The organism is Halobacillus sp. H74, from assembly GCF_052246715.1.
GTDB lineage: Bacteria > Bacillota > Bacilli > Bacillales > Halobacillaceae > Halobacillus > Halobacillus litoralis_A.
Map to the genome: position 1 here is coordinate 57,672 of NZ_JBQQCI010000009.1, position 57,671 is coordinate 115,342.

The window sequence follows — 57,671 nt, forward strand, 5'->3', positions numbered from 1 at the left end:
GGAACATCAACAAGAACAACATCACCAAGCTCTTTTTGCGCCAGCATAAGAGCTGTTGTGGCACCTGTGAAACCAGCACCGATTACAGATATTTTGTTTCTACGGACAGCCATAATGATCCCCTCCCTAAAAAAGGTTTAGTTCATGTTTTTGATCAATTCATCACCAAATTCAGAACACTTCACTTCAGTCGCGCCTTCCATCATACGTGCGAAGTCGTAAGTGACGACCTTACTTCCGATTGTCTTATCCATGGATTTAGCGATCAAGTCAGCCGCTTCTCTCCAGCCTAAGTGTTCGAGCATTAAAACACCAGAAAGGATGACAGAGGAAGGATTCACTTTATCCATTCCAGCGTATTTCGGAGCAGTACCATGTGTCGCTTCGAAAATAGCATGTCCTGTTTCAAAGTTGATGTTCGCTCCAGGAGCAATTCCGATTCCACCTACTTGAGCTGCCAGGGCATCAGAAATATAGTCACCATTCAAGTTCATTGTAGCTACGACATCGAATTCTTTCGGACGAGTCAGGATTTGCTGCAGGAAGATATCCGCAATGGCATCTTTTACAATGATTCTGCCTTCTGCTTCAGCAGCATCTTGAGCTTTATTCGCAGCGTCTTTTCCTTCTTTCTCCACGATGCGGTCATATTCAGCCCATGTGAATACTTTGTCACCGTATTCTTCTTGTGCTACTTCATAACCCCATGATTTGAAAGAGCCTTCAGTGAACTTCATGATATTCCCTTTATGGACTAGTGTGACGTTCTTACGCCCTTCATTCAATGCATAATCAATCGCTGCACGGACAAGTCGCTTCGTACCTTCTTCAGATACTGGCTTAATACCAATACCGGAAGTCTCAGGGAAACGAATGTTATGTACACCCATTTCATTCTGTAAAAAGTCGATTACTTTCTTAACTTCCGGAGTTCCTTTTTGCCATTCAATTCCAGCATATATATCTTCTGTATTTTCACGGAAGATTGCCATGTCTGTATCCTCAGGGCGTTTGACCGGGGAAGGTACACCTTCAAAGTAACGGACTGGGCGAAGGCAAGTGAATAAGTCTAATTCTTGACGGAGCGCTACGTTCAAGGAACGGATCCCACCACCGATTGGAGTAGTCAAAGGTCCTTTGATTGCAATTTTATAATCACGAATCGTATCTAAAGTAGCTTCAGGAAGCCATTCCCCTTTTTCATCATAGGCTTTCTGTCCAGCAAGTACTTCTTTCCATTCGATAGACTTCTGTCCGTTATAAGCTTTATCAACAGCTGCTTCAATTACGCGGCTTGCTGCAGCCCAAATATCAGGACCGATTCCGTCACCCTCGATGAAAGGGATCACTGGACGATCCGGTACGTTTAATTTTCCATTTTGTTCTACTGTGATTTTCTGTGATTGTGTCAAAATAAACCCTCCTAAAAATTTTGTATGAATGACGGATGGATCATCCTCTTCTATCATACGTTAAACTAGGTCGAATAAAAAGTATAGGAAGTGGCCGGTCTACCCGGCAGCTGCTTACCTATTTTCAATTGCTGTGTAAGATTGGCCTTTTGGCCCCACATATTCGGCCCTCGGGCGAATGAGACGGTTGTTTGAATACTGCTCCAAAATATGTGCTAACCAGCCGGAAACTCGACTTACCGCAAAAATAGGTGTGAAGATATCGTGATCGATTCCAAGGCTGTGATAAACAGAAGCAGAATAAAAGTCCACATTAGCAGGAAGACCTTTGTTTTCTTTAATATAATCTTCTATTTTAATAGACATCTCATAATATTTAGAATGACCCGTCAATTTTGTAAGTTCACGTGACATCTCTTTCAGGTGCTTGGCACGGGGGTCCCCGGATTGATAGACACGGTGGCCCATCCCCATGATTTTTTCTTTATTTTCCAGCTTTTTCTCTATAGCCGGGACAGCATTTTCGACACTGCCGATCTCTGTAAGCATCTTCATTACACGCTCATTAGCCCCACCATGCAATGGACCTTTTAATGCGCCGATTGCTGCAGTCACACCAGAGTAAACATCAGATAAAGTCGCTACACACACACGCGCTGTGAATGTTGAAGCATTCAATTCGTGATCTGCATGAAGGACAAGTGCTTTATTGAAAGCTTCTACTTCCAAATCCTCAGGATCTTTCCCATTCAACATGTATAGGAAGTTTCCAGCGAAGCTCAATTCTTTCTTAGGTGATACAGGATCTTCCCCTTTACGAATACGTGCAAAAGCAGTAACTACTGTAGGGATCTTCGCTTGAAGTCTAAGTGCTTTACGCTTGTTCGCTTCTTCTTCCATGACATCAGACTCAGGATCATGAAGCCCAAGCATGGAAACCGCAGTCCTCAAAGCAGCCATAGGGTGGACTGTCGATAAATCATAAGATTTCAAATGATCGACAACTTCAGTTGGAATATCCATATTTGAGATAAGTTCTGTTTTAAATTCTTTCAGTTCTTCTTGGTTAGGAAGTTTCTGATTCCACAGAAGATAGACGACCTCTTCAAAGCTTGAGTTATTCGCTAAATCATCGATATCATAACCGACATAAGTCAATTTATCGTCGATGATGGAACTAATGGATGATTCTGTTGCTGTAATTCCTTCAAGACCTTTTGTTGATGATGACATACAATCTCTCCTTTTAAAAATTCCAATGATTCTTATCTGTTTTCGACGCGAAAACGCTTTACTTTTTGCTCTTTACCTTTATAGGAAAACACCCCACAAACAATTATAAAGTATTCTGAAGAGAATGTGAATTGAAACCGTTTAAATTGGTGGATTTTATCGAATCTCGTTTCAATTAATCCTTCTTGAAAAAACAAATTTTGCTGAAAAATTCCACCTAAAAACGTGAAATAGCGAGAAGAAAGGAAGCTATCCGTTTTGGACAACCATTTTATTTCTTCTACTTTTCGTTTTCTGTTCATCCTATTGACGATTATCGGATTAATTATTTCTTTGTTTTGGTCATGGACCTACCTGTATCCGTTCATCATTGCGTTCTTACTATCCTCTATACTGCAGCCATTTATACAATTGCTGGTGAAACATTTTCATTTTCCTAAAGTGCTTGCCATTCTTTCCGTTCTCTGTCTATTCGTCGGTTTAATCGGGGCATTAGCAGTCCTCCTAGTTGCAGAATTAATCAAAGGAATCCAATACCTGTCCACTGGAGTTCCAGAGCACTTTGAAAGGTTTACTGCCCATATTACACTTCAGACGAAATCGATCATCCGCCCGTTGCTGAATAAAATAGAAGCGATATCTCAGAGGTTAAGTGTGCAGCAACAGCAATCTGTTGATGAATATCTAAACCTTATGCAGGATAAAGTCACGCAGACAGGAGTCCAGTTTCTGAACAGCGCTTTTGAAGGTCTGGTGAGTATTCTTACTACCCTGCCGTCCTCCATGACTGCTATATTCATCACATTACTCGCAACTTTTTTCATATGTAAAGACTGGGAATGGATGAAGCACCGAATCATGCAAAGAGGACCGGAGCCCTTTCTCTTAAAAATTCATATGCTGCGCGTAGAAATGAAAAATACTATTCACGGACTTATTAAAGCCCAATGTACGCTTGTCGCTATTTCAACCCTTATCATAGGGGTGGGGCTTTTCGTAATTGGAGCATCCCACGCCATGACGATTACATTCCTTGTAGCTATCGTTGACTTTATCCCTTATGTGGGGACAGGAGCAATATTTCTTCCATGGATTATCTACCAGTTTTTCAGTGGTGAATTCAGCATGACGATCAGTTTAACTGTCCTTTATATGATAGTAATACTTACCCGTCAAGTACTGGAACCTAAACTTTTAGCGAACCATTTTGGTGTACCTCCTGTGCTGCTGTTAATAAGTCTTTTTGTCGGCTTTAAAATCTTTGGAGCTTATGGAATGATAATCAGTCCAATAGTTCTGATGGTTATTCAAACATTAAATAAAACAGGCCTGACAAATGATGTATGGTCATTCATAAAAGGAAATTAAAAACCTCCACCCTTTTATGTGGAGGTCAGCAATTATTTTCTATAGATAGTAATTGTGCCTTTCTGTAACGCTTTCTCAATAGCCCTTTTGACAAAAAGCTTGATTGGGGCTCTCGTAGTTGGAAGGAGTAACAGGAATCCGACAGCATCCGTAATAAAACCGGGCGTTAAAAGCACAGCACCGCCGACAAGAATACAAGCTCCATCCAAAAGAGCATCTTGCGGCATCTGGCCCTCAGACATGGATCGCTGCAGGTTTCTTATTGTCTCTAACCCCTGCTGTTTGGCCAACCAGGCACCGAGAACCCCTGTGGAAATAATCAGTAAGATAACCCACCATGGTCCTATATAACTCCCAGCCCAAATCAGTAAGCCTATTTCAAGAGCGGGTACAATCAATATGAATAACAACAACCAGCGAAACATAACATCTTCCCTTCTTTTTCATCTTCTTACCTTTATTATAACTGTATTTGGAGAAATGATAAAAGAAAAGGCAGGGAAGATAATCTCCCCTGCCTTCTATCACTAAATATTATAGGACGCTTGCATGACCTTCATAGATATCTCCGCGTGAACTGTCGATTGTAATATCTGCCCCATCATTGATAAGTTCTAGAGCATCATTAACCCCAACTATCACTGGGATTCCCAAGCTCAAACCAACAACTGCAGCGTGGGAAGTCAAACCACCTTCACGTGTAATGATTCCTGCTGCTTTTTCGATGGCGGGCATCATATCACGATCTGTGCCATGTGTAACTAAGATATCTCCATCCTCCAAACGTGCAATTGCATCTTGTGCATTCTTAGCAACGATTGCTCGTCCGAATGCGCTCTTCTGGCCAACACCTTGGCCTTTGACAAGTACATCACCAATGACGTGCACTTTCATTAAGTTTGTGGTCCCACTCTCACCAACAGGCACACCACCAGTGATGATGACACGGTCTCCACGAATTGCCAAGCCAGAAGCCAAGCTGCGATCTACGGCTACGTCCAACATATCATCAGTTGAATAAGAGCGTGGCCCCATTACAGCATAAACACCCCATACAAGCGATAGTTTACGATTTACCTCATCATCGGAAGTAATAGCTACAATGGGAGCTTTTGGACGATACTTAGAAATCATTCTTGCTGTATGTCCACTCTCTGTTGGTGTCACAATTGCTGCAGCGTCCAGGTTGATTGCTGTATGTGTCACCGATTGGCTGATCGCATCGGTAATAGTCATATCACTATGCTTGGAACGTTCTTGCAGTAAGGAAACATGATTCAATCCTGTTTCTGTTTTGCTCGCAATGTTATGCATCGTTTGCACAGATTCTACCGGATAATCACCTGCAGCTGTTTCACCTGAAAGCATGATAGCATCCGTACCATCAAAAATAGCATTTGCAACGTCAGATGCCTCCGCACGTGTAGGACGCGGATTACGCTGCATGGAGTCAAGCATTTGAGTAGCTGTAATAACAGGTTTGCCTGCTTTATTACACTTACGGATCAGTTGTTTTTGGACAAGTGGAACATCTTCAGCTGGAATTTCCACACCAAGGTCTCCACGTGCAACCATCAAACCATCACTGACCTCCAGGATGTCATCAATATTATCGACACCTTCTTGATTTTCAATCTTAGGAACGATGTGGATCTGATTAGCATTGTGTTTTTCTAACAATTCTTTAATTTCCAGGACATCAGATGCACGACGTACGAACGAAGCAGCGATAAAGTCTACCCCTTGTTCGATACCGAACTCAATATCCTTAGCATCTTTTTCTGTAATTCCTGGAAGGTTCACACTTACATTCGGTACGTTTACACCTTTTTTATTCTTAAGTGGACCATTATTCAAGACAGTTGTTTCAATTTCATTATTCTCTTTGTCGATTTTTTCAACTTGCAGTTCTACCAGACCATCATCCAGAAGAATCTTAGAGCCAGGATGTACGTCATTAATCAGACCTGGATAAGTGACTGAAAAACGTTCTGCATCTCCTTCAATGTCTTCCATAGAAACATAGGCAGTGGACCCTTTTTCAAGGTAAACTTCTCCTTCTTTCAGTTTCCCTGTACGGATTTCCGGACCTTTGGTATCTAACAAAATCGCAACTGTTTTGCCCGTAGCTTTTGATGCTTCACGAATATTTTTGATTCTCGCACCATGCTCTTCAAAATCCCCATGGGAAAAGTTCAAGCGAGCCACATTCATTCCAGCTTCAATCAGCTGCGTCAATTTCTCTACTGATTCAGACGCAGGTCCGATCGTGCTGACGATTTTTGTTTTTCTAAACATATTTATTTCCTCCTCAATTGCCTCTTACATTTATATAGATAATTCTTTAGAAAGACGGTACATATCAAGATCAACTTTGTGATCTGTATTCAGGATATCTACAATATCATGATCAACCAATTTATTTTCTTGTATACCTACCATGCGACCTGCATGACCATTTAAAAGCAAGTCAACGGCATAAGCACCTAATCGACTGGCTAAAACGCGATCTGAAGCACTTGGAGAACCTCCGCGTTGTGTATGACCAAGCACTGTTACACGAGTTTCCAAGTTTGCCGCCTCTTTTATCTTACGAGCGAAATCCACACCGCTGCCCACACCTTCTGCAACGATGATTATGCTGTGTTTTTTACCACGGTCATGGCCTCGTTTTAATCGATCGATGACGTCTCCGAACTCGTCTTCTGCTTCAGGGATAAGGATACTTTCAGCGCCGTCAGCCAGTCCAGACCATAAGGCTAAATCACCAGCATCTCTCCCCATCACTTCAATCACATAAGTACGTTCATGAGATGTTGCTGTATCACGAATTTTATCAATCGCATCAATGATCGTGTTCAAAGCCGTATCAAAGCCGATTGTGAAATCAGTTCCAGGAATATCATTATCAATGGTCCCTGGCACACCTATACAAGGGTACCCTTTTTCGGTAATTTTCTTAGCCCCCATAAAGGTACCATCCCCGCCGATGGCTATCAAGCCCTCGATACCATGTTTCTTCATTTGTTCAATGCCCTTCAGTTGGCCTTCTTCTGTTTTGAATTCTTCACAGCGGGCGGAGTAGAGTTTGGTGCCTCCCCGCTGGATAATATCACCAACTGAACCCAGCTCCATCTTTTCTATATTGCCATCAATCAAGCCTTGGTAACCGTATTTAATGCCATATACTTCAACGTTATGGTAAATCGCTTTACGGACAACAGAGCGTATAGCAGCATTCATACCAGGGGCGTCTCCTCCGCTAGTAAGAACTCCTATTTTCTTCATTCTCATCACCTCAAATGTATTTCTAGTTATTTTGTCCCCAATCAAAGAGGAGTTGAAACCTCAGTGCTTTTCAATGGATAGTTGGTACTTAGTCTATACAATTCATAGCAACATCAACATTTAATTTATCAATGATAGCGTTACCAATCAGATAAGATGCGAAAAGCCGCACCAAATGTGCGACCTTTCTTTTATGGGTTTATACTTTTTTCAACCATATCATTATAAATCAAGATATGTGTAATCGCCAATATTTTTATATTTCATAAAACGTTCCTCAAGAAGTTGTTCTTTTTCAAGCGTTTCTAATTGATTAAGGGATTCGAGCAATACTTTCTCAATTTCACCCGCCTGGGCTTTTATATCCCTGTGGGCTCCACCTCTGATTTCCGGTATCACCCCATCAATCACTTCAAGTTTTTGAAGATCATAAGATGTGATTTTCATTGACTCTGCTGCCTCTTGAGCTAAGCCTGAGTCTTTCCATAAAATAGAGGAAGCTCCCTCCGGCGAAATCACAGAGTATGTGGAGTTTTCCAACATGAATATTCGATCACCGATGCCGAGACCTAAAGCACCGCCACTTCCACCTTCTCCAATAACGACACAGATGATAGGTACAGTGAGCCCTGCCATTTCCATTAAGTTGCGGGCTATCGCTTCACTCTGCCCTCTTTCTTCAGCGGCTTTTCCTGGGTAAGCCCCTTTTGTATCGATGAATGTAATAACCGGACGTCCAAACTTTTCAGCTTGTTTCATCAAACGAAGCGCTTTCCGATACCCTTCCGGGTGCGGCATACCGAAATTACGATGGATATTTTCCTTTGTATCTTTCCCTCGTTGATGACCGATAACAGTGACCGGCTTCCCTTTGAATTTCGCAATCCCGGAAACAATCGCAGCATCATCTCCGAAATTTCTGTCACCATGAAGTTCTAAAAAATCCGTAAAAAGCTGATCGATATAATCAAGTGTCGTTGGGCGCTCGGGATGTCTGGCCATTTGCACACGATCCCAAGGGGCCATCCGATCATATACATCTGTTTCCAGCTTTTCCAACCGGCTTTCTAGTGTCACGATTTCATCACTAAGGTCCATTTCACTATTTTCTGTAAGCCTCTTCAATTCTACGATCTTTTCACGCAGTTCTATAACCGGCTTTTCAAAATCAAGCACATGTTTCACTGTTTCTCACCTCCTGATGAATGGATATCCAGGACAGTTGACAAAGTCTTCCTCAAATCATGGCGATGGACTACTCTATCCAGCTGTCCATGTTCAAGTAAAAACTCAGAGGTTTGAAAATCATCTGGTAATTTTTCACGGATTGTCTGTTCAATAATCCTTCTCCCGGCAAATCCAATTAGCGCTTTTGGTTCAGCAAAGTTATAATCTCCAAGAGAGGCGAAGCTCGCAGAGACCCCCCCTGTCGTTGGATGAGTCATTACTGACACAAACAGACCTCCATCCGCATGTAAGCGCTGCAAAGCAACAGAAGTTTTACCCATCTGCATTAAGCTGAGCACACCTTCCTGCATTCTTGCACCGCCTGAAGCAGTGAAGATGATGAAAGGTATTTTTTCCTTTCTGGCATTTTCAATGGCATTGGTTATTTTTTCACCAACCACAGACCCCATACTACCCATGCGAAAGCGGGAATCCATTACGGCTACTGCAGTCTCTATGTTGTTCATTTTCGCTTTCCCCGTCACCACAGCTTCGTTAAGATCAGATTTCAATCGATCTTTTTCTAACTTTTCCTCATATTCAGGAAAACCGAGGGGGTTGTTAGATATCATTTGCTTGTCCCACTCAATGAAGGATTCCTCGTCAAAAAGGTGCTGAATTCTTTCATAAGCGCTTAAACGATGATGGTGATCACAATGAGGGCAAACATTCAAATTTCTATTAAGTTCTTTTCTGTAGAAGATCTTTTGACAGTTCGGACATTTTTGCATCAAACCTTCAGGCACATCCTGCTTAGCTTCCTGACTAGGAATAGATGCATATCTTTTTTTCTTGCTGAAAAAATCTCTTAGCAAGGTGATTCCTCCTTTGGGACAAAGCTTCCTTTCTTACCAATATACATAAAATCCATTAAGATAATATCACTGTTTTTGTCGAAAGTGTTATTGACAGCATCTCTCATCGAAATAATTGCAGGATCTCAAGGGCTTCTCTTCTTTCAAGAGCTTTAAGCATCTCCTCATACCATTCATCTTCATAATGGATATTATGAACCGTGTGGGTAAAGCCGGAGATGAATTGCCACATGGATAACAGCAAGGGCTGATCACCTATTTCAAAAAAATATTGAAACAGATGTTGGTGGCGTTCTCCTGAAGGATGGTTCTTTAATATTTTTCTGATTTCAGTAAATTGATGGTCTGAGAGCTTCCCTTTTACAATTAATAATACTTCTTTTTCAATCATTTGTTTAGCTGTCATCAATTCTTCTTTTGTCCGTGTTTCATTAAGTAAGAAATTAGATAATAATTCAACCATATGGTATGGACGATAAGCTCTCATAAAGGTGCCTTCCCCACGTCGGGTTTCGATCAGTCCTAGGAGCTCCATCGCCCTGAAAGCCTCTCGGATGGAGGACCTTCCAACATTGAGCTGTTCACTTAGCTCCCGTTCAGATGGCAACTTATCACCAGGTTTCAATTGATTCTCCTCAATATATGATTTCAATTGGTAAAGAACACCTTCGTAGACTTTTTCTTGTTGCACTCGGGTCACGTTTAATGAACACCTCTTTCCTTTCCCATCCAGGGCGTTATGTAAGAGGAGAAAAGCATACGCTTTTCTCCTTAGCATTATTCTTCATCAATTAGAGTGAGTTGTCTCGTTTTTTCAGCTACCTCTTCAGGATCCACATGGTGACGTGCCACTCCGGACTCCATTGCTGCTTTGGCTACACTGGCTGCCACTGCCGGTGCTACCCGGGGATCGAATGGAGCAGGGATGACATAATCTTCACTAAGTTCATCTTCACCTACAAGTGAAGCGATAGCCTCGGCTGCTGCTATTTTCATTTTTTCATTAATTCGTGTTGCTCTTACATCAAGAGCTCCTCGGAAGATTCCCGGGAAAGCCAAGACATTATTCACTTGATTAGGGAAGTCTGAACGCCCAGTGCCGATCACACGCGCCCCTGCTTCTTTGGCATCTTCCGGCATGATTTCCGGCTCTGGGTTGGCCATGGCAAAGATGATAGAGTCGTCATTCATGCGAGAAACCATTTCTTTAGACAGCAACCCGCCAACAGATACTCCAATAAAAACATCTGCGCCTTCCATCACTTCTTCAAGCTTGCCTTCTGCCCGCTCTTTATTTGTAATCTTAGCAATTTCATCTTTCACGTCATTCATTCCATAGTCGCGTCCTTCGAAGATCGCACCTTTTGAGTCACACATGATGATATCTCTTACACCGAAGTGATAAAGTAGTTTGATAATGGCAATTCCTGCTGCACCTGCACCATTCGCTACAACCTTAATCTCTGAAAACGACTTCCCTGTTATTTTCAATGCGTTCATCAAACCCGCAACAGTAACGATAGCTGTCCCGTGTTGATCGTCATGGAAAATCGGGATATTCGTTTCTTTCTTCAAACGATCCTCGATGATGAAGCAGTTAGGAGCAGCGATATCTTCCAGATTCACTCCGCCAAATGTAGGTTCCATTAATTTTACAGTTTGCACTATTTGGTCGATGTCTCTTGTGTTCAGGCAGATAGGAAAAGCGTCTACACCAGCAAAACTTTTGAACAAAGCCGCTTTACCTTCCATTACAGGCAATGAGGCTTCAGGTCCGATATTACCAAGTCCCAGAACAGCTGATCCATCGCTGACTACTGCTACCATGTTGCCTTTCATCGTATAATCATAGACAGTATCTTTATGATCATAAATTTCTTTACATGGTTCTGCTACTCCCGGAGAGTATGCTAAACTCAAATCTTTTGCATTTCTTATAGGAACTTTCGAATGAGTTTCCAGTTTTCCCTTATTGACACGGTGTATATGCAATGCTTCATCTCGCAAATTAGACACGACGACACGCTCCTTTAAACAATTAATTTAACCGACCTAGGTGGTCTGACCACCTATTAACTTCTTAATTATAACAGATGAAGATAGTGTGTAAAGAACTTCAAAACCATGGACTGACTTTTTAGACATCCATGTGTTTATCCTGTGTGCGTAAAGCCACTGATTGAGAACCGAAAAAGTCATTCAACATATTCAGACATTCCCTGCTGATTTCTAATGAATAGCCCTGATCTAAATGGTAGATTTTTCGGTCTTCTGATCGAAATATCAACACAGGTGTATTCCCCGGGAAATATTCTGCTGCCTCTTTAAGCTTATCAATAGCTGTATGCTCCGTATCCTTTGTTACCTTCACAAATAGACGCCTTTCTGCCTTATTCTCTCTTTCACTCAACTCAAACGGCTTAAGCTGATTGATAATCATTTGCTTACGGTTGTTCCTCTCTTCAATTTTCCCTTCTGCAATAACAAGCATTTGCTCCTTCAACCATGGTTTGACATTTCGATATGCCTCAGGAAACAAAACAGCCTCCATTTCAGCAGTCTCATCACTAATGGTTACAAAGGACATCGAGTCTCCTCTTTTGGTTCTGATCTCACGGAAACTTTCGAGAACAACAGCTGTGACCAACTTCCTCTTTGATTTCAACTGATCGGCCTGATAGAGGGAAATCATTCCTCTGCTGCGTAACGCATTGCGGTGATGGCCCAATGGGTGTTCAGACATATAAGCACCAAGCACTTCTTTTTCCATCGATAACTCCTTCAAAGGAGGAAATGGATCCACCTCTACCATCCCCATCTCAATATCTGTACCGAAAAAGCCTGGTTGATCTTGAAATTCTTTAAATAATTCCCCCTGCTCGAGGGCCTGATCAATACTTGCCAGAGAACTCGCCCGATTTTGATGCAATTCATCAAAGGCACCGGATATGATCAAAGCTTCGATGACTGACCTTGAAACAGCTTTATCATCCAGCCTTAGACAGAAGTCGTTCAGGCTTTTGTATGGTCCATCAACCCTTTCATCAACGATTGCCTGAGCAGCTTGGTAGCCGAGTCCTTTGATGGCCAAGAGCCCCATTCTTATCTCTCCTCTATCATCCCGAGTCAATATATGACTGCGATTGATCGAGGGAGCGTTCACCTTCACATTCATCTCCCGGGCTTCTCGAATATATATAGTCCCTTTATCCCGGTCTCCGATATTAGCATTCATCAACTCTGCTAAAAAATGAGAAGGATAGTGGGCTTTAATGAAAGCTAACCAATATGAAATCAAACTATATGCCACCGCATGGCTCCTGTTAAAACCATAGTTCGAGAATTTCACAATCCAATCAAAAAGTTCGGTGGCTACAGATTCTTCATAACCCTTCTTTTTGCAACCGGCAATGAACTTATCCCGCTCGTTCGACCATATATCCCCTTGTTTTTTACTGATAGCTCTCCTTAATAGATCCGCTTCACCTAATGAGTACCCTGCAACTTGTCTGGCTACCTGCATGATCTGCTCTTGATAGATCAACACCCCAAAAGTCGGACCTAATATCCCTTTTAAGTCAGGATGTGGAAAACCATATTCCATATTTCCATGTTTCCTCTTGATATAGGCTTGTATATAATCCATAGGGCCCGGCCTATATAAAGCATTCACGGCAACAACATCTTCAAAGTGTGAGGGTTTAAGTCTGGTTAGAACCCCTTTCATTCCTTTGGATTCTAATTGAAAAACACCATTTGTACGGCCTTGTTTAAGTAAATCGAATGTTTTCCCATCATTAAGAGGAAGATCTTTCACTGAAAACTTTTGTTTACTATATTTCCTGATTGTATTTTCCAACTTCTCTATAAACGAAAGATTCCTGAGACCCAGAAAATCAATTTTCAATAAACCGATCTTTTCTAAATCACCCATAGCCATTTGAGTAAGATGAACGTTCCCCTGGCCATTCATAAGAGGAGTATACTCAGTTAACGGCTCTTCACTTAATACAACACCAGCTGCGTGTGTGGACACATGACGCGGAAGCCCCTCCAACTTTGTCGCAATTTTAAAGAGAAACTGAAGCTGATCTGAATTTCGGATATAATCTTTCAATTCCTCCGATTTTTTTACGATTTCAATTAGTGTATCACTGGTATTTTTAGGAATTTGATAAAGAATGAAGGAGGCATCACTTTCATCAACCGCCAAAACTTTAAATAATTCCCTCAAAACACTTCTCGCAGCGAAGGTCCCAAATGTACTGATTTGAGCTACGTGATCTTTTCCGTACTTTTCACTCACATAAGCGATCACTTCATCTCTGCGATAGTCGGGGAAATCAATGTCAATATCCGGCATAGTAACACGCTCAGGATTCAAGAACCGTTCAAACAACAAGCCATACTTCAATGGATCTACTTGAGTGATATCCAATAAATAAGCGACAATCGAACCAGCCGCAGAGCCACGTCCTGGACCTGCATGAATTCCTTGCTTTCTTGCATAGGATATAAAATCCCAGACAATGAGGAAATAGTCACTGAATTGCATTGATTGAATCACATTCAGCTCGTGTCTAAGCCTCTCTACAGCTTTCTCATCTTCAGATCCAAATTTTTTCACCAATGCCTTCTCACATAAATCTTGCAAATACGCATCCGGGGTTTCGCCATATGGGGTGGGGTAAGCTGGAAGGAGTTGTTGATTCAAGTTCAATTCCAAGTTACAACTCTCCACAATCTCTTGTGTGGCTGATAAAACTTCCGGCCACCATTCACCAAAGAAATTTTCAATTTCCTCGCCAGATTTCAAATACTGATAGCTGCGGTTAACCTGCGGGCTGTAACGAGCCCCTTCATCGATTGCTCTCAAACATTGATAAGCTGCTGCGTCTTCGCTATGTAAATAACGCACATCTCCAATAGCAACCACACGGATCCCCTTAGATTCTACCCATTCCTGCAAAGGCTGATGCATTTGTCGTTCAGCATGCAAATCACGATCCTGAATACTCATATAAAAATGGTCTTCTCCAAACATGTCTAACCACCGAATCAATGAATCGTCAATCCTTGAAAACATCCGATTAGCTATGGTGTCTGCCCACGGTGATGAGGCAGTCATTTGGATGACGATCAAACCATCTTTCCGTGAACCCAGTTCTTCAAGAGATATGTTTGTGGCGTTTGTTTGAACATAAGTGGTGATTTTCAATAAATTTCGATATCCCTGTGAGTTTTTAGCCAACATAATCACTGGGAAAAGAAGAGATCGATCCTCGACCGTTGTTTTCAAACCTATGATTGGTTTGACACCTTGATTGTTACATTCTTGATAAAAAGACACCGCTCCGCTCATGGTGTTTTCATCGGTCAAAGAAATCGCACCAAACCCTAATTCTTTAGCCCTCTGCACCAATGAGCGGGTTTTTACCGTGCTATTCATCAGGCTATAGCCGCTTTGAACATTCAAATGGGTAAAAGTCATTTACGTACACCTTCTTTCATTTAAATTATAGCTAGTCTTGAGTCATGATGAAAGACTTCTGCATAAATAGAGAGATAGAAGAATAATTCTTACTTATAGAGGACCAAATCAAGCTGGCGAAAAGAGGGACAAGATGGAAGATCGTTTAGTTATATCCATGATCCAATGCTTCTTTATCGCTTTCGGCGTCATTGTAGGAGGAACAATCATCGGAAGTATCGGGAGTTATATCACAGGAGAAGCCCCCCTTACTTCTATGTTCCGTATAGCTAAAGGTTTGAGAATTTGGGCAATTGTAGCGGCAATCGGGGGGACTTTCGATGCAATCAGTAATTTTGAGAAGGGGATCTTTGATGGTTCCACATTTGATATTTTTAAACAAATTATGATTATCGTAGCAGCAATGGGCGGAGTGAAAGCAGCATTGCTTCTTTTTGAATGGTTGTTGGGCGATGAGGTGATTTAATTGCATTTTCCTCATTATCACAAAAAAAAAGAATGGAGACGCTTATTTGCAGGAATAGTACTGGGAGCTGTAATCGGGTATGCAGTCTTTATTTACATCCACGGCGAACTTCAAGAAAAATACACAGAAGAGCATATCGAAATGACAGCAAAAATGAGTGAATTGGAGGCGAAATACGAAGGGTTACTAAATAATCAAGAACAAGGGACAGACCAGAAGCCTTTGACTGTAACAGACCTGGCCGTCTCTTATACAAATGCTAAAAAACTTGAAGTCGATTTACTGACACAACATCAACTTACCACACTGGTCAAAGACCAACTTTCTACTATACCAGGCAAAGACATCACGGTTATAGCCGATCAGGTGGATTTGATGATCTCTACCGTAGAAAATAAAAATTATGTGGTAGACGACTTCACTTATGAATTGAAAGTCACCAGATTGATTGTTTCAGAAGTTATAACTTTGAATTTAGAGATTAAATTAGTTAGATAAGTAATGATAAGAGCAGGATGGACAATTAATCCTGCTCTTTTTTGTATTGAATACACACTTCTTTTAACTCTGCGGCAACTTCCTCTGTTTCCTCCCAGGAAGAAGCAGAAGCCCCAGAAGCCATCGGGTGTCCGCCACCATTATGATTAGCCGCCACGGTATTGATGACGGGGCCTTTAGAACGTAACCTTACACGTATATTATCTTCTTCTTCTACAAAATATGCCCACGCTAAAATCCCTTCAATATCGCCAAGCAGACCAACTAACTGACTTGTTTCAGAAGGAGCGACGCCGTATTTATCCAATGTTCCTTTATCTAAACGCACCGTGGAATAACCTTCTGGGTGAACCGTAAAGTTTTGGAGTACATATCCTTTCAGTTTTGCTACATGAATAGGGGTTTTGTACATTTCGTCGTAAAGAAAAGGGCGGTCAAATTTATAATTCACTAATTCTGCAGCATAGGATAACGTCCTTTTGGTCGTGCTTGGAAACAAAAAGCGCCCTGTATCTCCGACAATTCCAGCATAAATCAAACGGGCTGCTTCATCATGCAATACAAAACCTGCGTCTGACATTTCCGTATATAACTGAAAAATCATTTCAGACGTAGAGCTTGCATTTGTATCGACCCATTGAATATCTCCATAATCATCAACCACGGGGTGGTGGTCGATTTTTATAAGCATATCCCCTTTATCATATCTCTGGTCATCAATCCGAGCTTGATTGGCAGTGTCGCATACGATCACAAGCGCACCACTGTATGCTTCATCCGGAACTTCATCCATAGTGACCAGAAAATCTAAAGTTGGCTCCCCTGCTCCTGTGATATAGACGTCTTTCTCTGGAAATGTGGCCTGAATTAATTTCGCAAGACCGGCTTGAGACCCATAAGCATCAGGGTCTGGGCGAACATGACGATGTATGACGATGGTTGAGTGACCTTTAATGGCCTTTACAATTGATTGTTTACACATAGAAAAGCTCTCCCTCTCTATTATTAGTCGATATTAAATTATATAAGTCAGCACACTGGTAGCCTTTTTACCTCAAACAAGCTACAATAAGATAGAAAAACTTTAACTTCAGGAGTCGATTAAATATGATTATTTTTCCAATCCTTATATTAGTGTCCTTGCTGCTTTATATTTACTACAAAGTGATGATTATTCGATCCAAAGACTCTTTGACACAACAATATTTGAATAGCAAATCGAAGATATTTCTAGGTAGTTTCATTTTCTTTTTTGGTATCAACCAATATGTATTCTACCAAACGAAAATTTCTTTGTTTATCGGAATCTTGTTCATTATCATAGGCATATCCCAATCACGCTTAGGATGGAAAGCAAGTAAACATTATCAAGCAGAATATCAAAAGCAGCAAGCAAGTCCACAATCGTAAAAGCCTTTCTCAAGTCGCTGTTCTCTCAGCGACTTTTTTTAGTCCAGAATAAAATACACGGTTGCACCTCAGGCTGCCCAGTCCCTCCAGCTACAGCGCCTAACCTCTCGAGGTCTTAAGTCCGTCCCTTCCGTGAAGATAAACCACTTCACTTTACGGACGTTCTTAAGCTTGTCGAGGTTGAACGAGGCGCTTTCGCATTTGAATCCTCCAGCTACAGCGCCTACCTCTCGAGGTCTTAAGTCCGTCCCTTCCGTGAAGATTCTATTATGCCAGGTAAGGTCAATCCTACTCAAAGTGAAGCTGTAACCATGGTAGCTGCACAGGTCATGGGGAATGACGCGACCATTGGTTTCGCAGCAAGTTCAAACGAGTTGGTTGTACCTGGTGTACAACAAGCTCTAGACCAAATGAAATACGAAATCGCTCAAGAATTCGGCGTAGCACTTGGTGCTGATTCTACTTCCCGTGCACTTCACTTTACGGACGTTCTTAAGCTTGTCGAGGTTGAACGAGGCGTCTTGTATTTTTTCTTATCGATCGATCAATTGAGCCATCAAGAGAGCCTTACCTACAATAGATTTACCGTGATGGACTTCAATATCGACTTTAGCGAATTTACGCCCAACCTCTAAAATTTGCGGCTTAATTTCGATTTCACTTTCGATTTGCACAGGTTTGATAAAGTAAACAGAAATATTTTCTACTACTAAATCGCCTTTTTTATATTTCCTAAGTAACCGACTGGATGCTTCTGTGATTAATGATATAAAAACACCGTAAGACATCGTCCCCAATTGGTTCGTCATTTGCGGCGTCACTCGTGTGCTCCATTTATGAGCTTCTTCTTCCGTTTCAATTGCTTCCATACGGTTCGTGGCCAGGTCATCAATGGTTTCACCCACTTGTGGTTGACGTTGAATATTTTGTAATGCTTTCAAAACATCCTGTCTAGAAATGATCCCTTGTAATTTTTGTGATGGATCCACGACAGGCATCAATTCGATCCCTTCCCATACCATGACATGGGCGGCATTAGCCAAGGATGTTTTTGCGTGCACAGTCATCGGATTACGAGTCATCACTTTATCTATTTTCATTTCTTTGTCTTTACCGATCACATCTTTAGATGTAACAATGCCTACCACCCGATTTTGTTGGTCTACAACTGGGTATCGACTATGGTTTGTTTCATCGTTGAAGTTGTGCCAGCGAGCTACAGGATCTGTAGTCAACAAATATTTCGAGTCGTCAAACGCCGTATAGATATCATCCACAAGTACAATTTCTTTTTTTATCAGTTGATCATAAATCGCCCTGTTTATCATTGTTGCCACAGTAAAAGTGTCATAGCTTGTAGATATGACAGGCAGTTGTTTCTCATCTGCAAGCTTTTTAACTGCCTCACTTGTATCAAATCCACCCGTAATTAAGACAGCCGCACCTTCTTTAACGGCAAGTTCATGAGCATTTGTCCGGTTACCGACAATAAGTAATGAACCCGCTTCTGTATATCGCATCATGGCTTCAAGCTTCATGGCACCAATTACAAATTTGCTTAATGTTTTATATAAGCCTTCTCTACCACCTAGGACTTGACCATCAACGATATTGACGATTTCTGCAAACGTCAAACGCTCGATGTTTTCCTTTTTCTTTTTTTCAATTCTGATGGTCCCTACACGTTCCATGGTACTGACCAGGTCTTGATTTTCCGCTTCCTTTATTGCCCGATAGGCAGTACCTTCACTGACATTCAATGCCTTAGCAATGCGTCGGACAGAGATCTTACTTCCAACAGAAAGCGACTCAATGTGCTCAAGTATTTGTTCGTGTTTTGTAGCCATATGTCCACCAATCTTTCTAACTGTACTAATCAAATCATCTGTTATTGTTATTATACAACTGATACAGTTTTTCTGCAATTTCTTCCATGATAGAATTGTACGACATATAGTACATCAACTTAACACACAAACCTCCACCAAATTCATGAATTATTTTCCAGATCATCTCATTGGCCAGCAAATAGAGAAACCGTCTGTCTATAGAAGACAGACGGTTTCTCTAATCCTAAATTACAGTTCTAATGAATCACCCGGTTCCAGTACTGTCCCTTTTCCAGGTTTCACCTTGGCAGCGAACGCTTCACCATCCTGGTTGATTAAATCAAATGTGTTGTAGTGGATAGGAACCACCTGTTTTGCTCCAACCCACTCGGCAGCTGTCAAAGCATCCTCTGGTCCCATCGTGAAGTTGTCTCCAATTGGTAAAAAGGCTAAATCTATATCGTTACGCTCACCAATCAGCTTCAAGTCAGAAAAGAGCCCAGTGTCTCCAGCATGATAGATGGTTTTTCCATCTACGGTAAGAAGAATTCCTGTTGGCATACCTGTATAAACGATTGTTCCATCCTCTTCTGTATATGCAGAACCATGGAAAGCTTGGGTGAATTTGACATGACCAAAATCAAACTCATGCCCTCCACCAATATGCATAGGATGAGCGTTCAACCCTTTATTCCCTAAGTAAGTAGCTAATTCAAACGGTGCAATTACTTGGGCATCATTTCGTTTTGCAATATCTATAGTGTCCCCGACATGATCGTTGTGACCGTGGGTAAGCAAGATGACATCTGCTTCCACTTGATCTGCATTCAAATCCGTATTGCCATTTTCTGAAATGAACGGATCAAATAAAATCGTTTTACCGTTCGCTTTCACTTTTACTACTGAATGACCATGATAAGATACTTCCATCCATACCACTCCTCTAATAAAGATTCCCCATTCAATAATTTTGCCATGCTTTCTCGTACTTCTGGATTAAATGAGGATCGATTAATGTGTTAGGCTCCAATGGAATAGGTTCGCCTTCATTATTCAAGATTTCCCTGTCTTCATCTTTTCCAAACACAGTCATTGATTGAAGTACATCTTCAGTCAAAAAACGTGTTTCTAAAGAAAGCTCTATATCATCCACCTCAATAGGAGAACGGCTGGCCATAACAAATCCCCAGTTGCCGAAGCTAGGGACATCCACGTGGAAATTCTCTGTATAAAGTCCTGTTGATGCTACTGTTTCATCTATAGTCCAATAAACATCAGTTGCAAATAATGGACTGGTGGCCTGAATCATCGCAGCTCCACCTGGTATTAAATGATTTCTTAATAATGAATAAAATTCCTTTGTATAAAGCTTATTCAAACTCTCATTATTGGGGTCCGGCAAATCTACAAGAATGACATCATAGAACTTATCCGACTGCTCCAGAAATTTAAAAGCATCCTGGTTTAACACTTCGACACGCTCATCTGACAATGAGTCCTCATTGATTTGCAGCAAATGATAATTGTTCATGGCCAGATCTGTGACCGCCGGGTCTAAATCCACGAGTGTGATATTTTCCACATCTTCATAACGTAATAACTCCCTTGCGGCAAGACCGTCTCCTCCACCCAGTATCAACACATCCTCCCTGCTTTCGGCATACGAAACAGGTGGGTGAACGAGCGTTTCGTGATAACGATGCTCGTCTGTTGAACTGAATTGAAGGGAACCGTTCAAATACAAGCGGGTATCTCCTTGTTCTTTGGTTAGAATGACTTTTTGATAAGCGCTATCTTCCATATGGATAATCGGATCTTTATATAGTTTCTGTTCAAAGGAAAAGGCCATCTCTTCACCAAAAAATAAACCTGCTATCAAAAGAGCACCAATCACGACAGCCCCTGTTACATGAATAAAGTATCGGTTAATCTCTGAGCGAAATAAATACAGGACCGCTACAGCTACAGCTAAATTGATGCATGCAACAAAAAAAGCACTTTTCACCATCCCCATTTGAGGACGTAAATAAAATGCAAAAAGCAAACCACCTATCAAGCCACCTGCATAATCAGAAAACAGCACTCGAGCTGTACTCCGGTTCAACTCTACTCCTATTTCATTGGCTTTACGAATTAAGATAGGCAATTCCAATCCTGTTAACGCACCGATGGTGAAAGTCACCAAGTACAAGAAAAAAGCATCCGTTCCTGAAGGTGCAAAAGCGGTCATACCGAACATTGTAAAACTCGAGAAACCACCAATCAATGCTACGAGATATTCAATCCATATGAAAGTGACGATCAAGTTTCTCATCACACGTTCACTGATACTAGCTCCGATTCCCATTCCAGTTAAAAATAAACTGATTGTGAGTGTATACTGTTTAACACCATCTCCCAATATGTAAGACCCTAACGCACCGAACAATACCTCAAATATGATGCCGCAAATGGAAACAATGCCTGAGGCCCAGTATATGAAATGGCTTTTTTTAATATTTGCTTCCAATATGTTCACTCCACTTTTTATGAATCTCAATATTCAGAAAAGCCACTATGCTCATCATAGTGGCTTTTCTCAGTCATGCAAAGTCATTAGGTTATAGAAGCACCAATGACAAACGCTAAACCGATCGATACACCCATGGAAATGATTCCTACAGCAGTGTTGTTTTCTTTAAGCTTCGTCTCCACTGAAAATTTACGAGTGAATAATTCAAATAGTAAGTAAGCGATCATCTGTAAGACTACTCCGAAAGCCCCCCAGATCAAAGTATCCCAAACAGTAAAGCTATGATAAATAGAAAACGAAAGCACTATACATATTCCAATAATTTTACCTGAGATGGACATCGCAACCGCTTGGTTTCCTCGTTTCACCTCGTCCCAGTCTTTATACTGTCTCGTCAACCACTCAAAAATAGCTAAACCGATGACAACAACAATAATTGCAATCACAAAATAACCTAAAGTAGCCAAAAATGGTTCCATTCTATTACCTCCTTTATTTTCCTGTCCCAGGTCCTCCACCACGATTAGAGGAACCTCTGATTGAACCTGATCCTCCGGAATTGTAATTGCCATACATTCCATAGCCACCATAACAATTTCCTGTTTGCTGACAGTTAGCCCTTCTTCGATCATACCAATCATTTGATCCTAACATTCTGTTCAAGAGATAACCCGCAAACAAGCCGTTAAAAAAGCCTGGAGAATAATTATTCCTGACAAACTCATCAGAAGCAAGTTCAATTGTCACCACACCTGCTTCTTCTTCACTTTCCTGAACAATGACAAAATGATCCGGATAAATCAATACTTGTTTCTCTTCCTGTCTTTCACTTATTTCTTCAGGTTTAATCGCTTCGGACAGCGAATCAGCGACTTCTGGCAGTGTAAGCTCTTTTGTCATATATATACGGGAAAGCCCTTGATCTGAACGAACCGTATCCAGCAGCGGAAAGCTTTCTTTAACCAGCGATTCTATAGAATTTGCATCCGAATTTTCAATCGTATTCAGTATTTCTGAACGGCTGGGTTCTGAAGGAAGTTCCTCATATGTATCTTCTGTATAAGAGCCGGACATTCCTCTTTGGTCGTCTCCACTTCCAAACATATTGAATAATAAAAAGAAAGCGATGATGCCGACAACAATGATCCCCGCAAAATCTTTCACGACACATCCTCCTTTCGCAAAAAATAGCCGTGCCTAACTGATGAGTTAGGCACGTTTGATCACAGGGTGATCTTACTCTTTATTCATTTTCTTCTTTAAAGCTTCCAGTTCGCTATCCACACTATCTTTATTGTCCAGCTCATCGAATTCGTCATCCAAAGAACGACTTTGAGAGGACATGTCTTCACTTGTTTCTGCTTCTGCTTCATAATGCATAACCTTTTCTTCCATACGTTCAAAACCTTGACGGGACTCGTCTCCTCCGATGCTGGACATCGTACGGTTCATTTTCGTACGGGTTTTAGCAGACTCAGCACGAGCTTTCAAGGAATCTTTCTTCAGTTTCATTTCTTGATATTCCTTTTTCATTTCATCAAGTTTTTGACGGAGGTTGCCCGCATCTTGTTGTGCACGTTCCCATGAAGCTTTGAACTGATCCGCTTGTTCTTGATGATTTTTCTTATCTTCCAGGGCGCGTCTAGCTAAATCTTCATTCCCGGATTCAATCGCTTTTTCTGCTTGCTGCATACGCTTATCGACTAAAGCTTGGGAGTCATCATATTTACGTTTCAGCATTTTCTCGTTAGCAATCTGCTTAGCTACTGCACTTTCAGCCTCACGGATATCATTCTCCATGTCGCGCATAAACTGATCCAACATTTTCACTGGATCTTCTGCTTTATCTAACATTGAATTCAATTCTGAACCTACAACTGTTTTGACACGATTAAAAAATTTGAACATTATTTTTCCTCCTTATTATTTAGAACCTGCAATAATTTTAATTTCGAATGGTTCGATATCACAACCGATACTTGCTTCTATTTCGCTTCCCCATGACTCCAAGCTAAGGTACATTTCCTCATCCTCGGAAACATATTCGGCATATCTCGCCGTGCGTCCATTAACATTACTGCTTCGGCCTTCCCCTGTGACACGAGCTTCCCCCTCTTCGTCTTTATGGAAGGTTTTCCCGTCATGGGTCAATTCTTTCGGAAAAGGCATACTCACTGGCAATTTAATGGTTTCATAAACCCCTAACTCCAGCTCATCATCCATTTCAGCAGCTAACCATTTGGTAGAATTGCCTTCTAATAGTTGATAAGAAAACCATTCATAGGAGCCATCTCTGTAGGTGATCTTACCGACAACTTCATAATCCACAAGATCGTAAGTAACGATGTCTCCTACTTGAATGTTCAATGCATGTCGTTCTTCCACTTCCGGTTTTTGCTGTTCATTTTTTGAAAACAACTTTGAAAAGAATCCCAAATCCTCACCTCTCCTTCAACTATGATCTTGTGTAACTGTATATACGGCTGACTTTATTTAAAGGTTTCACTTTTTCTTTTATTTTACGGATTATCTTGAGGAAACTCAAATCATGCCCCTTATTTACACTCTATTTTTAGGATAACACGTTTTTTTTCATTTTTTTCCCTTTAAAACTTTGATAATTCAGAAAATCGCGAAGACCCCGGAAGAAGCGGTCTTTGCTTTTTGAGGAGGCTGAGGCCGTGCCCGAGGAAAGCGAAGTATGTTGCCGGAGCGGCGTATGTTTATTGCTTCATAAAGAAAACCCGGACGAATTGTCGGGTTTTCTAGCGGGAAAATTCTTTTGGTACAGCCTCCTTATTTATCGATTAATCAATTCTCTGGCATCTGCAAACGCAAGCCCCTGCGCTTCAGCCACTGCTTTATAGGTGACATAACCTTCAAGAGTATTAATTCCTTTAAACAAAGCTTCATTATCATGGCAAGCTTTCATATAACCTTTGTTGGCAAGCTCCAAGGCGTAGGGGACGGTTACATTCGTCAGACCGATTGTAGAAGTCCGAGGAACAGCTCCAGGCATATTCGCTACAGCGTAATGCAGCACCCCATGTTTCTCATATGTTGGATTATCATGTGTGGTTATCCGATCAGTGGTAGCAAAAATCCCCCCCTGATCAATTGCTACATCCACAATCACAGAACCTTCTTTCATTGATCTGACCATATCTTCTGTCACTAAACTTGGCGCTTTAGCACCAGGGATAAGCACAGCTCCTATGACAAGATCTGATTCTTCCAAAGATTCCTGGAGATTTAATGGATTGGACATCAATGTATTGATATCAGACCCGAAGATGTCGTCAAGCTGCCTCAATCGCTCAGGGTTTACATCGATTATAGTAACGTCTGCCCCTAATCCCATAGCAATTTTGGCAGCATTAGTCCCTACGACACCCCCGCCAATTACAGTGACGCGACCACGACGTACACCTGGAATTCCTCCAAGCAGAATCCCCTTTCCACCTCGCGACTTCTCTAAGAACTGGGCGCCGATTTGTGATGCCATCCGCCCTGCCACTTCACTCATGGGTGTGAGCAATGGCAAAGACCCATTGGGTAGTTGCACTGTTTCATAAGCAATCGATATCACTTTCTTTTCTACAAGAGCTTTTGTCAATTCCGGTACAGGTGCTAAATGTAAATAAGTAAATAGGATGAGTCCTTCATAAAAATATCCAAACTCTTCCGGAAGTGGTTCTTTTACCTTCATAACCATTTCTTGACTCCAGGCTTCTTTAGCTGAGCCAACAATTTCTGCCCCTGCCTCTTGATATTGTTTGTCTGTAAAACTTGAGCCGTTTCCTGCGTTGGTTTCAACGAAAACGTGGTGTCCTGCGTTCGTCAAGCTGACAACTCCAGCCGGTGTCATAGCTATACGGTTTTCATTGTTTTTAATTTCTCTTGGTACTCCGATTTTCACGATGAGCCAACCTCCATTCCACTATGAATGATCATCCGATTAGAGCGTGAATGATCCAAAATTATATTGATAGAAAATCAATGAAAGCCCTTTCATTGTATCAAACCCAACTGAAAAACTATAGTTTTTCTTGCACTTAAGACTTTACCGGCATTCACCTGTGTCTGTGAATGACATCTAACCCACCAGTCACTTCATGAATTGTCCCGGTAACCATGTCAGAATCTTCATGACACAAAAAATCGATCATCCTTGCAATATCTTCCCCAGTCCCTGGTCGTCCTATAGGTGTTTCTTGATCTTCGCACCCTCTGCTTTCTTCAATAGAGGCTTCCTTCCACTGTCCTACGATGTTACCAGGGCAAATCATATTGGAAGTGATGCCATGTTCTGCTTCTTCATAGGCAATCGTCTTTGTCAAGGAAACTAAGCCTGCTTTAGCTGCAGCAAATGCAGAGCGGTAAATCCACCCTGAAGCAGATGATGCCCCTTGATAGCCGTAATTTATGATTCGCCCGAATTGCTGCTTTCTCATATAAGGCACAGTAAGTTTCAATAATTGAAAAACTGCGTCCAAATTTCCTCTGATCATAGCGTTCCACTCATCATTAGAATAATCCATCAATTTCTTACGTTCGAATATATATGGACCGGCATTATTGATTAAGTAATCGATACGGCCAAACTCATCAATTGCACGTCGGACAATATTTTCCACATCTTTTTGAACCGTTACATCAGCTCTTACAAGTTGTATCCGGTTTTTCTTTAAAGGAAAATCCTCCAGTAATGAGAAGGCTTTTTTTTCATCATTCAAATAAGTCACAGTAACAGAACAATTTCGGGCCAACATGCGCTCTGTGACTTTTCGTCCCAAACCTTTCGTCCCGGCTGTAATAATTGCATGTCTCATTGACCGCCCCTCCACTTCCTGCCATCTATAGAAATCTCTTCTTATATTCACTTTACTATAAAACACCACTCGGTTTCACTGCTGGGGATTCATCCTGAGGAGTTTCTATGGTCATCTATAATGTAATACCCAGGCAAATCAGCTATTATCAATATGTAGGAAGCATACAATTCCCCTCAATCTTCATCTCATTTACTTGGATTATGAACTATATGACAACGATCCGACTTTGACATCCCCGACAAATTTTAAGGCTGTCGGGGAATGTTATTAATGGTCATCTTTTTTCTTTTGACCTGACTGATAACTCTCGTTCAAGGATGTCAAAACCTTCTGTGACATCTCATCCTCTTTTTGCAGCTGGTCTTTTGGCTTTTCCAAATCATCACCTCTTCTTTAATATTCACAAAATTCTTTGAATTATGCATGGATCATATGTCTATGATGCTTTTTAGCATGATATAATATAAGTAACCATTAGGAAGGGGGCATCCAGCATGACTTTTGAATATAAAGATATCGTAGTCGCTGTGGATGGATCAGAAACAGCAGAGGTCGCGTTTAATAAAGCCATTGACATTGCCAATAGAAATAATGCCAAGTTGATCTTAGCTCATGTCGTTGATACCCGTGCTTTTGCCACTGTAGAAGCTTACGACCGCTCACTAGCGGTTCGGGCAGAGCAATATGCAACAGAGCTATTAAATGATTACCAGCAAAAAGCAGAAAAGGCAGGAGTAACTAACGTTGTTGTCGATATCGAATATGGATCACCAAAAGTGAAAATTGCTAAAGATGTCGCTCCGAAATACAAGGCCGATTTAATCATATGTGGTGCGACCGGGTTGAATGCTATGGAACGTTTCTTCATTGGAAGTGTTTCTGAACACATTACCCGTTACGCTACTTGTGATGTGCTTGTCGTTAGACCGGACAGCCCTGCAACAATTGAGAATGATTGACAAAAGGAGCCCTTCGAATTTCGGGCTCCCTTTTTATTGATCTTTTTTCAATTCATGTACAACATGAGGAAGTTCTGGTAAAATCAAACGCTCCATTGCAAGTTTTACAGCGCCTGAAGAACCAGGAGTGGAAAAAACAGCTGTATTTGCGATGCTACCTGCCATTGCTCGCGATAGAATAGCCGCTGAACCAATATCTTCATTGTAACTTAACATTCTGAATAGCTCTCCGAAACCAGGCATCTCTTTTTCCAACAACTCTGAGAGTGATTCAATCGTGACGTCACGTCCTGCTATTCCAGTTCCGCCATTTAATAAAATAGCTTCCACTTCAGGATGCTTCTTACCTGCTTTCACCCATTTCTGTATTTCCTGCTTATCATCCGTAATAATATTATAATGCACAAGTTCGTTCCCTTGCGCTTTCAACATTTCTATCATTAGTTGACCGCTTTTATCTGTTTCTTCGTTTCGGGAATCGCTTACTGTAAGTACCATACACCCTATAGGGTCCCTGAGGTGTGTCTTAAGATGTTCTAGTGACATTAATTTTCACCTTCCTGATTGATAAGATGGCGATATTGATAAAATTTCATAGCAAATTCAGTGACTTGTTTGGTTAGATGATAATTCGAATAAGCACCTATAGCAATGCTGATAAATGGCAATCCCTGGACAAGTTTTTTCCGAAACATAAGAATGAACATAGACTTGAAGCATTGCTTCATCGGTTGCTCAAGCCATGCTTCGTCCGTCAATTGATCATCCCCTTCAAAAATATAGGGGTGTTGTTTCTCATTCACTTCCCGCATCAACTCATTCCAGGCTCCTGCTTTAAGACGCTTCGGCAAAGTCGCTGCATGAAAAACTTTCAGGGAGACCATCATCTCATAAGGATGATTCATCTCATGCCCAAATGTTAACCCGATTAACTGGATCGCCCGAATGTTCATAAGCATCATCAGCGGGTAATCGATACCAAGTAAAAACCACCCTCCAGCACCCGTCAGCCCACCTTGGGCAAAAGAATAGAGACGGCCTCTCGCCATTTGTTGTTCTGCTATGTAAGTTAACTGTTCGACCGTCAGCTCCCTTTCCATATCTTCAATCCGCTCAATACGGGGAGAAAAAATCCTACCTACCATCAAAATTCTTTCTCTTGCTTCATACTGGTAGGAGGTACCTTGTAAAAAAGCATGTGTATGGAAGAACCAGTCATCTAACTTGGAAAAGAGCTTTTTTCTGACTCCAGGGTCTATGTTGGTGAAGCTTTGACGGATCCAATCATCGTACATCATTTCAAAATCATTCGGTTGGTAACTTTGATATTGTTCCAGCCATATATCCAATTCCGCACGTATACGTTTTTGTGACAAAGCGCTTCCCCCTTGGACTTTGTGTCTTACCATATATTGTAGCCTGAAAGCTTAAAAAAAAGCAATTGCTCGATGTCAAAACAAAGAGCAATTGCTTTTACTACATTATAGTCCTTTTTCAACTGTATCACGAGCAATCATGACTTCCTCATTCGTCGGTATGATCATGACTTTAACCGGTGAGTGCGGATAGTTGACGAACGCTTCTTTACCACGTACTTGGTTAAGAGCAGGGTCCCAATAAACACCCATGAACTCTAAACCTTTCAATACACGCTCACGAATAGAGGTGCTATTTTCACCGACCCCCGCTGTGAAAATGATTCCGTCGATTCCATGCATACGTGCAGCATATGATCCAATATATTTGTGGATACGCGCGGCAAACACTTCCAGTGCTAACTCGGCCCGCTCATCCCCTTCTTCTGCACGCTGTTCAATGTCCCTTAAATCGCTGGAGAATCCGGAAAGAGCGAGCATGCCACTTTCTTTATTCAATACGTTCATGACTTCGTTTGCTGTCTTCCCTGTCTTATCCATAATGAAAGGAATTAAAGCAGGATCAATGTTACCAGAACGTGTGCCCATTGTTACCCCGGCCAGTGGAGTGAATCCCATAGACGTATCTATAGATTTCCCGCCTTCAATCGCCGCAATACTTGCTCCGTTACCCAGGTGGCAGGAAAGCAGACGCAGCTGGTCTACAGGGCGCCCAAGCATTTCAGAGGCACGCTCTGATACATACTTGTGAGAAGTACCATGGAAACCATACTTCCTGATCCCGTACTCTTGATAATATTCATAAGGCAAGCTGTAAAGGTAGGATTGTTCCGGCATAGACTGGTGGAACGCAGTATCAAAAACAGCTACATGAGGTACATTCGGCAGAACTTCACGGAACGAATTGATGCCTGTCAGGTTGGCTGGGTTATGCAATGGAGCCAGGTCAGAAACTTCTTCAATCTCTTTAATGACTTCATCTGTGATAAGAACAGAATCACTGAAACGCTCGCCACCGTGGACGACACGGTGGCCTACACCATTTATTTCTTCAAGAGACTCAATAATCCCGTTAGCTGTCAGTTTATCTAAAAGCAGCCTTACTGCTTCGCCATGGTCTGGGATATCTGTAACGGATTTATCTTTTTCATCATTTACTTCTATTGTGAAAACTGCGTCATCAAGGCCGATTCGTTCAACAAGACCCTTGGTAATGACTGTTTCTTCAGGCATTTCAATCAATTGGAATTTCAGTGATGAACTGCCTGCGTTTATAGCAAGAATTTTATTACTCAATGTTGCTCATCCCCTTAAGTTTTAGGTTCATAATATTCTACCACTACTATTTAATCACCCGTCATCACCGATTTCAAGGTGGATAAGATATGATAACGTTTACTTGTTATATTCGGTATTTTCTCACAATTGCTTTGCTTTATAATCATCAAACCATTGATTCATCTGCCCCAAAATATCGGACATGGCATCTGGATTTTTGAATGAAGGTAACTTCGCCAGCAAGGCTTGTTTTGGAGCTTCAGCACCGTTTCCTTTTTTCTGAAGAATTAATATACTTTTCCCGTGCTTCTCATCTTTGAATAGAGAATCAGACAACTGAAGCATACCTACAATATGAGCCTCTTCTCTCAAGAAAGAATTCAAAGCTTTGGACTGATCACTATCAAACAGGAAGTTCGGTACGATGAACATCAAGTATCCGCCTTCTTTTGTGTAATTCAATCCTTGCTCGATAAACAAATGGTGAGCATATGAAAGCCCATCTCCGGCTTTCAGTTTATATCGAGAAGCCTGGACATCATCGGGGTAGTATCCCACAGGCAGATCAGCCAATACGAAATCTACCGGCTCCATCAAGAAAGGAGCTAAACTGTCCTGGTGGAAAAATTCAATTTCGTTCTTTTGAAGGTTGGCATTAGCCACTGCCAATTGAATCAAAGTGGGGTCCACTTCGCTGGCATAGGCTGTTAAATCCATCTCCAGCTGGTTCATGACAGAGGTGATTAAATTACCACTACCGGAAGCGGGATCAAATAACTTTAATTCCTTCTGGTCTTCAAACAATTTTGAAGCTAAGTAACCCATGAACATAGCAACTGAATCCGGAGTAATCAAATGCTGTTGCTGAGTAGCGCCTTTCATTCCTTTAAGAATGGTAAGTTGTGTAGCCTTTCTGATTTCTTCTTTTTCAAATTCTTCTTTTTTCATTTTCAAGAGTTCATTAGTCAGGTGTGTCTGCAACCCTTCACTCATATCATCAAAAGGTTGACCATTAAAAAGCACGTCCATTGTTTCCGCAATCGCTTCAAGGTATGTGATATTCATATCTTCTGAAATGGTGGTGGCTGTTTCATCCACCCATTGAAATAGCTTTTCCACTTGCTCTTGCTTCATAAATCATTCTCCTTCACTGTCGAGGAATTCATAAAATTAGCTGCATAGCTTTCCAACACTGATGTGCCAACACAAACGTACATTTTTGCATTTTTATCTAACTCAACCATATCGGAATCTACTTCTCAATTCAACAATGATAAACTTTACCGATTCTTGTGAATATTGTGTGCGGTTATAAGAATGAAATGGTAAAATGACTACAAGCTATACATAAGAGGAGGATGTTTTATGAACGATCACCGTAGAAACCTATTCTTTTATTATCATCAAAATAAAGAATTGAATGTTAAGTTGGAATCTCTGTTCCAATTAGCCAGAGACAACGATTTCCATGTGGTCGAAGACTCCCGTGAAGCAAACATCATCATTGCTGTTGGTGGAGATGGCACATTCTTGCAAGCTGTTCGTAAAACAGGCTTCCGTCAAGATTGTCTGTACGTCGGAATAAGAAGTCAAAATGAAGCCGGCCTATATTGCGATTTCGATATCGATGATCATGATGAAATGATTGACGCCATGAAAAATTCTGAAGTGGAAGTCAGAAGGTTTCCATTGATTGAAACGACCATTAATAACGAATCGACCTTTCACTGTTTAAATGAATGCAGTGTTCGTTCCACATTAATCAAATCGATTGTAATAGATGTATACATTGATGACCTGCTTTTTGAAACGTTCCGTGGTGATGGCTTAATAATAGCTACGCCGACGGGAAGTACTGGATATAATAAATCAACCAAAGGAGCCGTCGTAGATCCAAAGCTCCCTTGTTTCCAGATCAGCGAACTCGCCTCTTTGAATAACAACAGGTACCGTACCCTTGGATCATCTTTCATTCTGAGCGGTGAACGCACATTGAAACTCACTGTCCGCCAAGACGGTAACGATCACCCACTCATTGGAATGGATAACGAAGCCTTTTCCATCAGAAACATTCATGATGTTACCGTCAATCTGAGCAACCAAGTCATTAAAACCGTCAAATTAAAGGACAATACGTACTGGAACCGGGTCCAACGCACCTTTTTAGATTAGGATTGGATCTACATGTAGGTAACAAAAATCAGAAAAGCTTGATAAAGAAAAACAGCCAGAGTTGGAAAAGAAAAACCAACCTGGCTGTTTTCTGTTGCATTTAATTATCGAATCATCATAAATACAAAGGATCATCTAATTGTCTAGCGTTGATAGACGATATCTCCATCTACCACGGTCATCGTGACGTTAGCGTCAGCTAATTCATGAGGCTTCAGAGCAAACAGGTCTCTGTCCAGCACAGTGAAATCAGCCAGAAACCCTTCCTGTATCATACCTTGTTCATCTTCTTTATGGATTGCTTGCGCGCTTCCTTTTGTGTAAAGGGATACGGCTTCATAAACAGATAGCTTTTCTTCTGCTTGATAGACAGCATGATCGTAGGTGGCACGACGGTCCGCAGCCGCCCGGATACCTAATAAAGGGTTTATTTCTTCTATCGGTGCATCAGATCCTCCGGCACATTTAACCCCTGCATCGAGCAGAGTCTTCCAGGAATATGAATTTTTCAGACGCATATTACCTAAGCGTTCTATAACCCAGGGAAAATCTGATGCAACAAATGTAGGCTGGATGTCCAGAACTACATCTAACTCCTGTAACTTTTCAATGAGGGATGGACTTAAAATCTGAGCATGAATAATACGGTCACGTTCCCCATTCTGCAATGGATTAGCTTTAATCGCATGTGCCACAGCTTCGACAGCTCCGTCCCCGATCGCATGTACCGCTACAGGCATAGCACGTTTCCTAGCCTCATTAACAAGCCCCGCAAGCTCCTCTTTAGTATGAATCGCTACCCCATATTTTCCGGGAGCATCAGCATAAGGTTCATTCAACCAAGCTGTCCGTCCTCCTAATGCCCCATCGGAAAAGATTTTCAACGCTCCTAATTCCACAAAATCTGTTCCTTGCTTATACCCTAATTGCTCTTTATCAACATCTTCGATGACACCATGGTGAATTAATAGATGTGCTCTGAATTTCGTTTCCTTCCCATCAATCACTTGTTGAAAGGCATCATAAGTTTTTCGAAATCCACCATAATAGTTGAGGTCCTCACTATGACCTCCAACTAAACCATAGGCATGCATATCCTTCACTGCTAAATCAGTTGCTTTGCGTAAATATTCCGGCGTAACTTCCGGCATCGCTTTTTTGACCAAATCCTGAGCCTGGTCATGAAAGTACCCTGAAGCTGATCCATCTTCATCTCTCACAATAACTCCTCCTTGCGGGTCTTTCGTTTCTTCAGTAATGCCAGCAAGCTCCATCGCTTTTGTATTTGCTAAAAGGGCATGGCGGCATACCCTAGTCAGCATCATTGGGTGCTCTGAAGAAATTTCATCCAGCTCATCCTTATGTATGATGCGTTTATCTTCCCACTGGTTTTCATTCCAACCATCACCGATAATCCATTCACCTGGCGGCACCTGCTCTACATGGAGCTGCAATGCTTGTTTAACCTCTTCTGCAGATTTCATGAAGGTTAAATCAAGACGCATCAATCTTTCACCATGTCCGATGATATGCAAGTGACTATCTGTAAATCCTGGATACATAACGGCACCTTTTAAATCGTGTTCTTGTGTGATTTTATTTTCATAAGCCGAGAACAGATCTGGTGTATCCCCAACGGCAACGATTCGCCCTTCTGAAGTAACTACTGCTTCCACCCATTCTCCCTCGTTTTTCATTGTATAGATTTTCCCACCATACCAAAGCTTCATTTCGGCACTCCCTCTCACCTTTTAGTACTACCTATATCATAAATTCCATAAAAAGAGAACTATCTTGACCCATTAATAACAAAATGACAGGTGCAATGGAACATAGCGTGGCTTATCCTGCCTCCTTCTTTCCCAGGATTGCATTTAATAAATGTCCTGGATGTTAAAAAAGCTCCTACCTCTTCCAGGCAGGAGCTTTTATCTGAGATTATAACAAATCACTGAATTCATCGTCTTTCTGCTGATTTGTTTTAATGTGGTCTGCGGTCACTTCAATAACATAGGATTCTTCCAAGGCGTCATCGATATCTTGGGTGAAATCTGTGTTGGATTCATAATAATTCGCTTTTTCCCGATTCGGTTTAGTTTTAGGTGCTTTTGGAACAAACACTGTACAACAGTCTTCAAACGGGCGTATGGAAATGTCATAGGTTCCGATTTTACGAGCGATATCAATGATTTCAAGTTTATCCATAGAGACTAGGGGACGAACGATCGGATAATTGGTCACTTCATTGATCGTGTTCATACTCTCCATCGTTTGACTTGCCACTTGGCCAAGGCTTTCTCCTGTTGTAAGCGACAAAATATTCTCTTTTGAAGCGACCTTTTCACTGATTCTCATCATCATTCGCCTCATGATTGTCATACTATAACCCTCAGGCATCTCCCTGTGAATTTTTTGTTGAATACCTGTGAATGGAATAACATGAATGTTGATTTTTGACCCGTATTTCGCCAGTTCCTGGGCTAAATCTATGACTTTCTGCTTGGCGCGTTCACTAGTGTATGGAGGTGAATGAAAGTGAACAGCATCAATTTCAACTCCCCGCTTCATTGTCAGGTAACCAGAGACAGGACTATCGATACCGCCGGAAAGCATAAGCAAGCTTTTACCCGTGGTTCCAACAGGTAAACCCCCACCACCCGGGTAGTCCTGCGCAGTTACATAAGTTCCTTCATGACGAACTTCCACCTTGATTTCGACATCAGGATTGTGGACATCGACCTTTACATTCTCTGTATTCCTTAAGATATGACCACCGAGTATCGGATTCATTTCCTGAGATGGTATAGGAAATGTCTTATCCGTTCGTTTGGAAGATATTTTAAACGACTTAGCATCATTCGCCTCATTAAAAGCCAATAGAACAGCCTCTTTCATTTGTTCTTCTTCTTTGTCTACCTTTACAGTAAAACTGAGACTATGGATACCAAACACATTCTGACACTTTTGCATAACTTCATGAGGGTCTTCGCCATTCAGATGAACGAACATTCGTCCTTGAGTTTTTTGAATGGTTGTTTCAGGATGTTTTCTTAACATACGTGCGATATTGCTTTGTAACTTCTGTTCAAATGCTTTTTTATTTTTTCCTTTTAGAGCCATTTCTCCATATCGAATCATTATACGATCAAAATTCATTGATACTCACCCCATCGTTTGCTGTAATTTTTCTACTGTTGTGTCTAAAATTTCAAGAAAATTCTCTATTTCTTTTTCATTATTTTGATAAGACATGCTTACCCTGAGAGCGGATGTAGTCAGGTCATGATCCAGATTACAAGCTTTTAATACTGTACTTACGTCTGGCTGTTTTGAGGAACAAGCTGATTTCGTAGAAATGAAAATTCCCTTTTGTCCTAAGGAGTGGATCACGACTTCCGGCTTATAGCCTGGAATCGAAAAATTGACGATATGTGGAGCTCCATCCCTAGGAGAGTTGATCTGACAATAAGAGCGTTTTTTCAAACTTGTCCACAGCAAATGCCTGAGCGTGCGTAAGTGATCGCTCTTACCACTTTGGTCTTCGTGTAGTAAACGAAGAGCTTTCACAAAAGCGACCGCCCCTGGCAGGTTTTCTGTACCAGCCCGAACTTCTGACTCTTGACTACCACCATGAAGCAAAGGAAATAAAGACACGTACTTTTGAACGACCAACGCTCCTGTACCCTTTAAGCCATGGATTTTATGGCCGGAAATTGTACACAAGTCTATGCCCCAATCCTTTATTGGTAAATCGATTTTCCCTATGCCCTGGACATGATCAACGTGGAAGAATATTTTTGGATAATCTTTTAATATCCGGCCTATTTCTTTAATCGGCTGGAGCGTTCCTAACTCATTATTCACCGACATGATACTTACAAGGGTGGTATCTTCTCTAAGAGCGCCTTTAAGCTCCTCCAGATTAACCTTCCCCTCCTTATTTACATTTATATAAGTGACTTCAAAGCCCAAAGACTCTAGTGCACCAAATGCCTGGATTACAGAAGGGTGTTCAATTCGGGAGGTAATCAAGTGCTTTCCTCTCGTCTGATGTTGAAAAGCAATCCCCTTGACTGCCATATTGTTCCCTTCCGTTCCACCTGAGGTGAATACCACTTCTTGAGGATCTACCTGCAACAAGCTGGAGGCTTGTTTCCTTGAACGTTCTAACAGACGTTCTGCTTCGCTTCCAAAGCTATGGACAGAGGAAGGGTTCGCATAATATTGGTCAGCTGCTTTCTGGAAACTGTCCAACACTTCCGGAAGTGGTCGGGTTGTCGCACTATTATCTAAATAAATCATGAGCTTTGACTCCTTTGAATTCAAATTGCAGTCCATTATTTTATCATAACATTTTTATCAAATAAACTGCGACATTTCCCTGGTAATGCCTTTACAAAGTAAAACAAGCACCTGCTTAACCTGCAGGTGCTTGTTTTCAACTATTATCAGATTCTGATTCATCCAGTTCCAGAGTTTCCAAAAGAGTATCGATGCTTAGCTTCCCATCATCATTAACATCATCGATCCACCTATTTGTAATAACTTGTTTCCCAATTATGGTTTTGGTTTCGGAGGTCTGTTCATGTATTTCAACCAGGAAATTCGCTGATTCTTGTTCGCTAAGAGTTTTGCCGGAGGTAGGTGAATGGAGGGCCAAGCTATGATTGCCCACCGCATCATCTCCACTTGATGGAGACCACAGGAAAAGCAATAATACGCTGGTCCACACAAGAATCATGGCCGTTCCCAGACCAAACATTAAACGCTTTTTCATAGTAACACTTCCTACACGAGTACTTCTTCTTCTAAATCAATCTTAGAAAATAAATCCGGATCCACTTCTTTTATGGCCTCTGCTGCTAATGTCAGAGCTTCATCGTAATGGAAAGTTCTGAATCGATCTTCTGCCTCTAAGAGTTTTGCAGCCAGAAGAGGATACTTGCTTCTGTAGCGGTTACCATACTGAATCACTCGCTCTGCAAAGTGTGCCTTTTCCATCACTTTTTCCGCATCCTGGCTTAATTGTTCAGTCATCTCTACAGCTTCCTCTAATTTCACCAGAACAATCGTCATATCCAATGGCTGCTTCTCAAGGTTTTGGAAAACTTCATCAACCTTCTCACTTGCCAGTTTCATATCTTCATAAATCGAAGTGGGAATGCCCGGAATATTACTACGCTTCAAACGACGGTGTGTATCCAAAAGTAATTCTTCCATGTTAGCAAGTTTCTTCTTAGCTTCACGCTCATCTTTCCGGAGACTCTGGACCCGCTCATTGAAGTAGCCATGCTGCTCTTGAAGTTCTCCCACTTGCTCCTGGACTTGTTCTAAATCTTCCCGGAGAGCAGCATAGGAGGTCTCTCCATCTTCACGTTTGAAATCGATACTCGTCATCCGATTCTTTAATTGGTTGAACCAATTCTTGACGCCTCGATATGATTCCAAGTCTTCTTCTTCCAGTTGGTATGTGATTTGTATTTCTTTCAATTCCCGCTCCGTATCTGTCAACAAATAGTCCAATTCGTCCAATTGGGCTTTAAGTGGAACCAATTGTTTTTCTACATAATGATGAGCAATCGCTTCACTTTCAAGCAGTTGGTACATTTCTTGAATACGTACTTCTATTCCATTTAAAGTTTCTTCAACTTCTGTTTCGTCTCCCTGTTCAAGTTGGACAACCATTTCTTCCAATGAACGCTCATATTTATGTATTTCCGGTAAGAAATCAAAGTGGGAAACCCGGTAGCCTTCAGCTTTCATATCGTCCAAACCGTATTTTAATTCTTTCAATTGTTCAGGCAGCTCTGATTTTGCTTTTTTGTAACGATCCGGGAAGTATTGTATGCCTTCTTGTAACGCTACTATTTCTTCACGGATATTCTTCACTAAAGCGTTAGCTTCAATATAGTCCCCTTGTTCTGCCAACCGTTCATATTCACTTAATTGATCCTTCAGGTTATCAACGCGCTGTTCAAAAACATGAATCGCTTTTCCATATTGATGCCGGTTTTGAATCAACACTTTCGCTAAATCTTTTAATTCCGGCTCCATCGTTTCAATTTCAATCCGGCTCTGTTTTTCGGAATCGAGTAAGTTTTCCAACTCTTCCAACATTCTCTTAATGTCTTCTTCAATGTTCAGTAACTTCTTTTCGGTCTGAGCTAACACTACTTTCACTCTTTTCAAGCGATATCGATCAGCTGCTTCCTCTGCATCGAAAAGATCTTCTTCAAGCTCCGGCAGTTCTTTTGTAAGGATTCGATCCCAACGGTTCCGCCAATTCTCGAATTTCTCTTGAGTCTCACCCGAAAGGTTCAAATTCTTCACCTTGGATAACTCTTCGGTGACGCGCCGATTCATGATATCCATTTTCCAACCTTCTAGGCGATCTACTTCATCATAGACTTTTTTCCGCCAAATCAGCCCTATGATGAACAATGCAATAAGTAGTAAAATAGCCCCTATGACAAACTTCATAAATAGCCTCCTTACAATAAACGTGTCATACGGATGTATTACGTTCCGATATATGATTTAGTTGTTTATAATGATACCATGTAAATCATACTTTTGGCTAAAATATTTCAAATTTATTATCATATTGACAAAAAATTCAAACGCAAAGGAGAAATGTGATATGAGAGATGGACATGTCCATTCACCCTACTGCCCTCACGGCACAACTGACTCCTTAAAATCTTATATTGAAAAGGCAATCCAATCCGGTTATCACTCTCTGACATTTACAGAGCACGCTCCATTACCTCCTTCTTTTTCAGACCCTGTCCCTGAAAAAGATAGTGGAATGAATTTAAAAGAGATCGATGATTATTTCACGGATATTGAGAAAATGAAAGAAAATTATAAAAACGACATCGTCGTTCAAAAGGGGTTAGAGGTTGACTATATTGAGGGGTTCGAGGAAGAGATCAAGCACTTTTTGGATATTTATGGCCCTCATATGGATGATAGTATATTGTCTGTACATTTCTTAAAGGGCAAAAACAATTGGTATTGTATTGATTATAGTCCTGAAATGTACAGGGCTTCTATGGAGGACATCGGTAGTAATGACCATTTATACCAAACGTATTTTCAGACACTTAAGAAATCAATTTTGAGCGACCTGGGTGAATTTAAACCAAAGCGTATCGGTCATATGACACTTGTTAAGAAATTTCGTCATTTATTTCCTGCTCCGGAACAGTGGAATGAATATGCGGTCGATTTCCTTGAATTTGTGAAAAGCAATGACTTTTCACTTGATTACAATGGGGCAGGTACAAAAAAACCCCATTGCAAAGAAACTTATCCACCTCTAAATTTAGCGAGACGGGCTTCCTCAATGGGGATTCCTCTGATTTACGGTTCAGATGCTCATAAATCTTCAGCTATTACACAAGGTCTGGATGATATAGATGAAAAGCTGCTTACATTTTAGCAGCTATCAATTGTACAGATTGATGATCGTTCATAAGTTCACTATACACCCTGACGAAATGGTCTATGGATGCTTCTGTTATAAAAGGATCCTTGAACTCCTGAGGCATCATGAATGGTGCATTAAGAAGCCCCTTTAATTGTAGAAGGCAAAGCTTCTCTTTAAAAGTCACTTCGATTTGAGAGTTTTTCTGAAAAAGAAGTTGTATGAAAAGATGATTCTCCTTCGCTAAATAAGTAACAAGCATCTCACGAGCAAAAACGGTGTTCAAAGTTAATTCCCGATAAAGCAAACAGGAAAGTTGATAATGGGATTGTTTATAATGTAAAATTTTTGTCACTAAAGAATTCAAATGATTATCATCGTCAGTAAGCTGCTCACTTTCTAACATCTCAAGATAAGGTTCAAAATAACTGACAGCAAGCGATTCAAAAAGACCTTGCTTACTTTTGAAGTAGTAATGGATCAAGGAGACATTGACATTTGCAGCCTTTGCAATATCTCTCACGGATGTCCCATTGAATCCTTGGCTGTAAAATAGGCGGCAGGCTACATCTAACACCTTAGAACGTGTCATGTTCAGTCGAGTCATCATTTTTCCCCCTTAGGAAAAGATTCTCTATTTTTGTAGGATTTCCTGCCTATAATCGTCCATCAAATACCGACATGAATTTCAAACAACTGTCGAATCACGCAAAATCAGGAGGTATGAATATGTTTCAATCATCTGCCTATACCGGCACTAAAGAAGAAAATTATGGTCTATTGAACAAACAATTGAAAGCCCTCATTGAAGATGAACCAGATGCCATTGCTAATTTGTCGAATGCTTCTTCCTTACTGAACCAATTCTTAGAAGATGTGAATTGGGTAGGGTTTTACTTATGGAAAGAAAGTCAACTGGTGCTTGGTCCGTTCCAAGGTTTGCCTGCATGTGTAAGAATTCCATCTGGCAAAGGAGTTTGCGGCACAGCCGTTTCTGAACAAAGTGTACAGAGAGTCGAAGACGTTCATGCCTTTCCGGGGCACATTGCTTGTGATGCCGCAAGTCAATCAGAAATAGTCATACCTATCTTAAAGGATAAAGAGATTTATGGTGTCTTAGATATAGACAGTCCTTCTAAAGGCAGATTTGACGAAATCGATGAAGAAAAACTGCTTGATTTTGTCACAACCCTGCAAAAGCATTTGTGAAATTAAAAACAGCCCCTTCATTCATATACTTTGGAAGCGGGCTGTTTTAGTTCTTTAAAAAGAGTTGCGATACTCTTCCGCAATGACCAATTTATTTTTACCAGAATTTTTAGCTTTATAAAGGGCTTGGTCCGCTCGTTGAACAATCTGTTTTCGGTCAGGCATACTCTTTAAGATATTCCAAGAAGCCAGGCCGCAAGAAACTGTCACAGAAGGATGAGTATTGACAACAACTTTTTTTCGCATCCTTTCAGCCAGTTCATGTGCTTCTTCGGCTGAAATCAATGGTAAGAATACAGCCAGTTCCTCCCCTCCCCACCGGGCTGCTATTCCGACTCCTTCAATGTTATCCTTAATGACATCCGCCACCTGGCAAATGACTTCGTCCCCGATTTGATGACCATATGTATCATTAACCAGTTTGAAATCATCAATATCAAAAAGAATCAAATGCCCTTCCTGACTATCCTCGATATGCTTCTCTACACATTCATCCAAATGAATTCTCGAATGTAATTTTGTCAAATAATCAGTGATCACGGCTTTCTCGAGCTTTTCCCTCAGCATAGAATTGGCAAAAGCGAGTGTCGAGTGATGGACCAGTGATTGCAAAAGTTTGAATGATTCGAATGTAAAAAAATATGGTTCTTTGTGAAGCACGATGGCCAAACCATTTATATGTTCATGATCAGTCATCGGCACTGCCATCACTGATCTGAAAGGACTGTACGCCGTCATTTCATTTTGAAAATCGCCGATAAACAATGCTTCTTCCTGATCTTGCACCATTTTTTCCAGTTGTTTGACCAAAGAGGTGCACTGCTTTGAAGTGAAAAAAGATGAACTTCCTTCAAGTACATAATAATCAGGTTGTTCCACATTCCATGTGAGGAAACCAACTTCATGGGCGTGGAACGATTGTTCGATTTTGAAAGCCATAAAACTTATCTTTTCAGTTAATCGAATATTTGAATTTAATTTTTGAGAAGTAGAATTGATCAATTGTAAATCATCATTAAGTTTTCTTGATTGTTGATAGAGTTGAGCGTTCTCAAGTGCGTTACCTGCTGTATTTGCAATAAGGAGAAAAAATTCTATATCTTTTTTCGGAAAATATAAATAGCTCGGTGCGATCACTTGTAAAACCCCATATATCCCTTGTTTTCCTTTTAACGGGGCGTATAAATACGATTGTTTTTCTTGAAGGCGATCTTCTATTTGTATTTCACCCGTCATGTAAGCTTGTATACTCGCTTTTGAAGATGGATCCATATCGTATGCAAGCTCACGGACCGGTAAGTCTTTATCAGTTGTATAATCTTGCGATAACAAAAGGTAATACTGAAAATCAGGATATACCTTCCTCAAAGTCTCAATCACTTCATTCAAAACTCCATCTGTATCAATAGAAGAATGAAATTGAGAGGTAACTTTATAAAGCAGCTCATACTTCTTCTTTTCTTCAAGAGTCGAATATAGACCTTCGACTTTTTTAATACATTTCGTCAGTTCATCTGAAAGTACCTTAAAAAATCCTTCTCCAAAGGAAGGAAGTTGATCGAACCCTAAGACTAAGAACCCAAATATCTTCTTTCCTGACCCAAGCGGTGCGATCGACAAATCCATCGTTGACTCTCCAGTACGTATGATATGTTCCACTTCCTTTGATCTGAGAGAGTCAGAGTCTGGATGTATGAGGTCATCTAAAGAAAAGTGATTACGTAAAAATGGGTGACCTGAAGAAGTTTCTGAGTACAACCGGAAATGGCCTTTCCATTCATCCAAAAAATAAATAGCACTGAAATGGGCGCCCGCTGCTTCTTCCATTTCTATGGAAAGATTGACAATGAATTGTTCAAAGGTGTAAGGTGTCTCGGTCGTGACTAACTCGAATAATTGACTTTGAATTTTTTGAATTCGCTGTTCAATAAAGTTTTTTACAATCATTCTATTCACCTATCTTCCCTTACAAACTTATGGAGTATATTGTACCATGACTTTAATCATCTCAACGACCATATTAATGGAATTTTTTCCAATTCGCTTAAAAAAACGATTCCTTTGCACTGAATTAAGGTAATAGCTTGGAAGAAACATCGCTTATCCTCTTGACTTAAGGTCTATATAAAATTATAATGGTCCTTGTGTAAAATAAATGGCAGCCTATGTGAACCGTCGTTGTTTTCATTTTGTTCCTTCACTATCGGAGGTGCATCGCGTAACTCTCTGCTGCTGGGGCGAAGGTGCATGAAAACATAATGAGCAATGAAAGAAGGAACACACTGTTTTTATTTTATGCAAAATAAAATAAAAAGGAGGAAATTCCTATGGCACGTTATACAGGTCCAACCTGGAAAAAATCTCGTCGTTATGGTATTTCTTTAAGCGGAACTGGTAAGGAGCTTGAAAAGCGCCCTTACGCACCTGGACAACACGGTCCAAACCAACGTAAAAAACTATCCGAATTCGGTCTTCAACTACAAGAGAAGCAAAAGCTTCGTTTCATGTACGGTTTGACTGAGCGTCAATTCCGTCGTATGTTTGAAGAAGCGGGTAACATGAAAGGGATCCACGGTGAAAACTTCATGATCCTTCTTGAATCCCGTTTGGATAACATCGTTTACCGTCTTGGTATAGCTCGTACACGCAACCAAGCGCGTCAGCTAGTTACACACGGTCACGTAACAGTAGATGGTGGTCGCGTTGACATCCCATCTTACCGCGTAGCTCCTGGTCAAGAGATCAGCCTTCGTGAAAAATCTCAAAAACTTAACGTCGTAGAAGAGGCGATCGAAGTAAACAACTTCGTACCTGAATACCTCACTTTCGACGAAGACAAGCGTGAAGGAACGTACACTCGTTTTCCTGAACGTTCAGAGCTTCCTTCCGAAATCAACGAACACCTTATCGTTGAATTCTACTCCCGTTAATAGAGTCAGATATTTAATTGATACAATAAAGCCCATGAAATGTAGGTTCACTTACATTTCATGGGCTTTTCTTTTTCTATGGATAATATCATTCGACGTGAGCGGACCAGTTCGTAATTTCGTTAGAGTGAAAAGGGACGTTGGGAAACCAGTCGTTTCCCAAAGCCCCTCTATATAGTATGAAAATATCCATATTCTAAAGTGTGCTTCCTAAGCGATTACCAGTAAAACCTTTATTGGAATCTAATTAGGAAATACTTTTTCTTGCCACGTCTAATAATAGTGAAACGGTCTTCGATTCGATCCTGTTCTCCAATCGTGTGCTTCAAATCCTGATTGCGTTCTCCATTGATATATACTGCACCATTCCCGATATCTTCTCTCGCTTGTCGCTTAGAGGATGAAATACCACCTTCAACTAGCAAATCAAGAAGTTGAGGATTTTTCACTTCAGAGGTGTAAGCAGGTACATCCTTAAACCCTTGCTCAATTTCTTCTCCAGAAAGAGCTTTAATGTCTCCACTAAATAGAGCTTCAGAAATACGCTCTGCTTGCTTCAACGCTTCCTTGTCATGGACAAGCACTGTCATTTCTTCTGCTAATCTACGCTGAGCAACCCGTTTTTCAGGCTGTGTTTCCACTTCCTTCTCTAACTCTGCAATCTCTTCCAGACTTAGGAAAGTGAAGGACTTCAAGAAGCGGATGACATCGCGGTCGTCGGCATTGATCCAGAACTGGTAAAACTCGTAAGGAGAGGTTTTTTCAGGATCCAGCCATACCGCACCGCCAGCTGTTTTTCCGAATTTGGATCCATCTGCTTTCGTGATCAATGGAACCGTCAAACCGTATGCATCTACTTCTTGCTCCCCCGCAGCTGATCGCCTCAGTAATTCCAAACCTGCTGTAATGTTCCCCCATTGGTCACTCCCCCCTATTTGAAGGGTACAGTTCTCTTTTTCATGAAGTTGCTGAAAATCTAATGATTGAAGAATCATATAAGAGAATTCAGTAAAGCTGATTCCTTGTTCAATTCTCGATTCTACAGAGTCTTTAGCTAACATGTAATTGATCCCAAAATGTTTGCCGGTGTCTCTCAGGAAATCTATGATGGTCATTTGTGACAACCACTCATGATTGTTTCGGGCTACAGCTGCGTTGTCCCCCTCTTCAAAGTTGAGGATTTTTGCAAGCTGGTTTTTGATGCTTTCGCTGTAATCGTGAACGACTTCCGCATTGTTCAATTGACGCTCCGTAGACCGCCCGCTTGGATCACCAATCATGCCTGTACCGCCACCAACTAAAGCGATAGGTCGGTGTCCTGCCTGTTGGAATCTTTTCAGCATCAAAATCGGGAGTAAATGTCCGATATGCAAACTGTCAGCTGTTGGATCGAATCCACAGTAGAGCGTGACTTGGCCGCTATCTAAATGCTTTTCTAAACCTTTTTCATCTGTAATCTGATTGACCAGACCTCGCTGGTGCAAATCTTTTAACAAATCCATTCTGACCACTCCTCTTATCATTTTCCTATATGTTGAGCTATGGTTGCAGGGAACCTTGGAGATGGAAATACGAGAATAGCCCATTCAGTCAGAAGACGAAAAAAAGACCTCTTCCCCATAAAAAGGGACGAGGTCTTTTCGCGGTACCACCCTTGTTGCACAGTATATGTGCCACTTGTATCGATAACGGCTATCACACCGTCTTCTGATTCACACCAGAAGATTGCTCCAGGTCGTAATTCAAAAACAAATTTGCACCGACTTCCACCGACCGTCAGCTCTCTGTAGCAGGGAAATGTTCTCTACTTCAATCTTTCAACGCACGCATATTCAACTATGTACTATATTTATCATATCCAAAATAAAAAAGCAACAAATTCTGAGGATGGTTATATATCCTATCTTCCCCCGGTGTGTTATAATATTGATGGATTTTTAGGAGGTATTATCATGTCTAATAATAAGAAGAAAGGTCGAAATAAATTGGATTTCCGGTCTCTTTGGCAAGACGAATCCATCCAGAAGAAGACCCGCATCACCTATGATGTCATTTGGAATGTCATCTTATTTTTTATCATCATTGGTGTGGTCGGGCTTTTCTTCGCTGGCGGAGTCGGTGCCGGCTATTTCGCTTCTCTAGTAAAAGACCAGCCGGTCACAAGCGAAAAAGAAATGAAAGAGACGATCTACAATTACGCTGAAACATCCACAATGTATTTTACGGACGAAACAGAAATTGGTGATGTCAGTTCAGACCTATATCGTGAAGAAGTTCAACTAGAACAAGTCAGTGAACATTTGCAGAATGCTGTAATAGCGACAGAAGATGAGAATTTTGGAGAGCACAAAGGTGTTGTTCCTAAAGCGGTTATGAGAGCTGTCGTGCAAGAAGTGACAAACTCAGCTGTCAAAACTGGCGGGAGTACCTTAACTCAACAATTAGTTAAAAATCAAATTTTAACTAATGAAGTTTCTTTTGAACGTAAAGCAAAAGAAATGCTCCTTGCATTAAGAGTAGAAAAATTCTTAGAAAAAGAAGAAATACTTGAGGCATATTTGAACATTGTTCCCTTCGGCAGAAATGCCAACGGACAAAACGTAGCTGGTATCCAGACTGCAGCTCAAGGAATCTTCGGGGTGAATGCAAGTGAATTGAATCTTGCCCAATCAGCATATATCGCGGGACTGCCGCAATCACCATTCGGATATACACCTTTCAACAACGATGGTTCAATTAAAGAGAAAGAAGACCTTGAGGATGGATTGGATCGAATGCATGAAGTCCTCGACCGCATGCTGGAAGCCGAATATATTACACAGGCTGAATACGATGAGGCAATGAAATTCAAGATCAACGAAGAAACCTTAGCAGACCCTAAAGCAACGGCTATCGGGGAGTACCCGGCTATCAACCAGGAAGTACAGAGTAGAGCTAAAGAACACATTAAAGCCTACTTATTGAAAGAAAATGGACATACACAAGAAGATCTGGACAAAGATGAAGCCTTACAGGAAGAATATGCTACCCTCGTGGAACGTGAACTGTCTTCCGGAGGATACAAAATCCACACCACGCTGGATAAAGAAGTCTATGAAGTTATGAATAAGGTCAGAGATTCCTATACTGAAAATAACTGGCCTTGGGGGCAGAAAACAGCCTTCAATGCAGAGGGTGAAGAAATACAAGTAGATACTCCCCTTCAATTAGGCAGTATGGTCATAGAGAATTCAACAGGTAAAATCCATGGCTTTATCGGCGGCTATGACTTTGAAGAAGAATCTATGAACCACGCAACTCAGGCGCGCCGTTCAAACGGTAGTACGATGAAGCCGTTACTCGTTTATGGTCCAAGCTTTGATATGGGGGCTGCACAGCCAGGATCGGTTATAGCAGACGTCCCGTATTATTATAATGTAGGCGGTCAAGTCCGTAACTTCTCGAGAAACCACCGCGGGTTTGTTTCCGCACGGTATGCGTTAGCAAATTCATATAACGTGCCCGCCGTTAAACAATACAATGAAATTAGAAATGAAAACCCAGTGAAGAACTATTTAGTAAAAATGGGCATGGAAGAACATTTAGTTAAAAATGATAAATTTAATGATTATACATCCGAATCCATGGCCATCGGTGGCCTTACGAGAGGTATAACGGTCGAGGAAAACCTGAATGCCTATGCCACTTTCGGCAATATGGGTAAATTCGTTGATGCCTATATGATTGAAAAAATCGAAACAAACGATGGCGAAACCATCTATGAACATGAAGTGAAAGAAACCGAAGTCTACAGCCCTCAGGCAGCCTATTTGACTATTGACGTCATGAGAGATGTTCTGGAATATGGGACAGGCTCAAGGGTGCCAGGTTTACTTGCTAATCGCGGTGTTGATTGGGCAGGTAAAACAGGAACCTCACAATATACAAGAGACTCCTGGTTTGTAGCTACGAACCCGAATGTCACAGTGGGTATGTGGACAGGTTTTGCAGAAGGAAATATGCAGCACTTGAATTACAATGCGAGAACACAAGGCTTATGGGCAGATGTTGTCAATGCAGTGTCTGAGATCAGACCAGAATTAATGGTCCCAAGTGATAACTTCGAGAGCCCTGGAGGCTTGGTGACAAGATCTTATTGCGCAACCTCTGGTCTGCTTGCGTCAGATCTTTGCTCTTCTGTAGGACTAGCAAAGAGCGATATTTATGATGCCGACTATGCGCCAAGCAAAGTCGATGACAGCTTGATAAGCGGCGATTTCGTGAGAGTGAAAGATCAGCTCGTTGTGGCGGGCTCTAACACTCCGAATGAGTTCATTCTTGACGGTGGTGGTGTAACGTTAAGCCCTGAATTCCTTGAAGAGAACGGGTACACAAGCCCGGAAGTTCTAAGAGAGCTCTTACCGAATTCCGGAGCATGGTCAAATGTTGCCCTTCCTTCTACAGGATCTATCGGTTCGACAGCTACATCGATAGATAACGATGGGCAAGCCCCTGCAGCTCCTGGATCTGTTTCAACTAGTGGTTCTTCCATTAGCTGGTCCTCGTCTGCAAGCAGCGATGTCGTAGGTTACCGCGTATATCGCGCTTCCACACCTGGTGGCTCCTATTCTTTAATTGGAAGTACTGTAGAGAATGCCATCAGCTATTCCGGTGGTGAAGGCGTATATGCTGTTAGAGCAGTCGATTACTTTGGACAAACTTCAGCCTTATCAGATCCAGCTACAGTAGGAGACCCGGGTGCTCCTGAACCTGAACCGGAGCCTTCAGAAGATAATAACGCTTCTGACGGAAATTCTGGGTCTAACAATGGCTCAGGGAATGATTCAGGTTCAAATGGGAGTAGTGGTTCAGGAAATGAATCGGATAATGACAGCTCAAATGATGATTCCGGGAGCGATAATTCCGGTGACTCTGGAGACGGATCCGGGGGCGATGGCGGGTCCGGTGATGGCTCTGGAGGCGGGTCCGGCGACGGTGACAGTTCCGGTGATGGCTCTGGAGGCGGATCCGGCGGCGGTAACGGTTCCGGTGATGGCTCTGGAGGCGGATCCGGCGGCGGTAACGGTTCCGGTGATGGCTCTGGAGATGGTTCTGGAGGTGACTCCGATAGCGAAGGTAATAGCTCAGGAGAAAATACTGAAAGTGATTCAAATACAGATGAAGAGTAACAAATTTAAAAACTCCGATCGTTCAACGATCGGAGTTTTATTTTTATCAGAGAATTTAAAATCATATAATTTAATGTATAATGGAGAAAATTGAACCTTTATTACTAATAATCTCTTTCAGGTGGTGACTGAATGAATCATGAAAAAACCTATCATTATGAAGCATTTGACACGGAGCATGGACCAGTGATAGTCGAAGGTCCATTATCTTCTGAAGAGCTTTCCCAATATACATTCAATGAAAAGCTGACTGCTTTCCGTCCAGCTGAAAAACAATTCGAGGCAATCAAGGGGATCGCTGATTTTGAAGAAGGAAGAATAATTATTGCAAGAAACAATGAAGATATCATCGGATATGTCACCTACCTCCATCCAGATCCTCTAGAACGGTGGTCTGAAGGCAACATGGAGGATCTTATTGAACTTGGGGCGATTGAAGTAATCCCTGGTTTTCGCGGATATCGTATCGGTTCACGGCTTTTAGAAGTGACAATGAGAGACGAATACATGGAGAATTACATTATTATATCTACTGAATATTATTGGCACTGGGATTTAAAAGGTACTGGACTGAATATATGGGATTATCGGAGAGTGATGGAAAAGATGATGGCTGCTGGCGGCTTGACCCCTTCTCCTACAGATGATCCAGAAATTATATCCCACCCCGCGAATTGCTTGATGGTTAAAATCGGAAAGCATGTTACAGAATCTTCTATTGAGGAATTTGATAGATTACGCTTTCTAACAAGGCATCAATATCGTGAGACAAGGAGGTAACTGAATGTTAGTTGAAGAAATCATGAAAGATAAAGTCATCACCCTCCCCCCGGATGAAACGATCGGGACGGCACTAAAACTTCTAAATGAACATCACATCCGCCACATCCCCATCATTGATGAAAAAAAACATGTCATTGGTATTGTCTCAGACAGGGATGTAAGAGATGCAAGCCCTTCAATTTTTGAAGAAGATACAGATCCTGAAGAGTTGAAAAACCCTATCAAATCAATTATGACATCTCCTGTTACTACTGTACATCCTTTAGATTTCGTCGAAGAAGTGGCCTCAATTTTCTATGAACAGGAGATTGCCTGTGTCCCTGTCACGAGGAATGAAGTGCTGGTGGGAATAATTACTGAAAAAGATATGCTTTACACCCTGATCCAGTTAACAGGAACCCATGTCCAAAGTTCTCAAATCGAAGTGAAGGTCATCAACAGGCCCGGGATACTGCCACAAGTTACCCAAGTCTTTGGTAAACGTAAAGTGAATATAAGTTCTGTACTTATTTATCCTTATAAACCTGATCCTAAGTATAAAATCATTGTTGTCCGTATTCAGACAATGAACCCGCTCCCGACGATTGAGGATTTAAAATCAGAGGGCTATGAAGTATTGTGGCCAAAAATGCCAGGGATGCTATCATGAGTTGTCATTCAGGTTTTGTTTATTCCAATGATTTTACAAACTACCGCTTTCGTGATGATCACCCTTTCAATCAGATGCGGGTCGTCATGACAAAAGAACTGCTGGATGCTTCTGGTGTTTTAAAGCAGCAACATATGATCAAACCAAGATTGGCCACAGAAGATGAATTGGCGCTAGCACACAGCAAACCTTATATTCAGGCAGTGAAAAAAGCGGGCATGGGGATGCTATCAGAAGAAGAAGGAATGGAATTCGGAATCGGAACAGAAGATACACCAATGTTCAATGGCATGCATGAAGCATCACAGCTGCTCGTAGGAAGCACACTCTCTGCGATTGATGCTGTACTAGAGGGAAAGGTGCAGCATGCATTAAATCTTGGCGGAGGGCTGCATCATGGATTCGAGCGGAAAGCTTCTGGTTTCTGTATCTATAATGATGGAGCGGTAGGCATCAAGTACATTAGAGAAAAATATGACTATAAAGTGCTGTATGTGGACACTGACGCTCACCATGGTGATGGCGTGCAATGGGCTTTTTATGATGACCCGAATGTTTGCACTTTCTCCATTCACGAAACAGGCCGTTATCTATTCCCTGGTACAGGAAATGTGAACGAAAGAGGGCTGAAAGAAGGGTATGGTTATTCATTTAATTTACCTATAGATGCATTTACAGAAGATGAATCTTTTTTACACGTCTATGAATCCGCTTTCAGGGAAATTGTAGAGTTCTTCAAACCGGACGTGATCATTACCCAAAACGGAGCAGATGCTCACTTTTTGGATCCGCTCACACACCTTTGTTCCACTATGAAGATTTATGAGCAAATTCCGCGAATTGCTCATGAGCTCTCCCACCAATACTGTGATGGAAAGTGGATAGCTCTTGGTGGTGGAGGATACGATATCTGGCGTGTCGTCCCACGTGCCTGGTCACAAATTTGGAAAGTGATGGTGGATCAAACTCCTTTTGAAGGGGATTTACCAGAAGAATGGGTTAACAAATGGCAGAAAAAAGCACCTGTGTCATTGGTTACATCATGGGGGGACCCTCCAGATGCTTGTCAGCCGATCCCAAGGCGAAAAGAGATTACAGAAAAGAATGAGAAGCTATTAGAAAAAGCTTTGCAGTTAATCCACAATCAGAAAAAATACAATTCTATGTAAAATAAAAATTATAGCGCTTGGCCCCCCTGTCAAGCTTCACCTAACCATCCAAGTGCATTCTTTACACTTAGAAGCTCGACTAAAATCGCAACAATCCTATTGTAAAAAACGCACATCCCACACTGGTAAGCTAGAACCCTGTGGGAAAAAATAAGAGGGTGGGACAAAACGATAATTGCCACTGGTTAAGACGAACAATAGGGTAGAATGGATTAAATGGAGCGTAGGCAACATACGCAGACTCCTGCGGGAACAGCACGAGGCTTAGGCCGTGCACGCGGAAAGCGAAGTAAGTTGCGGAGCAGCGTATGCATTTATTGTTTCATAAAGAAAACCCGAACAAAAAATTGTTCGGGTTTTCTAGTGGGGAAATTCTATTATCCCAGTCTCTTTTATGGTGTCGAGTTTTCATATTCTGGATCTAAGATTACTATTTCAACTCTTCTATTTTTGCTCCAGTTCTCTTCAGAATTGTTCGGTGCTACAGGTCTGGTTTCTCCATATGCAACAGCGGTAAATCTCTTTGGAGCGAGATTCTCTGTATTCTCTGTTAAATACCTGATGACACTACTGGCCCTGGCTCCGGATAGCTCCCAGTTTGAAGGATATCGGAAAGTTGAAATCTGCCTATTATCTGTATGACCTTCAACCTTTACAAAGTTCGGAATGTTCATCAGCAGGTTACCTACTTTAGATAAAAATGGTTTTGCTCCATCCAAAATCTCGGCTTGACTTGTTTCGAACAATAACTGTTCTTCAAGGACAAGAATAATTCCACGCTCAGATTGAGTAGCTGAAATAATATCGCTGAGATCATTTTCTTTCAAATATTGATCGATCTCTTGTTTCAATTCTTCTAGATTTTCAACTTCTTCTACCCGGTTTTCTTTTTCAGCCATATTGTCCGGGTCTTTGGCTGGTGTTTCAAACTCATTATTCTTTTCACCGTTTTCCTGTATTTTCGTCTGCTCTGTCGGATAATCACTTTCTACTGCAGAAGGATTAAAATCAAAAATCATTCTGTTACGGAACGATTCCGCAATAGCTTCGAATTTAACAAGGTTGATTTGCGACATAGAAAATAAAAGAATGAAAAAAACGAGGACTAAAGTGATCATATCTGCGTATGTAGTCATCCATTTAGGAGCGCCTTTATCGGCTTTCCTCTTTCCTCTAAGCTTCATTGGCGGTCTCTCCTAAGGAATCCTCCTGCTGCTCTTCCTCTACTACTTTCTTATCCTCTTCGGATAAAAATGCACTTAATTTTTCCTCAAGGATTTTAGGATTCTGACCAGACTGTACACCTATAACACCTTCGATAATCACTTGTTTAATAAAAATCTCCCGGTAGGTTTTATTTTCTAATTTCCCAGCTAGAGGTGTAAACACAAGATTAGCTAACAGTGTTCCATAAAATGTCGTTAGCAAAGCTACAGCCATTTGGGGACCTAAAGCTTCAGGGTTGGACAAGCTTTGCAGCATCAGAACTAAACCAATCAGGGTCCCGATCATTCCCCAAGCAGGTGCATACTCTCCAGCCTTTTCAATGATCGCCCGGCCTCTTTGATGACGTTCCTCAACTGCGACGATTTCAGCTTTCATGATGTCGTTGATGACCTCTGGTTCAATGCCATCGACAGCAAGCAAAATACCTTTTTTTATGAAAGGGTCTTCTACTTCTTCCAATTCTGCTTCAAGAGCCAGTAATCCTTCCCTTCTCGCCCTTTCCGATAGAGTGACGAACAAAGTGATCAATTCCCTTAAATTCATCTCGCTTTCCTTGAAAGCCTCTTTAGTAACACGGAAAGTCAACTTCACTTCGCTTACATTAAAGTTAACAAGAATCGCTGCGACCAATCCACCGAGCACGATGATGATCGATGACGCTTGAATAAACGACGTAATGCCTCCGAAACCCGCATTTGCCATGATACCAAACATGACCATGGCAAATCCGACGGTAATTCCTACTGGAGTCAAAATATCTTTTTTTGTCATTCTACTCTCTCCTCAGTTTCGAACAAGTACCTTATACTTACTATATCGGTACTATTTCTGCTGAGTTGAGTTTCTTTCGATAATTCGGTGCGGCAAAATTACGTTCTGTTCTTCTACCTCTTCTTTGTTCATGAACTTCGTTAATAATCTCATGGCTACAGCACCTATATCATACATCGGTTGAACAACCGTGGATAAAGTGGGGCGTACCATTGTCGCCAGTCGTGTATTATCGAAGCCGAAAACTTCGATATCTTCAGGGACACGGATTCCTTTATCTTGAGCACCATGGATAACACCAAGAGCCATCTCATCAGAAGATACGTAAATCGCGGTGGGCTTTTCTTTCATTTCCAGGATTTGATCTAAAGCTTCTAAACCAGAATCATAAGAGTAATCACCCTGTACAATCCAATCTTCTGGTGATTCATGGCCATTATCTTTCATAGCACTTTTAAATCCTGCTATTTTGTCTGTATTGATGATTGTATCTTCAGGTCCTGCCACAAATGCTATACGTTTGTTACCATGATCAATTAATAATTGGGTAGCTTCATAGGAAGCTTCTTTATAATCGATGTTTACAGAAGGTGTTTCTTGGGTTTCATCGACAGTTGCAGCTAGAGCGATCGGCACAGAAGAAGTCTTGAACTCACGGATGTGGTCCTCTGTTATATTACCGCCCATAAAGATAAGACCATCTACTTGTTTGCCAAGCATCGCATTAATCAAGTGAAGTTCTTTATCTTTATTTTGATCTGAGTTGCTTAGGATAATGTTATAGTTATACATCGTTGCAATATCTTCAATTCCTCGAGCAAGTTCAGCAAAGAAAATGCTGGAGATATCAGGGATAATTACTCCCACCGTTGTCGTCTTTTTACTCGCCAATCCACGTGCCACCGCATTCGGGCGGTAACCTAACCGCTCAATCGCATCATGTACCTTTTTTCTTGTTGCGGGTTTTACGTTAGGATTCCCATTTACTACACGGGAAACCGTTGCCATAGAAACGCTTGCCTCTCTCGCTACATCATATATCGTTACATTCATCTTGCATCCTCCTTCGTCAAATCCCATCGTACATATTTATTCAATAAAATAATCATACGACAGATCTTCTGCCTGCGCAATATTCGTCCACTTTCTACCTATTATTGTACCCTTATCATTATAACGAATTGCATTTCTACTGCAAAAAATTGTACTAAAAAATAAGTTAGGCTGGAATTCCAGCCTAACTTATCACAAATAATTTATTTTGTTAACTCTTCCATGAAGGACTGGAACGTCGGTATATCCATTTGCTGTGCCGAATCAGATAAAGCGACAGCTGGATCAGGGTGAACCTCAGCCATAACACCATCGGCTCCGATAGCGATAGCTGCTTTGGCAGCAGGCAGCAATAAGTCTCTTCTGCCTGTAGAGTGGGTCACATCAACCATTACAGGCAAGTGTGTTTCTTGTTTTAAAATCGGTACAGAAGAGATGTCCAACGTGTTTCTAGTCGCTTTTTCATACGTTCGGATTCCACGTTCGCATAGGATGATGTTTTCATTCCCTCGTGAAATGATGTACTCTGCCGCGTTGATGAATTCTGAAATGGTCGCAGACATTCCACGCTTCAATAATACGGGTTTGTTTACTGAACCTGCTGCCTTAAGCAGCTCAAAGTTCTGCATATTCCGGGCTCCGATTTGGATGACATCGAGATATTCCAGAGCTTCTTCCAAATCTGCAGGATTTACAATTTCACTTACCACAGCGAGATCTTGCTCATCCGCTGCTTGTTTCAGCATTTTCAAACCTTCTATCCCCAACCCCTGGAAATCATAAGGAGAAGTCCGTGGTTTGAAAGCTCCTCCACGTAATAGCTTCAGCCCCTGACCTTTGACAGCTTTAGCTACTGTAGAAACTTGCTCATAGCTTTCAACTGAACACGGTCCCATAATGAAATGGGTATTGCCGTCACCTACTCGTTCCCCTTTGATATCTACTACCGTATCTTCCGGCTTCTTCTTCCTTGATACAAGCAAGGCCTTTCGGTGGTCATCTTCTTGGAGCTCTAATGCCGCCTTGAAGATTTCTTTGAATAAGTGAACAACAGTCGAGTCTTCGAATGGTCCATCATTATGCTTCGATAGTTGATCAAGCATCGCTCTTTCCCTTACTGGGTCAAAGCGATTCATCCCTTGATGTTCTTTGATTTGACCAATTTCCTTTACCAGATCACCGCGTTTATTGATTAAATTCAGAAGCTGTAAATTTACATCATCTAATTGGCTGCGCAAGTGGTCAAGTTTTTGATTACTCATTTGTTCGTCCCCCTACAAAGATTTAATGTTAAGATAAATTGTGATACATTTTAGATAATTAGGGACAATTATAGCTAATTTTTTTAATGTTGTCACCCCTAGAGAGAGATTTCATAAATATTTGTAGAAAAAGTTTGATTTATCGGAGGTACATAAGCGAATGAATGAGAAAATTTTCTCCCTTGATATCGGAACACGCTCAATCGTTGGACTCATATTAGAACAAGAAGATGATGATTTCCATCTACTGGATCATTTGACAATAGAGCATCAGGAACGATCGATGCTTGATTTGGCAAATTCACGATATACGCTCGGTAGCAGATATTATTAATAAAGTAAAAGTAGAATTGGAAAAGAAATATGGGCCGTTAAAGAGTGTATGCGTGGCAGCAGCAGGAAGGGCTCTGAAGACTAAACGCTCAAGTATTTCCACATCTATCAAAGATCAGCCCCTAATAGATGATGAAATGGTTTCTCATAACGAATTATCGGCTCTCAAACAAGCACAAGTAGAGTTAGCCAAAGAAACGAATGAAGAGGACCACTTTCATTATTACTGTGTAGGTTATTCAGTATTACATTACTATTTGGATGGTCACCCCATCGGATCACTGATTGATCAGCAGGGATAGGAAACAACAGTTGAAATCATTGCGACGTTCCCTCCTATGGTTATCGTCGAATCACTCCTTTCTCCTTTGCAGCGAGCAGACTTGGAAATGGAAGCTCTGACACTTGAGCCTATCGCCGCAATTCAAGTATTAATTCCTACGTCCACGAGAAGGCTTAATGTTGCGCTTGTAGATAGAGGTGCTGGCACAAGTGATATAGCGATTACTGCAGACGGGACAATATCTGCCTACGGGATGGCCCCCTCTGCCGGAGACGAGATCACTGAAGCTATCAGTGATGAATATTAGCTTGACTTTCCATTAACCGAAAAGGCAAAACGTGAGTTATCTGAAAGGAACGAAGTGTCAATTACAGATATTCTCGGTTTTGAACACAAACTCGAATACGAAGAAGTCATAAACTAAATCCACTCTTCCATTGACCATCTGGCAGAAAGGATTACCCGTGAAATCATTCTATTGAACGGAAAACCACCGAAGGCAGTGATGCTTGTCGGCGGAGGGAGTCAAACACCGGAAATTACCACCTTCATCGCAAAGAAACTTGGGCTCTCAGAAAGCCGTGTCGCTATACGAGGAACGGAAGCCATACAAAACTTAACTCAAAAAGACCAATTGCCTAAAGGCCCATCTTTTGTCACACCATTAGGGATTGCCATTGCCGCCAAGCAAAATCCGATTCAATACTTAAGCCTGAAAGTAAATGATCACACGATACGTCTATTCGATATAAAAACACTTACCCTAGGAGCCAGTTTATTGACAGCTGGAATAGATATAAAAAAATTATACGGTAGACCAGGTCATGCCTCCATTATAGAGGTCAACGGTGTCTCACAAACATTAAAAGGTACATATGGTACTCCTCCCATTATCAAATTAAATGGTGCACAAGCTTCCTTGGATACCCCCATTCACCATGGAGATGTCATTCATGTGGAAAAAGCCCTATCGTCACCGTGAAAGATTTAATCAATCAATTGACACCTTTGAAATTCCATTATGAGGGATGCCTTCACCTGTTAACCGACCCGTGTGTGTTTATTAATGAGCAAATCGCAAATTACGACCAGAAAATCGAAGATCATGACATTATTCATTATTTCCCATTACGTAAAGTGCGGGATTGTAAAGAAGTTTTTTTCAGGTTAGGTGTATGGGAGGAAACCTTCGAGCGTCCGAGTGTTAATATCGATAACCAAAGTTACCCTTTTTCC

At 41.3% G+C, this 57,671-nt stretch carries 55 protein-coding genes, 2 pseudogenes and 1 other annotated feature (2 of these 58 cut by a window edge); of the genes and pseudogenes, 20 read left to right on the top strand and 37 right to left on the bottom strand.

The genetic code is table 11. From position 1 onward, the window contains the following. The 3 genes from mdh to citZ form a co-directional block, all read right to left on the bottom strand. Positions 1-113: the start of a malate dehydrogenase gene (gene mdh / locus ACTWPX_RS17845; RefSeq protein ID WP_128526234.1), read on the bottom strand. Its footprint begins 826 nt before the window's first position; only the first 113 of its 939 coding nucleotides appear in the window; the start codon lies at positions 111-113; its stop codon lies off the left edge, out of view. A 24-nt stretch (positions 114-137) separates the two neighbouring features. Further along, positions 138-1,412 (bottom strand): NADP-dependent isocitrate dehydrogenase, encoded by a 1,275-nt coding sequence (gene icd / locus ACTWPX_RS17850; RefSeq protein ID WP_128526233.1) that lies wholly within the window; start codon positions 1,410-1,412, stop codon positions 138-140. A 114-nt stretch (positions 1,413-1,526) separates the two neighbouring features. After that, a complete protein-coding gene (gene citZ / locus ACTWPX_RS17855) occupies positions 1,527-2,645 on the bottom strand; it encodes a citrate synthase (RefSeq protein ID WP_128526232.1) in 1,119 nt (372 codons plus the stop codon). 258 nt (positions 2,646-2,903) lie between these two features. Here citZ and ytvI point away from each other — a divergent pair, with 258 nt between their 5' ends. Continuing rightward, a complete protein-coding gene (gene ytvI / locus ACTWPX_RS17860) occupies positions 2,904-4,013 on the top strand; it encodes a sporulation integral membrane protein YtvI (protein ID WP_443120902.1) in 1,110 nt (369 codons plus the stop codon). A gap of 32 nt (positions 4,014-4,045) precedes the next feature. Here the strand turns inward: ytvI and ACTWPX_RS17865 are convergent, their stop codons facing one another. The 8 genes from ACTWPX_RS17865 to dnaE all read right to left on the bottom strand — a co-directional run bounded on the left by ACTWPX_RS17865 (position 4,046) and on the right by dnaE (position 14,834). Next, complete coding sequence (locus tag ACTWPX_RS17865; RefSeq protein ID WP_443120903.1) at positions 4,046-4,438, bottom strand: FxsA family protein; 393 nt, start codon at positions 4,436-4,438, stop codon at positions 4,046-4,048. A 109-nt stretch (positions 4,439-4,547) separates the two neighbouring features. Continuing rightward, positions 4,548-6,311 (bottom strand): pyruvate kinase, encoded by a 1,764-nt coding sequence (gene pyk / locus ACTWPX_RS17870; protein ID WP_443120904.1) that lies wholly within the window; start codon positions 6,309-6,311, stop codon positions 4,548-4,550. A 30-nt stretch (positions 6,312-6,341) separates the two neighbouring features. After that, positions 6,342-7,301 (bottom strand): 6-phosphofructokinase, encoded by a 960-nt coding sequence (gene pfkA / locus ACTWPX_RS17875; protein ID WP_128526228.1) that lies wholly within the window; start codon positions 7,299-7,301, stop codon positions 6,342-6,344. Between the two features lie 222 nt (positions 7,302-7,523). Beyond that, a complete protein-coding gene (locus tag ACTWPX_RS17880; RefSeq protein WP_443120905.1) occupies positions 7,524-8,486 on the bottom strand; it encodes an acetyl-CoA carboxylase carboxyltransferase subunit alpha in 963 nt (320 codons plus the stop codon). Continuing rightward, entirely contained in the window at positions 8,483-9,343 is an 861-nt protein-coding gene (gene accD, locus ACTWPX_RS17885) for an acetyl-CoA carboxylase, carboxyltransferase subunit beta (RefSeq protein ID WP_128526226.1), read from the bottom strand. Before accD ends, ACTWPX_RS17880 begins: the two co-directional genes overlap by 4 nt. 103 nt (positions 9,344-9,446) lie before the next feature. After that, positions 9,447-10,043, bottom strand: a complete 597-nt coding sequence (locus ACTWPX_RS17890; RefSeq protein WP_443120906.1) for a FadR/GntR family transcriptional regulator — start codon at positions 10,041-10,043, stop codon at positions 9,447-9,449. Positions 10,044-10,120: 77 nt separating this feature from the next. After that, positions 10,121-11,359: an NAD(P)-dependent malic enzyme gene (locus tag ACTWPX_RS17895; RefSeq protein WP_128526224.1), complete on the bottom strand. Its 1,239-nt coding sequence runs from the start codon at positions 11,357-11,359 to the stop codon at positions 10,121-10,123. Between the two features lie 121 nt (positions 11,360-11,480). Then, entirely contained in the window at positions 11,481-14,834 is a 3,354-nt protein-coding gene (dnaE, locus tag ACTWPX_RS17900) for a DNA polymerase III subunit alpha (protein ID WP_443120907.1), read from the bottom strand. Positions 14,835-14,967: 133 nt separating this feature from the next. Here dnaE and ACTWPX_RS17905 point away from each other — a divergent pair, with 133 nt between their 5' ends. Together ACTWPX_RS17905 and ytrI are read left to right on the top strand one after the other, a co-directional pair. Further along, positions 14,968-15,300: a YtrH family sporulation protein gene (locus tag ACTWPX_RS17905; protein WP_128526222.1), complete on the top strand. Its 333-nt coding sequence runs from the start codon at positions 14,968-14,970 to the stop codon at positions 15,298-15,300. Continuing rightward, positions 15,301-15,798, top strand: a complete 498-nt coding sequence (gene ytrI / locus ACTWPX_RS17910; RefSeq protein WP_443120908.1) for a sporulation membrane protein YtrI — start codon at positions 15,301-15,303, stop codon at positions 15,796-15,798. Between the two features lie 25 nt (positions 15,799-15,823). Here ytrI and ACTWPX_RS17915 read toward each other — a convergent pair whose 3' ends face one another. Beyond that, positions 15,824-16,780, bottom strand: coding sequence for a DHH family phosphoesterase (locus ACTWPX_RS17915; RefSeq protein WP_443120909.1), 957 nt, complete (start codon positions 16,778-16,780; stop codon positions 15,824-15,826). Positions 16,781-16,905: 125 nt separating this feature from the next. Here ACTWPX_RS17915 and ACTWPX_RS17920 point away from each other — a divergent pair, with 125 nt between their 5' ends. The 3 genes and pseudogenes from ACTWPX_RS17920 to ACTWPX_RS17930 form a co-directional block, all read left to right on the top strand. Further along, entirely contained in the window at positions 16,906-17,208 is a 303-nt protein-coding gene (locus ACTWPX_RS17920; RefSeq protein WP_443120910.1) for a YtpI family protein, read from the top strand. 269 nt (positions 17,209-17,477) lie between these two features. Continuing rightward, positions 17,478-17,534 (top strand): annotated as a pseudogene (locus ACTWPX_RS17925) (hypothetical protein); the annotation flags it as partial. A 3-nt stretch (positions 17,535-17,537) separates the two neighbouring features. Continuing rightward, positions 17,538-17,681, top strand: a pseudogene (locus ACTWPX_RS17930) (small, acid-soluble spore protein, alpha/beta type); the annotation flags it as partial. 60 nt (positions 17,682-17,741) lie between these two features. On the opposite strand, the gene ACTWPX_RS17935 reads toward ACTWPX_RS17930, so the two are convergent. The 9 genes from ACTWPX_RS17935 to ACTWPX_RS17975 form a co-directional block, all read right to left on the bottom strand. Then, positions 17,742-19,055, bottom strand: a complete 1,314-nt coding sequence (locus ACTWPX_RS17935) for a CBS domain-containing protein (RefSeq protein ID WP_128526218.1) — start codon at positions 19,053-19,055, stop codon at positions 17,742-17,744. A gap of 231 nt (positions 19,056-19,286) precedes the next feature. Next, a complete protein-coding gene (locus ACTWPX_RS17940; protein ID WP_128526217.1) occupies positions 19,287-19,967 on the bottom strand; it encodes a metal-dependent hydrolase in 681 nt (226 codons plus the stop codon). 31 nt (positions 19,968-19,998) lie between these two features. Further along, complete coding sequence (locus ACTWPX_RS17945; RefSeq protein WP_443120965.1) at positions 19,999-21,549, bottom strand: polyamine aminopropyltransferase; 1,551 nt, start codon at positions 21,547-21,549, stop codon at positions 19,999-20,001. An 83-nt stretch (positions 21,550-21,632) separates the two neighbouring features. Beyond that, entirely contained in the window at positions 21,633-22,028 is a 396-nt protein-coding gene (locus ACTWPX_RS17950) for a DUF350 domain-containing protein (RefSeq protein ID WP_443120911.1), read from the bottom strand. Between the two features lie 13 nt (positions 22,029-22,041). Then, on the bottom strand, positions 22,042-22,713 hold the full coding sequence (locus ACTWPX_RS17955; RefSeq protein ID WP_443120912.1) for a DUF4247 domain-containing protein: 672 nt from the start codon (positions 22,711-22,713) through the stop codon (positions 22,042-22,044). Positions 22,714-22,785: 72 nt separating this feature from the next. Continuing rightward, a complete protein-coding gene (locus ACTWPX_RS17960) occupies positions 22,786-23,457 on the bottom strand; it encodes a PspA/IM30 family protein (RefSeq protein ID WP_443120913.1) in 672 nt (223 codons plus the stop codon). 15 nt (positions 23,458-23,472) lie between these two features. Then, positions 23,473-23,985 carry a DUF4178 domain-containing protein gene (locus ACTWPX_RS17965; protein WP_443120914.1) on the bottom strand — a complete coding sequence of 171 codons (513 nt, stop codon included), beginning with the start codon at positions 23,983-23,985 and terminating at the stop codon, positions 23,473-23,475. Positions 23,986-24,349: 364 nt separating this feature from the next. After that, positions 24,350-25,468 carry an alanine dehydrogenase gene (gene ald, locus ACTWPX_RS17970; RefSeq protein ID WP_443120915.1) on the bottom strand — a complete coding sequence of 373 codons (1,119 nt, stop codon included), beginning with the start codon at positions 25,466-25,468 and terminating at the stop codon, positions 24,350-24,352. Positions 25,469-25,622: 154 nt separating this feature from the next. Next, positions 25,623-26,381, bottom strand: a complete 759-nt coding sequence (locus tag ACTWPX_RS17975; RefSeq protein WP_443120916.1) for an SDR family oxidoreductase — start codon at positions 26,379-26,381, stop codon at positions 25,623-25,625. A gap of 497 nt (positions 26,382-26,878) precedes the next feature. On the opposite strand from ACTWPX_RS17975, the gene ACTWPX_RS17980 reads away from it, so the two are divergent. Further along, positions 26,879-27,343 carry a universal stress protein gene (locus ACTWPX_RS17980; RefSeq protein WP_128526211.1) on the top strand — a complete coding sequence of 155 codons (465 nt, stop codon included), beginning with the start codon at positions 26,879-26,881 and terminating at the stop codon, positions 27,341-27,343. Between the two features lie 33 nt (positions 27,344-27,376). Here ACTWPX_RS17980 and ACTWPX_RS17985 read toward each other — a convergent pair whose 3' ends face one another. The 4 genes from ACTWPX_RS17985 to ACTWPX_RS18000 all read right to left on the bottom strand — a co-directional run bounded on the left by ACTWPX_RS17985 (position 27,377) and on the right by ACTWPX_RS18000 (position 31,131). Further along, on the bottom strand, positions 27,377-27,889 hold the full coding sequence (locus tag ACTWPX_RS17985; protein ID WP_443120917.1) for a MogA/MoaB family molybdenum cofactor biosynthesis protein: 513 nt from the start codon (positions 27,887-27,889) through the stop codon (positions 27,377-27,379). Continuing rightward, positions 27,889-28,719, bottom strand: a complete 831-nt coding sequence (locus ACTWPX_RS17990; RefSeq protein WP_443120918.1) for an EcsC family protein — start codon at positions 28,717-28,719, stop codon at positions 27,889-27,891. Before ACTWPX_RS17990 ends, ACTWPX_RS17985 begins: the two co-directional genes overlap by 1 nt. A 105-nt stretch (positions 28,720-28,824) precedes the next feature. Further along, positions 28,825-30,015, bottom strand: a complete 1,191-nt coding sequence (locus ACTWPX_RS17995) for an acetate kinase (RefSeq protein WP_443120919.1) — start codon at positions 30,013-30,015, stop codon at positions 28,825-28,827. A 123-nt stretch (positions 30,016-30,138) separates the two neighbouring features. Further along, positions 30,139-31,131: a class I SAM-dependent methyltransferase gene (locus ACTWPX_RS18000; RefSeq protein WP_128526207.1), complete on the bottom strand. Its 993-nt coding sequence runs from the start codon at positions 31,129-31,131 to the stop codon at positions 30,139-30,141. Positions 31,132-31,362: 231 nt separating this feature from the next. Here ACTWPX_RS18000 and ACTWPX_RS18005 point away from each other — a divergent pair, with 231 nt between their 5' ends. After that, the gene (locus ACTWPX_RS18005) at positions 31,363-32,169 is read left to right on the top strand and encodes an NAD kinase (protein WP_443120920.1); all 807 of its coding nucleotides are present in this window, start codon (positions 31,363-31,365) and stop codon (positions 32,167-32,169) included. 143 nt (positions 32,170-32,312) lie between these two features. Here the strand turns inward: ACTWPX_RS18005 and ACTWPX_RS18010 are convergent, their stop codons facing one another. The 5 genes from ACTWPX_RS18010 to ezrA form a co-directional block, all read right to left on the bottom strand. Then, positions 32,313-33,899: an amidohydrolase gene (locus tag ACTWPX_RS18010; protein WP_443120921.1), complete on the bottom strand. Its 1,587-nt coding sequence runs from the start codon at positions 33,897-33,899 to the stop codon at positions 32,313-32,315. A 208-nt stretch (positions 33,900-34,107) separates the two neighbouring features. Further along, on the bottom strand, positions 34,108-35,325 hold the full coding sequence (gene thiI, locus ACTWPX_RS18015) for a tRNA uracil 4-sulfurtransferase ThiI (protein ID WP_443120922.1): 1,218 nt from the start codon (positions 35,323-35,325) through the stop codon (positions 34,108-34,110). A 6-nt stretch (positions 35,326-35,331) separates the two neighbouring features. Beyond that, complete coding sequence (locus ACTWPX_RS18020) at positions 35,332-36,471, bottom strand: cysteine desulfurase family protein (protein ID WP_443120923.1); 1,140 nt, start codon at positions 36,469-36,471, stop codon at positions 35,332-35,334. 136 nt (positions 36,472-36,607) lie between these two features. Continuing rightward, entirely contained in the window at positions 36,608-36,946 is a 339-nt protein-coding gene (locus tag ACTWPX_RS18025) for a hypothetical protein (protein ID WP_443120924.1), read from the bottom strand. A gap of 11 nt (positions 36,947-36,957) precedes the next feature. After that, entirely contained in the window at positions 36,958-38,649 is a 1,692-nt protein-coding gene (ezrA, locus tag ACTWPX_RS18030) for a septation ring formation regulator EzrA (RefSeq protein ID WP_443120925.1), read from the bottom strand. A 160-nt stretch (positions 38,650-38,809) separates the two neighbouring features. Here ezrA and hisJ point away from each other — a divergent pair, with 160 nt between their 5' ends. Further along, positions 38,810-39,613: a histidinol-phosphatase HisJ gene (hisJ, locus tag ACTWPX_RS18035; RefSeq protein WP_443120926.1), complete on the top strand. Its 804-nt coding sequence runs from the start codon at positions 38,810-38,812 to the stop codon at positions 39,611-39,613. Here the strand turns inward: hisJ and refZ are convergent. Next, positions 39,603-40,205: a forespore capture DNA-binding protein RefZ gene (refZ, locus tag ACTWPX_RS18040; RefSeq protein ID WP_443120927.1), complete on the bottom strand. Its 603-nt coding sequence runs from the start codon at positions 40,203-40,205 to the stop codon at positions 39,603-39,605. The genes hisJ and refZ overlap by 11 nt on opposite strands. Before the next feature lie 122 nt (positions 40,206-40,327). Here refZ and ACTWPX_RS18045 point away from each other — a divergent pair, with 122 nt between their 5' ends. After that, positions 40,328-40,807: a GAF domain-containing protein gene (locus ACTWPX_RS18045; protein WP_443120928.1), complete on the top strand. Its 480-nt coding sequence runs from the start codon at positions 40,328-40,330 to the stop codon at positions 40,805-40,807. Between the two features lie 54 nt (positions 40,808-40,861). On the opposite strand, the gene ACTWPX_RS18050 is transcribed toward ACTWPX_RS18045, so the two are convergent. Beyond that, the gene (locus ACTWPX_RS18050) at positions 40,862-42,754 is read right to left on the bottom strand and encodes a sensor domain-containing diguanylate cyclase (protein WP_443120929.1); all 1,893 of its coding nucleotides are present in this window, start codon (positions 42,752-42,754) and stop codon (positions 40,862-40,864) included. A gap of 380 nt (positions 42,755-43,134) precedes the next feature. On the opposite strand from ACTWPX_RS18050, the gene rpsD reads away from it, so the two are divergent. Beyond that, positions 43,135-43,737, top strand: a complete 603-nt coding sequence (rpsD, locus tag ACTWPX_RS18055; RefSeq protein ID WP_128526196.1) for a 30S ribosomal protein S4 — start codon at positions 43,135-43,137, stop codon at positions 43,735-43,737. Between the two features lie 233 nt (positions 43,738-43,970). Here the strand turns inward: rpsD and tyrS are convergent, their stop codons facing one another. Next, positions 43,971-45,239 (bottom strand): tyrosine--tRNA ligase, encoded by a 1,269-nt coding sequence (gene tyrS, locus ACTWPX_RS18060; protein WP_443120930.1) that lies wholly within the window; start codon positions 45,237-45,239, stop codon positions 43,971-43,973. Positions 45,240-45,359: 120 nt separating this feature from the next. Beyond that, positions 45,360-45,567 (bottom strand) — a binding site (T-box leader). Positions 45,568-45,689: 122 nt separating this feature from the next. Here tyrS and ACTWPX_RS18065 point away from each other — a divergent pair. From ACTWPX_RS18065 to ACTWPX_RS18080, 4 genes are all read left to right on the top strand, one after another. After that, the gene (locus ACTWPX_RS18065; RefSeq protein ID WP_443120931.1) at positions 45,690-48,905 is read left to right on the top strand and encodes a transglycosylase domain-containing protein; all 3,216 of its coding nucleotides are present in this window, start codon (positions 45,690-45,692) and stop codon (positions 48,903-48,905) included. Between the two features lie 132 nt (positions 48,906-49,037). Further along, positions 49,038-49,685 (top strand): GNAT family N-acetyltransferase, encoded by a 648-nt coding sequence (locus ACTWPX_RS18070; RefSeq protein WP_443120932.1) that lies wholly within the window; start codon positions 49,038-49,040, stop codon positions 49,683-49,685. A 4-nt stretch (positions 49,686-49,689) separates the two neighbouring features. Beyond that, positions 49,690-50,337: an acetoin utilization AcuB family protein gene (locus ACTWPX_RS18075; protein WP_443120933.1), complete on the top strand. Its 648-nt coding sequence runs from the start codon at positions 49,690-49,692 to the stop codon at positions 50,335-50,337. Further along, positions 50,334-51,506 carry an acetoin utilization protein AcuC gene (locus ACTWPX_RS18080; protein WP_443120934.1) on the top strand — a complete coding sequence of 391 codons (1,173 nt, stop codon included), beginning with the start codon at positions 50,334-50,336 and terminating at the stop codon, positions 51,504-51,506. Before ACTWPX_RS18075 ends, ACTWPX_RS18080 begins: the two co-directional genes overlap by 4 nt. Positions 51,507-51,898: 392 nt before the next feature. Here ACTWPX_RS18080 and motS read toward each other — a convergent pair whose 3' ends face one another. From motS to ACTWPX_RS18100, 4 genes are all read right to left on the bottom strand, one after another. After that, a complete protein-coding gene (gene motS / locus ACTWPX_RS18085) occupies positions 51,899-52,690 on the bottom strand; it encodes a flagellar motor protein MotS (protein ID WP_443120935.1) in 792 nt (263 codons plus the stop codon). Then, on the bottom strand, positions 52,680-53,504 hold the full coding sequence (gene motP, locus ACTWPX_RS18090) for a flagellar motor protein MotP (protein WP_443120936.1): 825 nt from the start codon (positions 53,502-53,504) through the stop codon (positions 52,680-52,682). The genes motS and motP overlap by 11 nt, the downstream gene beginning before the upstream one ends. 51 nt (positions 53,505-53,555) lie before the next feature. Continuing rightward, positions 53,556-54,557 (bottom strand): catabolite control protein A, encoded by a 1,002-nt coding sequence (gene ccpA / locus ACTWPX_RS18095; protein WP_443120937.1) that lies wholly within the window; start codon positions 54,555-54,557, stop codon positions 53,556-53,558. A gap of 203 nt (positions 54,558-54,760) precedes the next feature. After that, a complete protein-coding gene (locus ACTWPX_RS18100) occupies positions 54,761-55,819 on the bottom strand; it encodes a bifunctional 3-deoxy-7-phosphoheptulonate synthase/chorismate mutase (protein ID WP_128526188.1) in 1,059 nt (352 codons plus the stop codon). A gap of 160 nt (positions 55,820-55,979) precedes the next feature. Here ACTWPX_RS18100 and ACTWPX_RS18105 point away from each other — a divergent pair, with 160 nt between their 5' ends. From ACTWPX_RS18105 to ACTWPX_RS18125, 5 genes are all read left to right on the top strand, one after another. Further along, positions 55,980-56,153, top strand: coding sequence for a hypothetical protein (locus ACTWPX_RS18105; RefSeq protein WP_443120938.1), 174 nt, complete (start codon positions 55,980-55,982; stop codon positions 56,151-56,153). A gap of 52 nt (positions 56,154-56,205) precedes the next feature. Continuing rightward, complete coding sequence (locus ACTWPX_RS18110; protein WP_443120939.1) at positions 56,206-56,454, top strand: hypothetical protein; 249 nt, start codon at positions 56,206-56,208, stop codon at positions 56,452-56,454. A gap of 36 nt (positions 56,455-56,490) precedes the next feature. Further along, on the top strand, positions 56,491-56,742 hold the full coding sequence (locus ACTWPX_RS18115; RefSeq protein ID WP_443120940.1) for a hypothetical protein: 252 nt from the start codon (positions 56,491-56,493) through the stop codon (positions 56,740-56,742). Positions 56,743-56,913: 171 nt separating this feature from the next. Continuing rightward, positions 56,914-57,417, top strand: coding sequence for a hypothetical protein (locus ACTWPX_RS18120; protein WP_443120941.1), 504 nt, complete (start codon positions 56,914-56,916; stop codon positions 57,415-57,417). 219 nt (positions 57,418-57,636) lie between these two features. Beyond that, on the top strand, positions 57,637-57,671 hold the 5' portion of the coding sequence (locus ACTWPX_RS18125) for a hypothetical protein (protein WP_443120942.1). 439 nt of this gene lie beyond the right edge of the window; the window shows 35 of its 474 coding nt (coding positions 1-35); its start codon is at positions 57,637-57,639; its stop codon lies off the right edge, out of view.

Bases quoted from the DNA above. Each gene is read 5' to 3' on its own strand.
- citZ (WP_128526232.1), bottom strand. From the start codon at position 2,645: ATGTCATCATCAACAAAAGGTCTTGAAGGAATTACAGCAACAGAATCA.
- ACTWPX_RS18000 (WP_128526207.1), bottom strand. From the start codon at position 31,131: ATGAAGCAAGAGCAAGTGGAAAAGCTATTTCAATGGGTGGATGAAACA.
- rpsD (WP_128526196.1), top strand. From the start codon at position 43,135: ATGGCACGTTATACAGGTCCAACCTGGAAAAAATCTCGTCGTTATGGT.
- ACTWPX_RS18025 (WP_443120924.1), bottom strand. From the start codon at position 36,946: ATGAAAAAGCGTTTAATGTTTGGTCTGGGAACGGCCATGATTCTTGTG.
- thiI (WP_443120922.1), bottom strand. From the start codon at position 35,325: ATGAATTTTGATCGTATAATGATTCGATATGGAGAAATGGCTCTAAAA.
- ACTWPX_RS17915 (WP_443120909.1), bottom strand. From the start codon at position 16,780: ATGTGTAAACAATCAATTGTAAAGGCCATTAAAGGTCACTCAACCATC.
- ACTWPX_RS18065 (WP_443120931.1), top strand. From the start codon at position 45,690: ATGTCTAATAATAAGAAGAAAGGTCGAAATAAATTGGATTTCCGGTCT.
- ACTWPX_RS17935 (WP_128526218.1), bottom strand. From the start codon at position 19,055: ATGGCTACAAAACACGAACAAATACTTGAGCACATTGAGTCGCTTTCT.
- ACTWPX_RS17920 (WP_443120910.1), top strand. From the start codon at position 16,906: ATGATTATTTTTCCAATCCTTATATTAGTGTCCTTGCTGCTTTATATT.
- ACTWPX_RS17905 (WP_128526222.1), top strand. From the start codon at position 14,968: ATGGAAGATCGTTTAGTTATATCCATGATCCAATGCTTCTTTATCGCT.
- ACTWPX_RS17975 (WP_443120916.1), bottom strand. From the start codon at position 26,381: ATGAGACATGCAATTATTACAGCCGGGACGAAAGGTTTGGGACGAAAA.
- ACTWPX_RS18050 (WP_443120929.1), bottom strand. From the start codon at position 42,754: ATGATTGTAAAAAACTTTATTGAACAGCGAATTCAAAAAATTCAAAGT.
- ACTWPX_RS18075 (WP_443120933.1), top strand. From the start codon at position 49,690: ATGTTAGTTGAAGAAATCATGAAAGATAAAGTCATCACCCTCCCCCCG.
- motP (WP_443120936.1), bottom strand. From the start codon at position 53,504: ATGACAAAAAAAGATATTTTGACTCCAGTAGGAATTACCGTCGGATTT.
- dnaE (WP_443120907.1), bottom strand. From the start codon at position 14,834: ATGACTTTTACCCATTTGAATGTTCAAAGCGGCTATAGCCTGATGAAT.
- hisJ (WP_443120926.1), top strand. From the start codon at position 38,810: ATGAGAGATGGACATGTCCATTCACCCTACTGCCCTCACGGCACAACT.
- motS (WP_443120935.1), bottom strand. From the start codon at position 52,690: ATGAAGCTTAGAGGAAAGAGGAAAGCCGATAAAGGCGCTCCTAAATGG.
- ccpA (WP_443120937.1), bottom strand. From the start codon at position 54,557: ATGAATGTAACGATATATGATGTAGCGAGAGAGGCAAGCGTTTCTATG.
- tyrS (WP_443120930.1), bottom strand. From the start codon at position 45,239: ATGGATTTGTTAAAAGATTTGCACCAGCGAGGTCTGGTCAATCAGATT.
- pfkA (WP_128526228.1), bottom strand. From the start codon at position 7,301: ATGAAGAAAATAGGAGTTCTTACTAGCGGAGGAGACGCCCCTGGTATG.
- pyk (WP_443120904.1), bottom strand. From the start codon at position 6,311: ATGTTTAGAAAAACAAAAATCGTCAGCACGATCGGACCTGCGTCTGAA.
- ACTWPX_RS18070 (WP_443120932.1), top strand. From the start codon at position 49,038: ATGAATCATGAAAAAACCTATCATTATGAAGCATTTGACACGGAGCAT.
- ACTWPX_RS17940 (WP_128526217.1), bottom strand. From the start codon at position 19,967: ATGGAAGTATCTTATCATGGTCATTCAGTAGTAAAAGTGAAAGCGAAC.
- refZ (WP_443120927.1), bottom strand. From the start codon at position 40,205: ATGACTCGACTGAACATGACACGTTCTAAGGTGTTAGATGTAGCCTGC.
- ACTWPX_RS18005 (WP_443120920.1), top strand. From the start codon at position 31,363: ATGAACGATCACCGTAGAAACCTATTCTTTTATTATCATCAAAATAAA.
- ACTWPX_RS17985 (WP_443120917.1), bottom strand. From the start codon at position 27,889: ATGTCACTAGAACATCTTAAGACACACCTCAGGGACCCTATAGGGTGT.
- ACTWPX_RS18020 (WP_443120923.1), bottom strand. From the start codon at position 36,471: ATGATTTATTTAGATAATAGTGCGACAACCCGACCACTTCCGGAAGTG.
- ezrA (WP_443120925.1), bottom strand. From the start codon at position 38,649: ATGAAGTTTGTCATAGGGGCTATTTTACTACTTATTGCATTGTTCATC.
- ACTWPX_RS18105 (WP_443120938.1), top strand. From the start codon at position 55,980: ATGAATGAGAAAATTTTCTCCCTTGATATCGGAACACGCTCAATCGTT.
- ACTWPX_RS17980 (WP_128526211.1), top strand. From the start codon at position 26,879: ATGACTTTTGAATATAAAGATATCGTAGTCGCTGTGGATGGATCAGAA.
- ACTWPX_RS17950 (WP_443120911.1), bottom strand. From the start codon at position 22,028: ATGGAACCATTTTTGGCTACTTTAGGTTATTTTGTGATTGCAATTATT.
- ACTWPX_RS17960 (WP_443120913.1), bottom strand. From the start codon at position 23,457: ATGTTCAAATTTTTTAATCGTGTCAAAACAGTTGTAGGTTCAGAATTG.
- ACTWPX_RS18100 (WP_128526188.1), bottom strand. From the start codon at position 55,819: ATGAGTAATCAAAAACTTGACCACTTGCGCAGCCAATTAGATGATGTA.
- ACTWPX_RS17865 (WP_443120903.1), bottom strand. From the start codon at position 4,438: ATGTTTCGCTGGTTGTTGTTATTCATATTGATTGTACCCGCTCTTGAA.
- ACTWPX_RS18080 (WP_443120934.1), top strand. From the start codon at position 50,334: ATGAGTTGTCATTCAGGTTTTGTTTATTCCAATGATTTTACAAACTAC.
- ACTWPX_RS18045 (WP_443120928.1), top strand. From the start codon at position 40,328: ATGTTTCAATCATCTGCCTATACCGGCACTAAAGAAGAAAATTATGGT.
- ACTWPX_RS18115 (WP_443120940.1), top strand. From the start codon at position 56,491: ATGGTTATCGTCGAATCACTCCTTTCTCCTTTGCAGCGAGCAGACTTG.
- ACTWPX_RS18010 (WP_443120921.1), bottom strand. From the start codon at position 33,899: ATGAAGCTTTGGTATGGTGGGAAAATCTATACAATGAAAAACGAGGGA.